This is a genomic window from Lentzea flava (genome assembly GCF_014648475.1).
Classification (GTDB): domain Bacteria; phylum Actinomycetota; class Actinomycetes; order Mycobacteriales; family Pseudonocardiaceae; genus Lentzea; species Lentzea flava.
Genome location: NZ_BMRE01000004.1, coordinates 111645 through 168480, shown reverse-complemented (window position 1 = coordinate 168480; position 56836 = coordinate 111645). Strand labels below are relative to the sequence as shown.

The 56836-nt window shown below is 68.9% G+C and carries 54 protein-coding genes, 1 tRNA gene and 2 pseudogenes (2 of these 57 only partly in view); 30 read left to right on the top strand and 27 right to left on the bottom strand.

Features of this window, described 5'->3' with window-relative positions:
- The 4 genes and pseudogenes from IEZ09_RS09015 to IEZ09_RS09000 form a co-directional block, all read left to right on the top strand.
- A protein-coding gene (locus IEZ09_RS09015; RefSeq protein WP_229812376.1) for an FtsK/SpoIIIE domain-containing protein crosses the window boundary here: on the top strand, nt 1-957 show its 3' portion. Its footprint begins 492 nt before the window's first position; only the last 957 of its 1449 coding nucleotides appear in the window; its start codon lies beyond the left edge, outside the window; its stop codon occupies nt 955-957.
- Between the two features lie 10 nt (nt 958-967).
- Nucleotides 968-2212: pseudogene (locus IEZ09_RS47675) on the top strand (replication initiator); the annotation flags it as partial.
- A 275-nt stretch (nt 2213-2487) separates the two neighbouring features.
- Nucleotides 2488-3117, top strand: coding sequence for a tyrosine-type recombinase/integrase (locus IEZ09_RS09005; RefSeq protein WP_229812375.1), 630 nt, complete (start codon nt 2488-2490; stop codon nt 3115-3117).
- A 68-nt stretch (nt 3118-3185) separates the two neighbouring features.
- The gene (locus IEZ09_RS09000; RefSeq protein WP_189253132.1) at nt 3186-4715 is read left to right on the top strand and encodes an NPCBM/NEW2 domain-containing protein; all 1530 of its coding nucleotides are present in this window, start codon (nt 3186-3188) and stop codon (nt 4713-4715) included.
- Here the strand turns inward: IEZ09_RS09000 and IEZ09_RS08995 are convergent.
- The gene (locus IEZ09_RS08995; protein ID WP_189253131.1) at nt 4712-5347 is read right to left on the bottom strand and encodes a TetR/AcrR family transcriptional regulator C-terminal domain-containing protein; all 636 of its coding nucleotides are present in this window, start codon (nt 5345-5347) and stop codon (nt 4712-4714) included. The genes IEZ09_RS09000 and IEZ09_RS08995 overlap by 4 nt on opposite strands.
- A gap of 68 nt (nt 5348-5415) precedes the next feature.
- Between IEZ09_RS08995 and IEZ09_RS08990 the strand changes: the two genes are divergently transcribed.
- Nucleotides 5416-5856: an ester cyclase gene (locus tag IEZ09_RS08990; protein ID WP_189253130.1), complete on the top strand. Its 441-nt coding sequence runs from the start codon at nt 5416-5418 to the stop codon at nt 5854-5856.
- Here the strand turns inward: IEZ09_RS08990 and IEZ09_RS08985 are convergent.
- From IEZ09_RS08985 to IEZ09_RS08965, 5 genes are all read right to left on the bottom strand, one after another.
- A complete protein-coding gene (locus IEZ09_RS08985; protein ID WP_189253129.1) occupies nt 5853-6752 on the bottom strand; it encodes an asparaginase in 900 nt (299 codons plus the stop codon). The genes IEZ09_RS08990 and IEZ09_RS08985 overlap by 4 nt on opposite strands.
- Nucleotides 6733-7500 carry an amino acid ABC transporter permease gene (locus IEZ09_RS08980; RefSeq protein ID WP_189253128.1) on the bottom strand — a complete coding sequence of 256 codons (768 nt, stop codon included), beginning with the start codon at nt 7498-7500 and terminating at the stop codon, nt 6733-6735. Before IEZ09_RS08980 ends, IEZ09_RS08985 begins: the two co-directional genes overlap by 20 nt.
- Entirely contained in the window at nt 7500-8114 is a 615-nt protein-coding gene (locus IEZ09_RS08975; RefSeq protein WP_189253127.1) for an amino acid ABC transporter permease, read from the bottom strand. Before IEZ09_RS08975 ends, IEZ09_RS08980 begins: the two co-directional genes overlap by 1 nt.
- Nucleotides 8111-8989 carry a glutamate ABC transporter substrate-binding protein gene (locus IEZ09_RS08970; protein WP_189253126.1) on the bottom strand — a complete coding sequence of 293 codons (879 nt, stop codon included), beginning with the start codon at nt 8987-8989 and terminating at the stop codon, nt 8111-8113. The genes IEZ09_RS08975 and IEZ09_RS08970 overlap by 4 nt, the downstream gene beginning before the upstream one ends.
- Before the next feature lie 108 nt (nt 8990-9097).
- Nucleotides 9098-9304, bottom strand: coding sequence for a cold-shock protein (locus tag IEZ09_RS08965; protein WP_189253125.1), 207 nt, complete (start codon nt 9302-9304; stop codon nt 9098-9100).
- A 249-nt stretch (nt 9305-9553) separates the two neighbouring features.
- Between IEZ09_RS08965 and IEZ09_RS08960 the strand changes: the two genes are divergently transcribed.
- Nucleotides 9554-9778, top strand: coding sequence for a hypothetical protein (locus IEZ09_RS08960; RefSeq protein WP_189253124.1), 225 nt, complete (start codon nt 9554-9556; stop codon nt 9776-9778).
- A gap of 32 nt (nt 9779-9810) precedes the next feature.
- On the top strand, nt 9811-10557 hold the full coding sequence (locus IEZ09_RS08955) for a hypothetical protein (protein ID WP_229812374.1): 747 nt from the start codon (nt 9811-9813) through the stop codon (nt 10555-10557).
- Nucleotides 10558-10569: 12 nt separating this feature from the next.
- Here IEZ09_RS08955 and IEZ09_RS08950 read toward each other — a convergent pair whose 3' ends face one another.
- Nucleotides 10570-11673, bottom strand: a complete 1104-nt coding sequence (locus IEZ09_RS08950) for a sugar ABC transporter substrate-binding protein (protein WP_189253255.1) — start codon at nt 11671-11673, stop codon at nt 10570-10572.
- Between the two features lie 228 nt (nt 11674-11901).
- On the opposite strand from IEZ09_RS08950, the gene IEZ09_RS08945 reads away from it, so the two are divergent.
- The 3 genes from IEZ09_RS08945 to IEZ09_RS08935 all read left to right on the top strand — a co-directional run bounded on the left by IEZ09_RS08945 (nt 11902) and on the right by IEZ09_RS08935 (nt 15443).
- Nucleotides 11902-13608 (top strand): S8 family serine peptidase, encoded by a 1707-nt coding sequence (locus tag IEZ09_RS08945; RefSeq protein ID WP_189253254.1) that lies wholly within the window; start codon nt 11902-11904, stop codon nt 13606-13608.
- 130 nt (nt 13609-13738) lie between these two features.
- Nucleotides 13739-14524 carry a chitosanase gene (locus IEZ09_RS08940; RefSeq protein ID WP_189253122.1) on the top strand — a complete coding sequence of 262 codons (786 nt, stop codon included), beginning with the start codon at nt 13739-13741 and terminating at the stop codon, nt 14522-14524.
- A 130-nt stretch (nt 14525-14654) separates the two neighbouring features.
- Nucleotides 14655-15443, top strand: a complete 789-nt coding sequence (locus IEZ09_RS08935; RefSeq protein WP_308202382.1) for a chitosanase — start codon at nt 14655-14657, stop codon at nt 15441-15443.
- Between the two features lie 77 nt (nt 15444-15520).
- Here the strand turns inward: IEZ09_RS08935 and IEZ09_RS08930 are convergent, their stop codons facing one another.
- Nucleotides 15521-18451 carry a glycine--tRNA ligase gene (locus IEZ09_RS08930; protein WP_189253252.1) on the bottom strand — a complete coding sequence of 977 codons (2931 nt, stop codon included), beginning with the start codon at nt 18449-18451 and terminating at the stop codon, nt 15521-15523.
- A gap of 464 nt (nt 18452-18915) precedes the next feature.
- Here IEZ09_RS08930 and IEZ09_RS08925 point away from each other — a divergent pair, with 464 nt between their 5' ends.
- The 4 genes from IEZ09_RS08925 (at nt 18916) to IEZ09_RS08910 (ending at nt 23112) form a co-directional block, all read left to right on the top strand.
- Complete coding sequence (locus tag IEZ09_RS08925; RefSeq protein WP_229812372.1) at nt 18916-20484, top strand: LCP family protein; 1569 nt, start codon at nt 18916-18918, stop codon at nt 20482-20484.
- Nucleotides 20485-20600: 116 nt separating this feature from the next.
- Nucleotides 20601-21086 carry a helix-turn-helix domain-containing protein gene (locus IEZ09_RS08920; protein WP_229812371.1) on the top strand — a complete coding sequence of 162 codons (486 nt, stop codon included), beginning with the start codon at nt 20601-20603 and terminating at the stop codon, nt 21084-21086.
- A gap of 78 nt (nt 21087-21164) precedes the next feature.
- Complete coding sequence (locus IEZ09_RS08915; protein WP_229812370.1) at nt 21165-22412, top strand: MurT ligase domain-containing protein; 1248 nt, start codon at nt 21165-21167, stop codon at nt 22410-22412.
- Nucleotides 22405-23112: a type 1 glutamine amidotransferase gene (locus IEZ09_RS08910; RefSeq protein WP_189253120.1), complete on the top strand. Its 708-nt coding sequence runs from the start codon at nt 22405-22407 to the stop codon at nt 23110-23112. The genes IEZ09_RS08915 and IEZ09_RS08910 overlap by 8 nt, the downstream gene beginning before the upstream one ends.
- On the opposite strand, the gene IEZ09_RS08905 is transcribed toward IEZ09_RS08910, so the two are convergent.
- Nucleotides 23078-23662: a TetR/AcrR family transcriptional regulator gene (locus tag IEZ09_RS08905; RefSeq protein WP_189253249.1), complete on the bottom strand. Its 585-nt coding sequence runs from the start codon at nt 23660-23662 to the stop codon at nt 23078-23080. The two genes, IEZ09_RS08910 and IEZ09_RS08905, sit on opposite strands and share 35 nt — an antisense overlap.
- Before the next feature lie 115 nt (nt 23663-23777).
- On the opposite strand from IEZ09_RS08905, the gene IEZ09_RS08900 reads away from it, so the two are divergent.
- Entirely contained in the window at nt 23778-25250 is a 1473-nt protein-coding gene (locus IEZ09_RS08900) for a flavin-containing monooxygenase (RefSeq protein WP_189253119.1), read from the top strand.
- Here IEZ09_RS08900 and IEZ09_RS08895 read toward each other — a convergent pair.
- Complete coding sequence (locus IEZ09_RS08895; protein WP_189253118.1) at nt 25234-26268, bottom strand: zinc-dependent alcohol dehydrogenase family protein; 1035 nt, start codon at nt 26266-26268, stop codon at nt 25234-25236. The two genes, IEZ09_RS08900 and IEZ09_RS08895, sit on opposite strands and share 17 nt — an antisense overlap.
- Nucleotides 26269-26374: 106 nt before the next feature.
- Between IEZ09_RS08895 and IEZ09_RS08890 the strand changes: the two genes are divergently transcribed.
- Complete coding sequence (locus IEZ09_RS08890) at nt 26375-27547, top strand: carboxylesterase family protein (RefSeq protein ID WP_229812369.1); 1173 nt, start codon at nt 26375-26377, stop codon at nt 27545-27547.
- 126 nt (nt 27548-27673) lie between these two features.
- On the top strand, nt 27674-28444 hold the full coding sequence (locus IEZ09_RS08885) for a class I SAM-dependent methyltransferase (RefSeq protein WP_189253117.1): 771 nt from the start codon (nt 27674-27676) through the stop codon (nt 28442-28444).
- Between the two features lie 135 nt (nt 28445-28579).
- Here IEZ09_RS08885 and IEZ09_RS08880 read toward each other — a convergent pair whose 3' ends face one another.
- The 3 genes from IEZ09_RS08880 to IEZ09_RS08870 form a co-directional block, all read right to left on the bottom strand.
- Nucleotides 28580-29245 (bottom strand): hypothetical protein, encoded by a 666-nt coding sequence (locus IEZ09_RS08880; RefSeq protein WP_189253116.1) that lies wholly within the window; start codon nt 29243-29245, stop codon nt 28580-28582.
- A 67-nt stretch (nt 29246-29312) separates the two neighbouring features.
- On the bottom strand, nt 29313-30950 hold the full coding sequence (locus tag IEZ09_RS08875; protein ID WP_229812368.1) for an NPCBM/NEW2 domain-containing protein: 1638 nt from the start codon (nt 30948-30950) through the stop codon (nt 29313-29315).
- A gap of 20 nt (nt 30951-30970) precedes the next feature.
- Entirely contained in the window at nt 30971-33259 is a 2289-nt protein-coding gene (locus IEZ09_RS08870) for a glycosyl hydrolase family 95 catalytic domain-containing protein (protein ID WP_229812367.1), read from the bottom strand.
- A 238-nt stretch (nt 33260-33497) separates the two neighbouring features.
- On the opposite strand from IEZ09_RS08870, the gene IEZ09_RS08865 reads away from it, so the two are divergent.
- Nucleotides 33498-34109 carry a TetR/AcrR family transcriptional regulator gene (locus tag IEZ09_RS08865; protein WP_229812366.1) on the top strand — a complete coding sequence of 204 codons (612 nt, stop codon included), beginning with the start codon at nt 33498-33500 and terminating at the stop codon, nt 34107-34109.
- On the opposite strand, the gene IEZ09_RS08860 is transcribed toward IEZ09_RS08865, so the two are convergent.
- Nucleotides 34106-34327: a DUF3618 domain-containing protein gene (locus IEZ09_RS08860; protein ID WP_030469566.1), complete on the bottom strand. Its 222-nt coding sequence runs from the start codon at nt 34325-34327 to the stop codon at nt 34106-34108. The genes IEZ09_RS08865 and IEZ09_RS08860 overlap by 4 nt on opposite strands.
- A 107-nt stretch (nt 34328-34434) precedes the next feature.
- Between IEZ09_RS08860 and IEZ09_RS08855 the strand changes: the two genes are divergently transcribed.
- A tRNA-Leu gene (locus tag IEZ09_RS08855) sits at nt 34435-34509 on the top strand.
- 128 nt (nt 34510-34637) lie between these two features.
- Here IEZ09_RS08855 and IEZ09_RS08850 read toward each other — a convergent pair.
- Nucleotides 34638-36896, bottom strand: coding sequence for an ATP-binding protein (locus IEZ09_RS08850; protein WP_189253115.1), 2259 nt, complete (start codon nt 36894-36896; stop codon nt 34638-34640).
- Nucleotides 36897-37119: 223 nt separating this feature from the next.
- Here IEZ09_RS08850 and IEZ09_RS08845 point away from each other — a divergent pair, with 223 nt between their 5' ends.
- Together IEZ09_RS08845 and IEZ09_RS08840 are read left to right on the top strand one after the other, a co-directional pair.
- Nucleotides 37120-39636, top strand: a complete 2517-nt coding sequence (locus IEZ09_RS08845; RefSeq protein ID WP_229812365.1) for an NPCBM/NEW2 domain-containing protein — start codon at nt 37120-37122, stop codon at nt 39634-39636.
- 95 nt (nt 39637-39731) lie between these two features.
- Nucleotides 39732-40346, top strand: a complete 615-nt coding sequence (locus tag IEZ09_RS08840; RefSeq protein ID WP_189253113.1) for a DedA family protein — start codon at nt 39732-39734, stop codon at nt 40344-40346.
- Between the two features lie 374 nt (nt 40347-40720).
- On the opposite strand, the gene IEZ09_RS08835 is transcribed toward IEZ09_RS08840, so the two are convergent.
- Nucleotides 40721-41773, bottom strand: coding sequence for an NAD(P)-binding domain-containing protein (locus IEZ09_RS08835; protein WP_189253112.1), 1053 nt, complete (start codon nt 41771-41773; stop codon nt 40721-40723).
- A gap of 77 nt (nt 41774-41850) precedes the next feature.
- On the opposite strand from IEZ09_RS08835, the gene IEZ09_RS08830 reads away from it, so the two are divergent.
- The 6 genes from IEZ09_RS08830 (at nt 41851) to IEZ09_RS08805 (ending at nt 48445) form a co-directional block, all read left to right on the top strand.
- Entirely contained in the window at nt 41851-42585 is a 735-nt protein-coding gene (locus tag IEZ09_RS08830; protein WP_229812363.1) for a hypothetical protein, read from the top strand.
- Nucleotides 42586-42592: 7 nt separating this feature from the next.
- Complete coding sequence (locus tag IEZ09_RS08825) at nt 42593-43621, top strand: LLM class flavin-dependent oxidoreductase (RefSeq protein WP_189253111.1); 1029 nt, start codon at nt 42593-42595, stop codon at nt 43619-43621.
- A 325-nt stretch (nt 43622-43946) separates the two neighbouring features.
- Nucleotides 43947-44474, top strand: a complete 528-nt coding sequence (locus IEZ09_RS08820; protein WP_189253110.1) for a hypothetical protein — start codon at nt 43947-43949, stop codon at nt 44472-44474.
- 9 nt (nt 44475-44483) lie between these two features.
- Nucleotides 44484-44951, top strand: coding sequence for a thioredoxin-dependent thiol peroxidase (bcp, locus tag IEZ09_RS08815; protein WP_189253109.1), 468 nt, complete (start codon nt 44484-44486; stop codon nt 44949-44951).
- Between the two features lie 274 nt (nt 44952-45225).
- On the top strand, nt 45226-45567 hold the full coding sequence (locus tag IEZ09_RS08810; RefSeq protein WP_189253108.1) for a DMT family transporter: 342 nt from the start codon (nt 45226-45228) through the stop codon (nt 45565-45567).
- Nucleotides 45568-45577: 10 nt separating this feature from the next.
- The gene (locus IEZ09_RS08805) at nt 45578-48445 is read left to right on the top strand and encodes an NACHT domain-containing protein (protein WP_189253107.1); all 2868 of its coding nucleotides are present in this window, start codon (nt 45578-45580) and stop codon (nt 48443-48445) included.
- Here IEZ09_RS08805 and rdgB read toward each other — a convergent pair.
- Together rdgB and rph are read right to left on the bottom strand one after the other, a co-directional pair.
- On the bottom strand, nt 48442-49041 hold the full coding sequence (gene rdgB, locus IEZ09_RS08800; protein ID WP_189253106.1) for an RdgB/HAM1 family non-canonical purine NTP pyrophosphatase: 600 nt from the start codon (nt 49039-49041) through the stop codon (nt 48442-48444). The genes IEZ09_RS08805 and rdgB overlap by 4 nt on opposite strands.
- Nucleotides 49038-49802, bottom strand: coding sequence for a ribonuclease PH (gene rph, locus IEZ09_RS08795; protein WP_189253105.1), 765 nt, complete (start codon nt 49800-49802; stop codon nt 49038-49040). Before rph ends, rdgB begins: the two co-directional genes overlap by 4 nt.
- Nucleotides 49803-49851: 49 nt before the next feature.
- On the opposite strand from rph, the gene IEZ09_RS08790 reads away from it, so the two are divergent.
- Nucleotides 49852-50346 carry a DUF2231 domain-containing protein gene (locus tag IEZ09_RS08790; RefSeq protein WP_229812362.1) on the top strand — a complete coding sequence of 165 codons (495 nt, stop codon included), beginning with the start codon at nt 49852-49854 and terminating at the stop codon, nt 50344-50346.
- On the opposite strand, the gene IEZ09_RS08785 is transcribed toward IEZ09_RS08790, so the two are convergent.
- From IEZ09_RS08785 to IEZ09_RS08770, 4 genes are read right to left on the bottom strand one after another with little or no spacing between them, the layout of a single operon-like run.
- Nucleotides 50304-50720 (bottom strand): OsmC family protein, encoded by a 417-nt coding sequence (locus IEZ09_RS08785; RefSeq protein ID WP_189253103.1) that lies wholly within the window; start codon nt 50718-50720, stop codon nt 50304-50306. The genes IEZ09_RS08790 and IEZ09_RS08785 overlap by 43 nt on opposite strands.
- Complete coding sequence (locus tag IEZ09_RS08780; protein ID WP_189253102.1) at nt 50717-51487, bottom strand: MBL fold metallo-hydrolase; 771 nt, start codon at nt 51485-51487, stop codon at nt 50717-50719. Before IEZ09_RS08780 ends, IEZ09_RS08785 begins: the two co-directional genes overlap by 4 nt.
- A 1-nt stretch (nt 51488) precedes the next feature.
- Entirely contained in the window at nt 51489-52238 is a 750-nt protein-coding gene (gene murI, locus IEZ09_RS08775; protein ID WP_189253243.1) for a glutamate racemase, read from the bottom strand.
- Between the two features lie 11 nt (nt 52239-52249).
- Nucleotides 52250-52861, bottom strand: a complete 612-nt coding sequence (locus tag IEZ09_RS08770) for a rhomboid family intramembrane serine protease (protein WP_229812361.1) — start codon at nt 52859-52861, stop codon at nt 52250-52252.
- Nucleotides 52862-52893: 32 nt separating this feature from the next.
- Here IEZ09_RS08770 and IEZ09_RS08765 point away from each other — a divergent pair, with 32 nt between their 5' ends.
- Nucleotides 52894-53754, top strand: a complete 861-nt coding sequence (locus tag IEZ09_RS08765; protein WP_229812360.1) for an SMP-30/gluconolactonase/LRE family protein — start codon at nt 52894-52896, stop codon at nt 53752-53754.
- Nucleotides 53755-53766: 12 nt separating this feature from the next.
- On the opposite strand, the gene IEZ09_RS08760 is transcribed toward IEZ09_RS08765, so the two are convergent.
- The 3 genes from IEZ09_RS08760 to IEZ09_RS08750 are packed head-to-tail and all read right to left on the bottom strand — an operon-like array spanning nt 53767 to nt 55438.
- Entirely contained in the window at nt 53767-54717 is a 951-nt protein-coding gene (locus IEZ09_RS08760; RefSeq protein ID WP_189253100.1) for a PLP-dependent cysteine synthase family protein, read from the bottom strand.
- A gap of 7 nt (nt 54718-54724) precedes the next feature.
- Nucleotides 54725-54997: a MoaD/ThiS family protein gene (locus IEZ09_RS08755; RefSeq protein ID WP_189253099.1), complete on the bottom strand. Its 273-nt coding sequence runs from the start codon at nt 54995-54997 to the stop codon at nt 54725-54727.
- A 30-nt stretch (nt 54998-55027) separates the two neighbouring features.
- Nucleotides 55028-55438 (bottom strand): M67 family metallopeptidase, encoded by a 411-nt coding sequence (locus tag IEZ09_RS08750; protein WP_307830281.1) that lies wholly within the window; start codon nt 55436-55438, stop codon nt 55028-55030.
- Nucleotides 55439-55548: 110 nt separating this feature from the next.
- Between IEZ09_RS08750 and IEZ09_RS08745 the strand changes: the two are divergent.
- A pseudogene (locus tag IEZ09_RS08745) lies at nt 55549-55809 on the top strand (ArsR/SmtB family transcription factor); the annotation flags it as partial.
- A gap of 9 nt (nt 55810-55818) precedes the next feature.
- Here the strand turns inward: IEZ09_RS08745 and IEZ09_RS08740 are convergent.
- Complete coding sequence (locus IEZ09_RS08740; RefSeq protein ID WP_189253097.1) at nt 55819-56070, bottom strand: hypothetical protein; 252 nt, start codon at nt 56068-56070, stop codon at nt 55819-55821.
- A gap of 17 nt (nt 56071-56087) precedes the next feature.
- On the bottom strand, nt 56088-56836 hold the 3' portion of the coding sequence (locus IEZ09_RS08735; protein ID WP_189253096.1) for a P1 family peptidase. Its footprint extends 163 nt past the window's final position; 749 of the gene's 912 nt are visible here — the last part of the coding sequence; its start codon lies off the right edge, out of view; it ends in the stop codon at nt 56088-56090.

Genomic DNA, 56836 nt, shown 5'->3' with positions numbered 1-56836 from the left:
CGTCCGGTGCCGGTGCCGCCGCTGTGCAACGACGCGGACGCGGTGGACCTCAAGCGCGTCGTGATCGGTGTCCTGGAGACCGGGAAGGCGTGGCGGCTGCGGCTGCTCGGCAACCAGGTCCTCGGCGTGGGTGTGCAGGGCGCGGGTAAGGCGTCGGTGCTGTGGTCGATCGTGTGGCACCTCGCCCCGGCCATCCGCGCGGGCGCGGTCCGCCTGGTGGGCATCGACCCGAAGGGCGGCATGGAACTCGGGCAGTGCGAGGAAGCGTTCTCTCGGCTCGTGTTCGACAACGGCGCGGCGGCGGTCGAGCTGCTGGAAGAGATCGCGGCGGAGGTCAAGGAGAGGGCCGCGAAGTACCGGGGTGTGCGCCGGATCTGGGCGCGTCGCAGCGGTGAGCCGTTCACGCTGCTGATCATCGACGAGTTGGCGGATCTCGTTGCCTACCAACCGGATCGCAATCTGAGGGAACGCGCGGTGCGGGCCATTTCCACGATCACGTCACAGGGTCGCGCGCCCGGTTACGCGGTGCTGGGGCTGGTGCAGGACCCGCGTAAGGAGGTCGTCGCGTTCAGGCACCTGTTCGGAACGAAGATCGCGCTCCGGCTCGATGAGGCACCGCAGGTGGACATGGTCCTGGGTGAGGGTGCTCGGGCTCGGGGCGCTGCGGCTCACGAGATCAGCGAGAACACTCCCGGTGTGGCGTGGGTGAAGACCGACGGGCGCGGCATGCCCGAACGTACGCGGGCCTTCTACGTCACCGATGCCGATCTGGTGGAGCTGGCCATGTTCTTCGGAATCACCGAAGCCACGGTGCACCGTTCCCGAACCGCCCGGACGGCGGCAACACGGAAGGTGGTGAGGCGGCGTGACCAACAACCGAGAGGAGATCGCGAGGAGCACTGTGGACAGTGCGGAACCTGGTGCTGCGCCTGGGGTTGTCCCGGCCGTCACCGCTGACGTCGCCGGGATGACCTCGGCGGAGCGTGCCCGGATGCCGCTGACGCTCGACGTGGTGAAGTCGGCGGCGGAGCAGCACGGGGTGTGCGTTCGTCCGGTGCTGCGGGAGGTCGTCGATCTCGACACCGGTGAGGTTCGCATGGTCGGGTTCGGTGCAACTCGACGATCGCGTCCAAGTGCCCGGCGTGTGCGGACCGCAACCGGCGCTCACGGATGGCGCAGTGCCGGGAGGGCTGGCACCTCGACCACGAGCCCGTGGCGGAGCAGGAGGCCCCCACGAGTGATCAGGTCGAGCTGGTGACCTACCGGACCGATCTGACGGCCGAGTACCGCCAGGCGCAGCGTGAGCAGGACGCGGCACAGGTCGAGGACCTGCGGGAAGCAATCCGCGAGGCAGACTCTGACCTGCGGCGGGAGGGAGTCCGCGGGAACCTTCCCGCGCATCACCCCGCGCGCCCACTTCGCCGTACGGGGCTCAATCCCGCACGCGGTGGTGCGTCAGGTGACGGCGGCGACCTACCTCCAGGTGTGGTGGCCCAACCACGACGAGATCCGCTACAGCGGCGACAGGTTGCCGGTGTGGGACATGCGCGCCAAGGGTTTCGTCGACCCTGACACCAACGTTCCGCTGACCCCGTGGGCTGATGCGGTCGCGGAACTGGACACTCTGGCGCACGTGGTCGAGTTCGGTGCTCAGGTGCACTCCAAGGGCATTCTCGGCGGCACCGAGGAAGCCGGGCGGCACATCGGCTACCTGGTCAAGTCGATCTCCGAAGTCGTCGCGGTCGACGAGTCACAGCGAGTCAGTGAGCACGCGGACCGCCTGGCGGCCGAGCTCGCGATCACGCCGTGGTCAGAGCGGTGCGCGGTCTGGCTGCTCTACGGCATCGTGCCGAAGGGCGCGCACTCCCGGATGACTCCGGGCCGGTGCCGGTCCAAGGCGCACCGCCGCGACACGCTCGGGCTGCCGGGGCGGCGGGTGCTGGTGTCGCGGCGCTGGTCGGGGAAGACCCTCGCCGAACACAAGTCCGATCGTGCCGCGTTCGTCCGTGAGGCGTTGGCTGCTGCTGGGATCGCCAAACCCGAGGCAACCGAGCGCACACGGTTGATGTGGGCTCCGGTCCGCGCGGGTGACCCGCACGCACCCAGCCGGGCGGAGCTGCTCATGCAGATGATCGCGCAACGGCTCAAGTGGCGGGCCGAGTACGACCAAGCCCAAGCCGTGCTGACGGCTCTGCCCAGGCCTGCGCCCGATGAGGGGCTGATGACCGAACGCACCGACGCCAAAGGCAACCCCAAGGTTCCGGCCGCCTCGTACCGTGCTCAGATCTTCGACACCGTGTCCTCCATCCTCGACGTGGCCGCATCCCCGTCTGAAGGGCGGATCAAGTTCAACCCGTGCAAAGACAAGTCCATCAAACGCCCGGCTCCCGTTCCGAAGAAAGTCAAGGTCTAGGCGGACAAGAGGCTGCGCTCGGTCGGCCTGGCCCTGCCGCACGCTTCAAGCCGGTCACGGAACTGGGCGCGGGCGTGGGGCTGCGGCAGGGTGAGATCTTCGCGTTCACCCTCGACGACGTCGACCGCGAACGCATGGTGTACCACGTCAACCGCCAGGTGGTGACCGTGCGTGGAAAGCTGAAGTTCAAGCTTCCCAAGGGACACAAGACCCGCGTGGTGCCGATGGGCCGTGGCGTGCTCGCGGACCCGGACGACTACGCGGAGAACTTCCCGCCCGTGGAAGTGACGTTGCCGTGGGCGGAGGACGACTCACGCAAGACCGAAACCGTGAAGCTGCTCATGGTCAACGCACACGGCGGCCTCTACACCCGCCAGGCGTTCAACAACACGATCTGGCGCCCCACCTTCACCAAGGCCGGACTGACCTACACAGAGGGCCAGGACGGTATGCACGCGCTACGCCACCTGTTCGCCTCCCACATGCTCGCCCGAGGCGTCAGCATCAAGGAACTGGCCGCCTTCCTCGGCCACTCCTCCGAGGCCTTCACACTGCGCGTGTACGCCCACCTGATGCCCGACTCCTACGACCGCGCACGCCTGGCCATTGATGACCTGTTCAAGCCCCGGCCCGAGCCAGCCAAGACCGACGACACGGCCCCGGACGGCCCCAGCGAGAGGCAGGCCACGGTTCACGGCCCGTAGACGGCCTGAGACCGGAAAACGAGATCAATATAGCCTGTTTGGCCTGGTAGCGGCCTATCCGCCGTCTCATGTACGACAACTGCAACAACCAGGGCGTCGACGCGAAACTCCGCTACACCAAGATGCGCGACGCTCTCGAAGCCACCGGCCGCAAGATCGTGTTCTCGATCTGCGAGTGGGGCCAGAACAAGCCGTGGGAGTGGGCGAAGGACGTCGGCCACCTGTGGCGCACCACCGGCGACATCAACGACAGCTGGAACTCCATGGTGTCGATCGCCAAGCGCACCATGGAACTCGCCGACCACGCCGGCCCCGGCCACTGGAACGACCCGGACATGCTGGAGGTCGGCAACGGCGGCATGACGAACCTCGAGTACCGCAGCCACTTCAGCCTCTGGTCGATCATGGCCGCACCGCTGCTGATCGGCGCGGACCTGCGCAAGGTCAGCCCGGAGACGTTCGAGATCCTGGAGAACCGCGAGGTCATCGCCGTCAATCAGGACAAGCTCGGCGTGCAGGGCAAGGTGATCCGCAGCGAGGGCGGCAACTTCGTCCTCGTCAAGCCGCTCAGCAACGGCGACAAGGCCGTTCTGCTGTTCAACGAGAACGACAGCGCCACCAACATCTCCGTGACGGCACAGGAACTCGGCCTCACCAAAGCGGTCGGCTACAAGGTCCGCGACCTCTGGGCGAAGACCACCGCACACACCGCGGGCACCATCAGCGCCGCACTGCCCCCGCACGGCTCGGCGATGTTCCGCGTCAGCGCCGCCAAAGACTGGTACGCATACCCGCCCGCCATCACCACGGCCGCCGACGGCGAGATCCTCTACCCCGGCGCCCTGCCGATCGTGCAACCCGGCAAGTCCGTCACCTACACGACGTCCGTGAGCAACACCGGCCGCCTGCCGATCGCCGCCGTCCAGGCCACGCTGAACGTCCCCCAGGGCTGGACCGCGAAGGCGACCTCCAGCAGCTTCAAGCCGCTCCTGCCAGGAGAGAAGTCCTTCAGAACAACCTGGCAGGTGACCGTGCCACCCACCGCCACGCCAGGCCGGTTCCCGATCAACGCGAGCTTCACCTTCCACAGCCCGCACGACACCAACCCGGTCACCAGGCAGTACACCGCGGAGGCGCTCGTTCCCGGACCAGCACCGAAGGGCGACCTCTTCGTCAGCGACCTGAAGTGGTTGCGCAGCACCAACGGCCACGGCCCCGTCGAGATCGACACCACCAACGGCGAGGGCAAACAGGGTGACGGCGGCCCGATCACCATCCGCGGCAAGGTCTTCGCGAAGGGCCTCGGCACGCACGCTCCCGCGCAGATCGAGTACTACACGGGCGGCAACTGCTCGAAGGTGACGGCGACCGTCGGCATCGACGACAGGAAGGTCAACCCGCTGAGCCTCGTGAGCTACGAGGTGTGGGCGGACAACACCAAGGTCTACGACAGCGGACCGGTGAACGGCACCGACGCCGCGAAGTCGTTGGAGGCCACCGTGTCCGGCGCGACCGTCGTGCGGCTGATCGTGCGCGACGGCGGCAACGGCAAGTCGTACGACCACGCCGACTGGGGTGACGTGCGGATCAGCTGCTAGTCCGGTTCCTGGTAGCGCTCCAACGCCGCGATCATGAGTTCGAGGCCGAACTCGAACTCGTGATCGTGGTCGTAGGTGCCCAGCTCGTCGATCACCTCCGCGGACAGCGGGAACGCCGACGCGTCAACACCTTCGTACGGTGAGAGCGCGATCCCGCCGAGCTCCGGCGACGTCGCGACCTCCCTCATCAACGTTCCCAACAGGTAGGACACCATCGCCCGCATCATCCCGACGGCGACCTTGCCCCGGAAGCCCGCCCTGTCGAGGTTCGTCAGCGCGGCCTCGATGGTCCTGAACCCGGCCTCGGTGCTCAGCCGCCGCGTCGCCAGCATGACGAACGCTCGGGGATGCTGCTGCGCCAAGGCCCGCACGGCTTTCGCGTGCGCCCTGATGTGGTCGCGCCAGTCGTCGCTGTCCACGTGGTACGGCTTGGCCTGCGCCATGATCCGCTCGGCGGCGAGGTCCACCAGCACCGCCTTGTTCGGCACGTGGTTGTACAGCGACATCGTGCCTGCGCCCAGTTCGGCGGCGAGGCGGCGCATCGAGACGGCCTCCACGCCCTCACGTTCGATCAACCGCACCGCCGCATCCACGATGCGGGCGCGGGTCAACGGTTCACGTGAGGAGGCCACTGGCGCAGACCATACGACGTGGAGTAGCTTCCGTGCGACGTACGGCGTACGTAGGAGGGTCGGCCGGCATGACCGAATCCAAGGCGCTCAGAGCGCTGCGCGAGGCGATCGTCCTGGAGCACATGGAAAGCCAGAACGACTTCGACTTCGACACCTCCCTGAACACGTTCCCCCACCCCCGGTACGAGATCATGGCGTCCGGCCAGGTGCTCGACGGCGTGGACGAGGTTCGCGCGTACTGGCTGCGCACCCGAGCGGCGTTCCCCGACCAGCGCAACAAGGTCATCGAGATCCACCACGCCGACGACGCGGTGGTCGTCGAGTTCGAACTGCAGGGCACGCACCTCGGCAGCCTCACCGGCGAGGAGGTCACCGGCCGGTCCTTCAAGGTCAGGATGGTCGCTTTCTTCCTGTTCGACAAGGACGTGCTGGTCTGCGAGCGGGTGTACGGCGACAGCGCGACCGTGATGAGCCAGCTCGGCATGCTGGACCTCCCGGAAGCCTTCTAGAAGACCACTCGCACTTCGCCGACGACCTGGCCACCACCGAGCACCGGCACGGACAGGTGCTCCTTGGCCGGCGACACGTCGTATCCCAGTGCCGCCAGCGCCGTGAGCCCGATCGCGGTGGTGGCACGGGGATTCCCGTCCAGCACCTTCACCGCGACCGCGTGCCCGGCGTCCGTCGCCAGCACCAGCACGCCCTCCGCGCCGCCCTTCGCCACCACACCCGGCAGCAGCTGCATCACGACCGTGTTCACGTGGCCGGTCCCGCCGACGTACTCGGGATGCTCGCGCATCGCTCGCGCGACCGGCGTGCGCACCAATCCCTGCATCGCGCGCGCCAAGCCGTGCAACGACAACCCGTACACCGGCGCGCCACATCCGTCGACCGCCGTGTGCGCGACGGTCTCGCCGGAAAGTTGCCCCACCGTCCGCAACACCAGTTGCTGCAACGGATGCGTCGGCTCCAGGTAGGTCTGCGTCGGCCACCGCGCCGCCACGCACGTCGCCAGCATCGCCGCGTGCTTGCCGGAGCAGTTCATCCGCACCCGAGACGGCTCGGTCATCCGTTGCCGCGTCTGTTCGTCCTCCGGCCACGACGGCGGGCAGCGCAGCAACCCCACCGGCAACCCGCCGAGCAGCTCCATCACCAGCTCCGCGTGCCGGTTCTCCCCCGTGTGCGACCCGGCCGCGATCGCCAGCGCGGGTCCCTCCAGCGGCGCTCCCGCGGACAGGCAGGCCAGCGCCTGGAACGGCTTCATGCACGACCGCGGCAGCACCGGATCCTCCACGGCGCCAACGGAAACCCCGATCGCGCCCGACGGCAGCAGCCCGACGACGCTGCCGTGGTGCAGGCTCTCCACGAAGCCTGACCGGGTCACCTCAGCGAGCAATGCGGGCACGACGAGCCTCCAGGCGGTGGGCCACCCGCGAGAGCGCCAGGTTGACCACCAGGTAGACGAACGCGACGACGATGAAGGTCTGGATCAGCAGACCGTTGTAGTTCGCGAGCACCCGGCCGTTGAACAGCAACTCCGTGTACGACACGACATATCCCAGCGAGGTGTCCTTCAACAGGCTGACAGCCTGGGTGACCAGCAACGGCGTCATGTGCCGAACGGCCTGTGGCAGCACCACGAACCGCGTCACGGCGCCGTCCGGCATGCCCAGCGACAGCCCCGCCTCGCGCTGCCCAGGATCCACGGAGCCCACCCCCGCGCGGAAGATCACCGCGCAGGACGCCGCGTGCGACAACGCCAGCGGCACCACGAGCTTCCAGAACAGCGGCAGGTTCACCCCGAACGACGGCAGCACGAACAGCATCACGTACACCAGCAGCAGCACCGGAACCGTGCGCATGACCTCGGCGTATGCCCGCGTGAACCGGTTGGGCCGCAACGCGAGCAGCAAGCCACCCGCCATCGCCAGCACCCCCGTCGCGAACGCCGCCACCACCGTCGACCCCAGGCCTCCGAGCAGATAACGCCACACGGGCCAGGTCAGATACGGCCGCCACCGGACCGGGTCCAGCTGCCCGTTGGCCGCGAACTGCCGCAACGCCAACGCGGCCAGCGCCGCCAGCACGAGCGCCGACGCCACCGAGACCCAGAAGACGCGGCGGCGGAAACGGGGACCAGGAGCGTCGAACATCAGGCCAACCGCCGTTCCAGCACCCGCGCACCGAACCCGATTCCCGCGGCCATCAACAGATAACAGAGCCCCACGCCGGTGAAGACCAGCAACGGCTGGGCCAGCTCCAGGTTGATCCGTTGCGCCGCACGGGTCATGTCCACGACGCCAACGACACCGGCCAATGCCGTCGCCATCGTCAACGCGATCGCGATGTTCGCCAACGGCTGCACGACCCGTCGTCCGGCCTGAGGAAGGATCACGTGCCACAACGACTGCCGGAACGACAGCCCCAGCGCCCGCGCGGCCTCACCCTGCCCGGACGCCACGGAGTTCACGCCCGACCGCAGTGCCTCCGCCACGAAAGCGGCCTCGTACAGCGCGATCGCCGTGAAGGCCGTCCAGAACAACGGCATCCGCACGCCCACCTCGGGCAACCCGAAGACGAACAGCACCAGCCACGCGAGCAACGGGACGTTCCGCCACACCTCGACGTAAACGGCACCGACGCCACGCAGCAGCGGCACCGGCACGATCCTCAGCACCGCCACCACGAGACCCACGACGAGGGCACCCGCGAACGACAGCAGGGTCAGGGCAACGGTGTTCAGAAAGCCTTCGAGGACCAGGCTCATGAGGCGATCGCGGGTGGCGACGGGGCGTCGCCGGTGACCACGGTGCCGATCGTCTGCTTCCAGACGTCCTGCCACAGCCCGGACTTGCCGATCTCGCGCAGCCAGTCGTTGACGAACCTCTGGAACTCCACGTCGCCGTGCTTGAGGCCGATGCCGTACGGGTCCTCGGTGAACGGCTCGCCGACCAGCTGCAGCTCGCTGTCCTTCGACGCGTCGGCCACCAGGAGCGCCTGGTCCTGCACGTAGGCCTCGCCGCGGCCCTGCTTCAACGCCGTCAGGCACTCGGGGTCGGAGCCGAACTCGACGATCCGGGCGGTGGGAGCGACGTCCTGCACCGCCTTCACCCCAGGGGTGTTCGCGCCGACGATGACCGTCTTCCCGGCCAGGTCGGCGGGTTTCGCAATGCCGGAAGTGCCCTTGCGGACCGCGATCGCCTGTCCCGACCGGTAGTACGGCCCGGCGAACGCCACGCGCTCCTGGCGGGCAGGCGTGATCGTGTAGGTCTGGATGATCACGTCGACGGTGCCGTTGGCCAGCAACGGTTCGCGGGTCTCCGAGGTGGCGCTGAGCAGCTCGGTCTGCGGCTTGCCGACGATGTACTGCGCGAGGAGCTTGCCGAGGTAGGCGTCGAAGCCGGTGAGCTCGCCGCTGATCGGGTCGAGCTGGGACAGCAGCGGTGCGTCCTGGGACCCGCCGATCAGCAGCTTCCCGCGCTTCTTGATCCGGTCGACGGTCGAGCCGGGGGTCACCTCACCTGTGTGAACGGGCGCTTTGGCGAGCAGGGCGTCGAGCTTGCCGCCGCCGGGCACCGCGTTCTCACCACCGGAGCATCCGGCTACGAAGAGCAACACCGCTGCTACGAACAGTCTCCCCATGGCCTGCGACGCTACTGATCGCGTTCGATCAGGCACAAGACGCGACAAAGCCGCTTGTCCAATTCAGGACAAGCGGCTTCGTAACAGATCAGATGCTGATCGTCAGGCTCAGATGGCGCGAACGCCCTGGGCCTGCGGGCCCTTCTGGCCCTGACCGATCTCGAACTCGACCCGCTGGTTCTCCTCGAGAGCCTTGTAGCCGTTCATCTGGATCTCGGAGTAGTGGACGAACACGTCGGCGCCACCGTTGTCGGGGGAGATGAAGCCGAAGCCCTTCTCCGCGTTGAACCACTTGACGGTGCCCTGTACTGCCATCTTGCTACTTCTCCTCTAACAGGTGCCGGATCGCGCTCGCGACCACCGGGTCAAGTCGGAACGGCGACTTCTCCGGAACCTGGAGAAACCTCACGCTCGCGACCTCGTTCCGCGAGCGTGGGAAAGCACGAACACGAAAACGTACGACCATGGACAGTCAACCACGGCTCCCCGCTCTCAGTCGAGCCATCGATCGCACTGCCCCCGCACTGCTACCGTGAGACCCCAAATGACCATGCGGAGGTACTCGTGCCCGAGCAACCGACGTTGTCGATCAAGGTCACGGTCGCACCGCAGGTGGCGGGCGGCCTGGAAGCGCTCGTGCGCGACGTCCTGGCCCGCGCCGCCGCCAAGGAGAAGGCGAAGGGCCCCCGCAAGGCCCGCCAGCCCATCACCAACAGGGCGGAGAGCACCGTGCACGGCACGCTGTTCCAGATCGGCAACGTGGAAGGCGATATCCACCACCACGGGTAACCTTGAGGGTCGTTGGACCCAGGGGGCCGTGCTTGACCGGCAGCGAACGACTGCTCTTCTTCTTCATCGGACTGGTGACCACGTTCGTGTTCATCCGCATCAGCGTGCGGATGATCAGGGCGAAGGTGCGCTGGTGGCCGCGCAACATCGTGCACGGCGACACGCACGTGCATCACGTCGTGTTCGGCACCGTGCTGCTGCTCCTGTCCAGCGTCACGAGCCTCGTCATCCCCGACGACCTCCACGGCGCCCGGCTGGCCGCCGCGGCGGGGCTCGGTGTCGGCGCGGCCCTGGTGCTGGACGAGTTCGCGCTGATCCTGCACCTGCGGGACGTGTACTGGACGAAGGCGGGCCGGCTGTCCGTGGACGCCGTGTTCCTCGCCATCGGCCTGACGGGCACGTTCCTGCTCGGCGCGCGCCCTCTCGGCTACGACGAGGTGCTGCAGCTCAACCCGGACACGACACCGACCGACACGTTCACGGCGAGGCTGATCACCATCGGGGTCAACCTGTGCTTCGCGATCGTGGCGCTGCTGAAGGGCAAGATCTGGACGGGGCTGCTAGGCCTGCTCGTGCCGGTGGTGCCCGCCGTCGGTGCCGTGCGGCTGGCACGGCCGGGCTCACCGTGGGCGCGCTGGCGTTACCCGGAGGGCTCGCGCAAGCTCACGCGGGCGTACCGGCGCGAGGCCCGCATCCGGCAGCCGATCATCAAGGCGAAGATCGCCGTGCAGGAGTTCATCTCGGGACGTCACGACCTGCCTGATCAAGACAGGTCGTGACGGGGCTTGGCGCTACCCTCCGAGGATGTCCTGCTGCGCGCAGGCCTGAGCGACGTCTCCCGCGCACAGCTCCTGCGGCTTGACGACGCCTTCGGTCACCAGCGTGCGCACGGTGTCCTTCTTGATCAGCGTCGCGCCGAGCAGCACCGACTTGATGTCGCGCCGCGCGACGGGGTCCCGCAGGTTGCCGGTGGCGAGGTCGTCGGCACCGTCGAGGTCGCCGCGAGCGATCGCGATGGCCAGTCTGGCCGCCGCCTCCGCCTCGTCCCGCACCGGCTTGTAGACGGTGATGCACTGGTCGCCGCGCAGCACGGCCCGCAGACCGTCCACAGTGGCGTCCTGCCCGGTGACGGGGACCTTGCCGGCCAGGTTCCGCTTCTTGAGCACCCCGATGACCGCGCCGGCCAGGCCGTCGTTGGCCGCGACCACGCCGTCGACCTTGCCGCCGTTCTCGTTCAGGATCTGCTCGAACAGCTGGCCGCCGAGCTCGTTGTTCCAGTCGGCGACCGGCTGGGACTTCACGAGCTTCAGCGCGCCGCTGTCGTACTTGGACGACAGCCGCGACTTCTGGCCCTGTGTGAAGAGCGTGGCGTTGTGGTCGGTCGGCGCGCCCTCGATCTCGATGATCTGGGCGCCCGGCTTGTTGCCGAGGCACTCCACCAGACCGTCGGCCTGGAGCTGCCCGACGTTCACGCTGTCGAAGCCGACGTGGTACTCGGCCTGACCGCCGAGCGTCACGCGGTCGTAGTCGATGACCGGGATGCCCGCGGCTTTCGCCTTCTTCTGCACCGCGAGGCCGCCCGCCGCCGACAACGGCGTGATCATCAGGACCTTCACCTTGCGGCGGATCATCTCGTCGGCGATCTGCGCGAACTTCGCCTCGTCACCCTCGGCGTTCTCCATGAACGGTTCGATGTCCGCGTAGTTGAACGCCTGAGTGAGCAACGGACGATCTTGTTCTTCCCAGCGCGTGGAAGTCGTTCGGTCGGGAAGGATTACCCCGACGATTGGTTTGGGTCCACGCGCGGGCAGCGTCGGAGCACCCTGACCTGCGTCACCGCAGGCAGAGAGGAGAAAGAGCAGGCACGCCGACGATGCCATTACGCGTCTTCGCATAAACGCGGAGTTCATCGCTTGAAACTTGTTAAGTCAAGATTTCTCGCACCCCATCACGCTCCGCTTCCGATCGGCTACAGTTCGATTCCGTACGAAAGGCGCTGATGCGTGAGGGAATTTCGTGTCAGTGTGTCGGACTTGGGCGGCAATCGGGGGCCGCACCGTGTTGTTGGATCCAGCCCTGACCGGGTGTGAGGAGACAGCTAGGTGAGAACGCGCAGAACCGTGATGGCGGTGGCGGCATCGGTGTCGCTGATCGCAGCGGGTACTTCGGCGGCGGGGGCAGCGCCGGCCTCGACCGCGGGCCAGCAGGACACCGAGTACACAGTCCTGCTGGAGGATCCGGGGAACCGCGACTTCGCCATCGACGCCGTGCACAAGGCGGGCGGCGAAGTGGTGCGGGACAACAGGGCGATCGGTCTGCTGACCGTGAAGGCGCCCGCGAACGGGTTCGTGGAGAAGGTGTCCGCCTCGAGCGACATCGTCGGTGCCGCACGGACCAAGCCGATCGGCCACGCTCCCGCGGCGAAGGCCGAGAAGACCAAGCGCGACGACGTGGAAAAGGAGAACAAGGCCGCACAGCCGAGCAAGGCCCCTGCCGAGTCGAAGTCGACCGCCGGCATGGACCCGCTGGACGGCGACCTGTGGGGCCTGAACCTCGTCCGCTCCAACATCGCCCGCGCCAAGCAGGCGGGCGACAAGCGCGTGTACGTCGGCATTCTCGACACCGGTGTGGACGGTTCGCACCCGGACATCGCGCCGAACTTCAACAACGACCTGTCCCGCAACTTCACCGTCGACATGCCCACCGACTCCGACGGCGGCGAGTTCGACGGCCCGTGTGAGTTCCGCGGCTGCGTCGACCCGGCGAACTGGGACGACGGCGGCCACGGCACCCACGTCGCCGGCACCATCGGCGCCGCTGCCAACGGCTTCGGCATCTCCGGTGTCGCACCGAACGTGTCGCTCGTGAACATCCGCGGCGGCCAGGACTCCGGCTCGTTCTTCCTGCAGCCGGTCGTCGACGCCCTGACCTACGGCGCCGACATCGGCCTGGACGTCATCAACATGTCGTTCTACGTCGACCCGTGGTACATGAACTGCATCAACGACTCCACGGCCTCGCCCGAGGAGCAGCTGGAGCAGCAGACGATCATCGCGTCCGTGCAGCGCGCACTGAACTACGCGCACCGCAAGGGCGTCACGCTGATCGGCGCCGGTGGCAACAACCACGAGGACCTGGGCAAGCCGCGCACCGACACGATCAGCCCGAACTACCCGCCGGGCCACAACCGCCCGCGCCCGATCGACAACGCCACCTGCCTCAACCTGCCGACCGAGGGCAACCACGTCATCTCGGTGTCGTCCCTGGGCCCGTTGACCGAGAAGGCCGACTACTCGAACTACGGCCTGGAGCAGACCGCGATCTCGGCCCCCGGTGGCTACTTCCGCAGCGGCCTCGGCACGCCGTGGTACCGCACCAACGAGAACATGATCCTGTCGACGTACCCGCGCAACGTCGCTCTCGCCGAGGGCGCGATCGACGAGGCGGGCAACATCACCGACAAGGGTCTCGCCGCGGGCGTGAAGAAGGCCGTGCAGGGTGACAAGGTCGGCTACTACCAGTTCCTGCAGGGCACCTCGATGGCCGCCCCGCACGCCTCTGGCGTGGCCGCGCTGATCGTCAGCCAGTACGGCAAGAAGGACAAGGGCCGCCCCGGCCTCACCCTCGACCCCGACAAGGTCGAGAAGGTCCTGTACAAGACCGCGATCCAGCGCGCGTGCCCGAACCCGCGCACGGTCTCGTACGTGAACGTGGGCCGCTCGCCGGAGTTCGACGCCACCTGTGAAGGTGACGCGAAGTTCAACGGCTTCTACGGACACGGCATCGTGGACGCCTACGGCGCGGTGACCCGCGGCGGACAGTTCCTGTAAATCGCTTGAACCGCAAAGGCTCCCGGCTCCGGCCGGGAGCCTTTGTCGTGCGAGGCCTTGTCGCGCAACCGCTCTCACGCTACGGTGCTCCGCACAAGTCGCCGCCGATCCCTCACCGGAACGGAGCGACATGAAGACGTTTACACGGCTGGCCGCAACGGTTCTGTGCGCGGCTGCCCTCGTCACGCCGGGCACCGCGCAGGCGGCAGATCTGAACGACCCGCAGCTCAAGGACATCGCCATGCAGCTGGTGTCCAGCGCGGAAAACTCCTCTTTGGACTGGCGCGCCCAGTTCAGCTACATCGAGGACATCGGCGACGGCCGCGGCTACACCGCGGGCATCATCGGATTCTGCAGCGGCACCGGCGACATGCTCGACCTGGTCCGGCTCTACCGCGACTGGAAGCCGGGCAACGTCCTGGAGAAGTACCTCCCCGCCCTGGAACGCGTGAACGGCACCCCGTCCCACGACGGCCTGGACCCGACGTTCACAGGAGACTGGGAAACCGCCGCGAACGACAGCACCTTCCAGGACGCCCAGGAGCACGAACGCGACCGCGTCTACTTCAACCCCGCCGTCAGCCGCGCCCAACAGGACGGCGTTCAGGCCTTGGGCCAGTTCATCTACTACGACGCGATCGTCATGCACGGCGACGGCTGGGGTGACCTGGACTTCTCCGGCATCCGCCTGCGCGCTCTCGACACCGGCGCCCGCCCGCCGGCCCAGGGCGGGGACGAAACCACGTGGCTGCACGCCTTCCTCGACGCACGCGTCTGGACGATGAAGCAGGAGCCCGCCCACGAGGACACCAGCCGGGTCGACACGGCGCAGCGCCGGTTCCTCAACGAGGGCAAGCTCAATCTCGAACGCCCACTGCGGTGGCACGTCTACGGCGATTCGTACGAGATCCGATGACCAAACGTCCGGCGAGTACTCATTGTCCGTTTCGCGAATTAGTAAAGACACTTGCCAATAAAGGTATGGACCCCTTACCGTTGGTCTCACGCCGCCCGGGACCCCACAATCCCTGCCCCGGAGGAACTTCGTGAAGATTTCAGGTCGCCTCGCGGCCGCGCTGCTGGCGTGCGCCGCACTCATCACCACCACGGCAACGACCGCCTCTGCGGCCAACCTCGACGAACCGCGCCTCAAGGACATCGCGATGCAGATCGTGTCCAGCGCGGAGAACTCCTCTTTGGACTGGCGCGCCCAGTTCGGCTACATCGAGGACATCAAGGACGGCCGCGGGTACACCGCGGGCATCATCGGTTTCTGCAGTGGCACCGGTGACATGCTCGACCTGGTCGAGCTGTACAAGAGCAGGAAACCCGGCAACGTGCTGGAGAAGTACCTTCCCGCACTGCGCAAGGTGAACGGGACGGCCTCGCACGCGGGCCTCGATCCCAACTTCACCAAGGACTGGAAGACCGCGGCCAAGGACTCCGTGTTCAAGGCCGCCCAGGAGTCCGAACGCGACCGGGTGTACTTCAACCCGGCCGTGAAGCAGGGCAAGGCCGACGGCGTGCGCGCCCTGGGCCAGTTCGCCTACTACGACGCGATCGTCGTGCACGGTGACGGTGGCGACAAGACCAGCTTCAGCAACATCCGCAAGCGCGCGCTCGGCAAGGCGAAGCCGCCGTCGCAGGGCGGCGACGAGCGCACGTGGCTCAACGCCTTCATGGACGCCCGCGTGTGGGCCATGAAGCAGGAAGCGGCCCACGAGGACGTCTCCCGCATCGAGACCGCGCAGCGCGTGTGGCTCAAGGCCGGCAACTTCGACCTGAAGACGCCGCTGAAGTGGAAGGTCTACGGCGACAGCTACACGATCAACTAACCCGCGCTTCAACGATGAACGGCGCTTTTGTCCACTTGAGGTGGACAAAAGCGCCGTTCATCGTTCACCCGGACGGGTTACAGCTGGGTCCAGTCGAGCACGGGGGCCGCGAAGTCGCGGATGGACGCGAGCAGGCCTAGCCGCGCGGCCTTGACCGCGGGGTCCTCCGCCATGACCAGCACCTCGTCGAAGAAGGTGTTGATCGGCGCCGTCAGGCCCTCGGCCGCGGCGACGAACGCCGCCAGGCCCGTGACGTCACGCGAAACGCCTTCGAACGCCTTGTGCAGCGCCACTTCTGCGGGCTCCGACAGCACCGAGGCGTCGTAGGAGGCAGCGACGTCGGCGGGCACGATCCGCCGCACGCGCTGCAGAGCGGCCACGAGCGCGTCGAAGGACTCGTTGCCCGCCAACGACTCCAGCTGCGTCAGCGTCTCGTCGGCCAGCACCGGCGAGTCGGCCAGCGGCAGCACCGCCTGCACGAACCGGTGCTCGTGGCCCGCGTCGAGCAGCGCCTGCTCGTAGCGCCGCACGGCGAACTCCCTGGCCGTCTCCAGCGCCTCCGCGGACACCGACAGCCCCTCTGCCGCAAGGGAAAGCGCCTTCGACAGCGTGATCTCGCGCAGGGCGGGGAACGCCCGCAGCACCGACACCGCGCCCAGGGCCGCGCGCCGCAGCCCGAACGGGTCCGACGAACCGGTCGGCTGGGCACCGATGCCGAACAGACCGGCCAGGAGGTCGAAGCGGTCGGCCAGCGACAGCAGCGCGCCCGGCACCGACGACGGCAGCGCGTCACCGGCCGAGCGCGGGAGTTCCATCTCCCACAACGCCTGAGCGACCTCCGGGGTCTCCCCCGCCCGCGCCGCGTACTCGCGCGCCATCACACCGGCGAGCGACGACAGCTCGATCACCATCTGCGAGCCGAGGTCGAACTTGGCCAGCGCGCCCGCGCGGTCCAGCGTCTCGCGGTCGACGTCGACCACCGTGGCGAACCGGGAAGCCAGCGCGGCGATCCGGGCGGCGCGGTCGGCCATCGAGCCGAGCTTGTCCGCGAACGTCAGCTTCGCGAGGCCCGACTTCATCTCCTCCAGCGGCGTCTTGAGGTCCGCCCGCCAGAAGAACGCCGCGTCCTCGTACCGCGCCCGCAGCACCGCCTCGTTGCCCGCCCGCACCAGGTCCGCGTCGACGGACCCGTTCGCCACCGCCACGAAGTGCGGCAGCAGGGAACCGTCCGCGGAGCGCACCGGCAGGTAGCGCTGGTGCTTGCGCATCACCGTCGTGAGGATCTGGCCCGGCAGCTCCAGGTACCGCTCCTCGAACGAGCCGAGGATCGGCGTCGGCCACTCGACCAGGTTCGTCACCTCGTCCAGCAGCCCCTCGACCTCCACGACGCCGCCGACCGACGCCGCGAGCTCCTGCGCCGACTCCACGATCGAGGCGGCACGGACCGAGGCGTCGGCCTGGATGCCGTGTGAGCGCAGGAACTCCAGGTAACCGTCCGCAGTGGACACTTCCACCACGGGCAGGTCGGCCGTCCGGTGCACACGGGTCACGGTCCCGGAGGCCAATGACGACACCGCGACCGGCACCGGGGTGTTCCCGAGCAGCGCGAGCAGCCAGCGGATCGGCCGGGTGAACGACAGCTTCGGGTCGTTCCACTTCATGTTCTTCTCGGCCCGCAGGTCCGACACGACCTCGGCCAGCAGGCCGCTCAGCACCTCGACGGCGCCGCGACCGGCGTCGGTCTTGGTCAGCGCGACGAACTCGACGCCGTTCTCCTCGACGCGCCCGAGTGCGGACACCTCGACACCCTGGCCCCGCGCGAAGCCCTGCACGGCCTTCGTCGGGTTGCCGTCGGCGTCGAAGGCAGCGGAAACACGCGGGCCGCGGACCGTGCGCTCGGCGTCCGGCTCGCGCGGCGCCACCGCGGGCACCAGCACGACGATCCGGCGCGGCGTGCCGTGCACGGTCACCTCGCCGTGCGTCAACCGGGTCGCGCCGAGCTTCGCCGTCACCGCTTCGCGCACCGCGTCGACGGTCCGCAGCACCTCGTGCGGCGGCAGCTCCTCGGTGCCGATCTCGAACAGCAGCGTCGCCGGAGCGACAACGTCCTCGAAGGACGAAGGCTTCTCCGCCGCGGCAGGAACCTCGGCCACACCGAGGGGATGGCCAAGCTCGGACCGGCGCTCGGCCCACAGCGCGGCGACTTCCCGTGCCAGGCCGCGCATCCGGCCGAACGCACGAGCGCGCTCGGTCGTGGAGATCGCACCCCGCGCGTCCAGCACGTTGAAGATGTGCGAGCACTTCAGCACGAAGCTGTGCGCAGGAACGGGCAGGCGGGCGTCGAGCATCTTGCGCGCCTCGGCCGCGAACTCCTCGAAGAGGCGCTTGTTCGCCTCCACGTCCGCGTCGTCGAGGTAGTACCGCGACATCTCGTACTCGGCCTGGCCGAACGCCTCGCCGTAGGAGATGCCCGGCGCGTACGCGATCTTCTTGAAGTGGTCGACGCCCTGCAGCGCCATCATGATCCGCTCGATGCCGTAGGTGATCTCCACCGACACCGGGTCGAGCGTCATGCCGCCGGCCTGCTGGAAGTAGGTGAACTGGGTGATCTCCAGGCCGTCGAGCCAGACCTCCCAGCCGAGGCCCCAGGCACCCAGCGCGGGCGAGGCCCAGTTGTCCTCGACGAACCGGACGTCGTGCGCGCGCACGTCGATGCCCAGCGCCTCCAGCGAGCCGAGGTAGAGCTCCTGCGGGTCGCCCGGATCCGGCTTGAGGATCACCTGGAACTGGGTGTGCGTCTGCAGCCGGTTCGGGTTCTCGCCGTAACGGGCGTCGTCGGGCCGCACCGAGGGCTCGACGTACGCGACGCGCCACGGCTCGGGACCCAGCACGCGCAGCACGGTGGCGGGGTTCAGCGTTCCCGCCCCGACCTCCGTGTTGAAGGGTTGCACCACGATGCAGCCCCGATCGGTCCAGTACTTGGTCAGCGCGAGCAGCGCGTCCTGCATCGTCAACACGGCGACGAGTCTACGAAACGGACAAAACCGCTGGTCAAGGGGCCTGAATCGGGTGGCGTTCGCCACTGTGTCACGCTTTGCACAACCGAGTGGAGTTCCCACGCGTCTACTTGGGGTACCCGGATGTGCTGAGAGGAGTGGGTGTGGACAACCGGCCGCCGCGGCCAGGAGAACCGAACGGGACTCCCAGGCGACCCTCCGCCACCCCGCGTCCCCCTGCGGGGCAGCCTCGCCGTCCTCAGGTACCTCCGCGCAGCTCAGAGCCCCCGCGCCGGCAGCAGCCGAACCGGGCGGAACCGCCGCGGCCGCAGCCGCCGAAGCGCTCCGAGCCGCCCCGCAAGGAGCCTCCCCGCAGGGAACCTCCGCGCCGCGAGTCGGCCAACCGGGGAGAACCGCCCCGCCGCGACCCCCAGCGCGCCCGTGCCACGTCGTCGGGTCCGCGCCCACGTCCGGCGGTGGCCGACCGCCCGACGGTCCGCACCACACCGGCGAAGGCGAAGGCAGCGGCTCCCGCGCCCCGTCCGCGCCCCAGGCCCGCCACACGCAAGCCGAGCGCGGCCAAGCGCGGCGCGTCCACCGGCGCCAAGATCTTCGTCAGCATGATCTCCGCGACGATCCTGCTGGTCACCGGCATCGCGTGGCAGAACCTGAACTCGCTCACCGACAACCTGACCAAGCAGGACCTGAACCTCGCCGACGCCGGCGAGAAGCCCGCCGACGGCGCGATCGACATCCTGCTCGTCGGCATGGACAGCCGCACCGATTCCAAGGGCAACCCGCTGCCGCAGAACATCCTCAACGAGCTGCAGGCGGGCGGCAGCGACGACGGCGGTTTCAACACCGACACGCTGATCCTGCTGCACATCCCGAACGACAGCGGCAAGGCCTTCGCGGTGTCGTTCCCCCGCGACTCCTACGTGAAGATCGCGGGCGGCTTCGGGCGTCACAAGATCAACTCTGCCTACGGTTACGCCAAGGGTCAAGCGGCCGAAAAGCTGCAGGGCAGCGGCAAGAGCCCGCAGGAGATCGAGATGGAGAGCCGCAAGGCGGGCGCGAACAACCTGATCGAGACCATCCAGAACCTGACCGGCGCCACGATCGACCACTACGCCGAGGTCAACCTCGTCGGCTTCTACGAGATCACCAAGGCCATCGGCGGCGTCGACGTCTGCCTCAACAGCAACGTCCGCGACAGCTTCTCCGGCGCGAACTTCAAGGCGGGCCCGCAGAGCATCGAGGGCAAGAACGCTCTGGCGTTCGTCCGGCAGCGCCACGGCCTGCCGATGGGCGACCTCGACCGCGTTGTGCGCCAGCAGGTCTTCATGGCGGGCCTGGCCAAGAAGATGCTCTCGGCAGGTGTGCTCACCGACAGCAAGAAGCGCAACGACATGATCAAGGCCGTCAGCGGCGCGATCGTGCTCGACGACGGCTGGGACATCACGAAGTTCGCCCTGCAGATGAAGGACATGACGGGCGGCAACATGACGTTCCAGACCATCCCGACGGGCAACCCGGACCTGAAGACCCCCGAGGACGGCTCCGCGGTCGAGGTCGACGAGTCCGAGGTCAGGGCGTTCGTGAAGAACCTCGGCAAGGCCCCCGCGTCCTCGTCGGCGCCGGACCCGAAGTTCAACAACGCCTCCGTCACCGTCGACGTCCGCAACGCCTCCGGCCAGCCGGGGCTCGCGGGCCAGGTGCTGCAGTCGCTAGTCGCGAAGGGCTTCACCGGCGGTCAGCCCGGCAACGCCGAGGCGATGGCGAAGTCGGTCGTCCGCTACGGCAAGGGCGGCGAGGACGGTGCCAACGCGGTCCAGAAGGCCCTCGGCGGCATGAAGATCGAGGAGGACGTGAACGTCCCGGCCGGCCGGGTCCGCGTCTTCCTGGGCTCCGACTACTCGGGTCCCGGCGCCCAGGGCTTCACGGGCTCGGGAGTGCTCAACCTGGATGGTGCGCGGCAGCAGCCCGCCCCGGACCCGAACGCCCCCAAACCCATCACCGCAGACGGCGTGCGCTGCGTAAACTGATACTCAGAGTAGAGATGCATACCCCGTTCGGGGGATTCTCCTAGTAAGTTGCGTAAGCGCCGAAGAACTGGCGCCTTCCATCACCGTGAGACCCGCTCACGGGGTGGAGGGACCAGGTGCAAACCGCGAACGGCCAAATCGACACAGCGGCGTACCAGCGCGTGCTCGGTGATGAGATCCGCAGCCTTCGCAAGCAGCGCGGCTGGACCCGCAAAGAGCTGAACAAGCGCCTGCAGACCGAGATCTCGCTGCAGACGCTGGCCACGTACGAGCTCGGCACGCGCCAGTGCTCGGTCGTGCGCCTGGTGGAGATCTGCCACGCCCTCGACGTTCCTGCCCACGAAGTCCTCGCTCGGGTGCACGAACGCTTCTTCGGCGACGCCCCCGCCGGGCACCTGACCCTGAACCTCACCGCGGTGGCCGCCACGGACAACCCGCGCCTGGTTCCGTTGCGCCGCTGGGCCGCCGGACGCCTGCACGTGCTGCCGCCGGGTGCGTCCACCGAAGTGCATCTCGACCTGCCCGCGCTGGAGAACATGGCTCAGCTGTGCCAACTCCCGACCGTGGAGCTCATCCGGACTCTGCGCGCGCTGAGCCGCTAGTTGTACCGAACCCCGTTCACACCAACGCAGGCGGCCGCCCGGAAAGGTTCAACCACCACCGCCGGTAGCATCGCGAGGGTGAACGATTCCCCCGCCCGCCTCCCTCTGCGCACCGCGGCCGCAGTGAAACTGGGCAACCTGAGCTCCACGCTGTCCCAGAAGATGGGTCTCGGCGCAGGCGGCATGATCGGCGGCCGGGTGGCGCTGAAGCTCGACCCGCAGGCGCTGAACCGCTTGACGCAGGGCCGCAAGGTCGCCGTGGTGACCGGCACGAACGGCAAGACCACCAGCACGATGATGCTGGCCAGGGCCGTCTCCGCACTCGGTGAGGTCGCCACGAACCACAGCGGCGCCAACATGCCCGACGGTCACGTCACGGCGCTGTCGAAGCAGCCGGACGCCCCGTACGCCGTGCTGGAGTGCGACGAGGGCTACTTCCCCGCCGTCGCCGGTGCGAGCAACCCGGCCGTCGCGGTGATCCTGAACCTGTCCCGCGACCAGCTGGACCGGGTCGGCGAGGTGCGCACCATCGAGCGCTCGCTGCGCGACACCATCACCGCGCTGACGGACTGCACGATCGTCGCCAACTGCGACGACGTGATGGTGACGAGCGCGGCCTGGAACGCGCAGAAGGTCATCTGGGTCGCCACCGGCACCGGCTGGCACCACGACTCGGCGAGCTGCCCGCGCTGCGGCAACCCGATCCAGTGGCAGGGCGAGCACTGGCACTGCACGGGCTGCGACCTCGCGCGCCCGCACCCGAACTGGATCACCGCCGACGAGGCGATGATCACGCCGGACCACCAGAAGCTCGAGCTGCGGCTCACGCTGCCGGGCAAGTTCAACCAGGCCAACGCCGTCATGGCGTCGGCAGCCGCCCACGCGCTGGGCGTGCCCACGGACGAGGCGGTCCGCCGGCTGCGCGGCGTCTCCAACGTGAGCGGCCGCTACCGCACGATCCACCGCAACGGCCGCAGCGCGCGCCTTCTGCTGAGCAAGAACCCGGCGGGCTGGAGCGAGACCCTCACGGTCGTCAAGGAGGCCAACCACCCGGCCGTCCTGGTGATCAACGCTCACGAGGCCGACGGCCGCGACCTGAGCTGGCTGTGGGACGTGCCGTTCGAACGGCTGCGGGGCCGCACGGTCATCGCGTCCGGCGAGCGCGCGACCGATCTCGCCGTCCGCCTGACCTACGCCGAGGTCGAGCACACGATCGTGCCCGACCCGCTGAAGGCCATCGACCAGATGCCGCAGGGGGCGGTCGAGGTCATCGCCAACTACACCGCGTTCCGCGACTTGAATGCCAGGGCTGCCGCTGATGAGTGAGTCGACAATCCAGATCGCGCTCGTGCTGCCGGATCTCCTCGGCACCTACGGGGACTTCGGCAACGCCGTGGTGCTCGAGAAGCGCATGACGTGGCGCGGGATCAAAGCCGAGATCGTGCCGATCAACTACGGCCAGCCGGTGCCCGACTCGTGCGACATCTACGTCGTCGGCGGCGGTGAGGACACGGCCCAGACGCTCGCCGTGAAGCACCTGCGCGAGCACCCCGGCCTGCAGCGCGCCGTCACGAAGAACGCCGTGGTGCTGGGCGTCTGCGCCGGCATCCAGATCTTCGGCGAGAGCTTCACCCGTGCCGACAACGTCACCCACCCCGGCATGGGCCTGATCGACTCGACCTCGCACGCCGGCGGCAGCCGCGCGATCGGCGAGGTGCTCGCGGAGCCCGCCAACGGCCTGTTCGAAGGCGTGCTGACGGGGTTCGAGAACCACCAGGGCCGCACCGTGCTGGGCCCGTCCGCCCAGCCGCTCGCGCACGTCAAGGTCGGCACCGGCAACGACGGCAGCGTCGAGGGCGCGGTTCAGGGCCGGATCGTGTGCACCTACCTGCACGGCCCGGTGCTCCCGCGCAACCCGCAGCTCGCCGACCTGCTGATCGAGTGGGCGACGGGCACGAAGGTCGCGCCGCTCGACCTGCCCGCCGTCACCGCTATGCGTGCGGAGCGAGTTCGGGCAGCGTCCTGAGCCGTTCGGCGACGCCAGGCCAGATCACGGCCATCACGTAGTCGGTCGCGAGCGCGGGTCCCACCGAGGGCCTGCGCTCGCACCACACGGCGAGCCGTTCACACGCGCCGACGACGATCTCGGCGAACGCCTCCGCCTCCAGCTGGTCGATCTCCGGCGCGAACGACACCAGCACGGACCCGATCATGTCCGTCTGCTGCTGCCTGATCCCCTCGACCTCCTCCTGCGCCGACGGCACGGCGATCGCCGCCTCCTGCCGCAGCAACGCCCAGGACCGCTGGTGGTCGACGATGAACTCGAAGAACGCCCTGAGCCCCAGCCTGAGGAACTCCTCCGGGGTGCCGGCGCCCGCGATCGCCGCCGCCGTCTTCTCGCGCAGCTCGGTGCGCGCCCGGTGGATGCAGCCGATGAGCAGGCCTTCTTTCGAACCGAAGTACTCGTAGAGCATCGGCTTGGAGACGCCGACGCGTTCGGCGATCTCGTCCATCGACGTGGCCAGATACCCCTGCTCGGCGAAGATCTCCTCGGCGACGGTGAGCATCTGCGCCATGCGCTGGGCCTTGGGCATGCGGCGCCGCGGAGCAGTCACGAACGGAGTCTACCGCTCGTAACTTACTTCGAGTAACCTACTGCGAAGTAGGCAACGCCCAGCGGAGGGACGTCCCATGCATCGAGAGACGAAAGTGCTCGTCATCGGCACCGGCTTCGCCGGCCTCGGCATGGCCGTCGAGCTGAAGCGGCGCGGCGAGCAGAACTTCGTGGTCCTCGAGAAGGCGAGCGACCTCGGTGGCACGTGGCGGGACAACTCCTACCCCGGCTGCGCGTGTGACGTGCCGTCGCACATGTACTCGTTCTCGTTCGAGCTGAACCCGAAGTGGTCGCGGATGTTCGCCGAACAGGGCGAGATCTGGGACTACCTGAAGCGGGTCGCGGACAAGTACCGGCTGCGGCCGCACATCCGCTTCAACACCAAGGTCTCCGGCGCGCAGTGGGACGACGAGGCCAAGCGCTGGCACGTGACGACCGAGCAGGGCGACACGTACACCGCCCAGGCCCTGGTCGCGGGCGTCGGCGCGTTGCACATCCCGAACATCCCGGAGCTGCCGGGCATCGAGAACTTCACCGGCAAGACGTTCCACTCCGCGCAGTGGGACCACGACTACGACCTGACCGGCAAGCGCGTCGCCGTCGTCGGCACGGGCGCGTCCGCGATCCAGTTCGTGCCGAAGATCGCGCCTCAGGTCGGGTCGATGAAGATCTTCCAGCGCACCCCGCCGTGGATCATGCCCAAGGCCGACCGCGAGATCACCGGCCGGGAGCAGAAGCTGTTCCGCGCCTTGCCCTTCACGCAACGGCTCTACCGGAACTTCGTGTACTGGGTCCGCGAGTCGTCGGCGCTGGGGTTCGCGGTCAACCCTCGCATCATGCAGTTCGCTCAGGGCATCGCGTTGCGGCACATGAAGAAGCAGGTGCCGGACGCCTCGTTGCGGCGCAAGCTGAAGCCCGACTACACGATGGGCTGCAAGCGCGTACTGATCTCCAACGACTACTACCCCGCGCTCGGCTACCCGAACGTCGACCTGGTGACGGACAAGATCTCCGAGGTGCGCGAGTCGTCCATCGTGGACAGTGCGGGCGTCGAGCACGAGGTCGACGTCATCATCTACGGCACCGGTTTCCACGTCACCGACTCGTTCGACTACCTGGACGTCCAGGGCAAGGGTGGCGTCGACCTCGCGAAGAAGTGGCGCGAGCAGGGGATCGAGACCTACTACGGCATCACGGTCTCGGGCTTCCCCAACCTGTTCTTCCTGCTGGGCCCCAACACCGGACTCGGCCACAACTCGGTCGTCTTCATGATCGAGTCGCAGATCCGGTACATCTCGCAGTGCCTCCGGCTCCTCGACAAACACCGCGCAGCGGAGCTGGACGTGCGGCTGGAGGCCCAGCAGGAGTTCAACGCCGAGATTCAGCGCAAGCTCACCAAGGGCGTGTGGACCCAGGGTGGCTGCCAGAGCTGGTACCTCGACGCGCAGGGCGTGAACCGCACCGTGTGGCCGGGCTTCACCTGGCGGTACTGGATGCGGACCAAGCGCGTGCGCGCCGAGGACTACGTGCTCACTACGGCTTCACGATGACCTTCAGGGCGGTCCGCTCGTCCATCGCCTGGTAGCCCTGGGCGACGTCGTCGAGCGAGACCGTCTTGTCGAACACGGGACCGGGGTCGATCCGCCCGGCGAGCACGTCGGCCAGCAGCTCCGGCAGGTACGCGCGCACCGGCGCGACACCGCCGCCGATGCTGATGTTGCGGCCGAACAGCTTGCCGAGCGGCAGCCCCGGCATCTCGTGCGGCACACCGACGTACCCGATCCTGCCGCCGTCGCGCACAATGCCCATCGCGGTCTCCCACGACTGCTCGGTGCCGACGCACTCCAGGACCGCGGACGCACCGAGGCCGCCGGTCATCTCCTTGATGCGCTCGACCGCGGCCTCACCGCGCTCGGCGACCTGGTCCGTGGCACCGAAGAGCTTGGCGATCTTCGCGCGGTCCTCGTGCCGTCCCATCGCGATGATCCGCTCGGCACCGAGCCTCTTGGCCGCGAGCACGCCGCACAGGCCGACCGCGCCGTCACCGACGACCGCGACCGTGCTGCCCGGCCCGACGCCCGCGCCAACGGCAGCGTGGTGGCCGGTGCCCATCACGTCGGACAGGCTGAGGAAGGCGGGCAGCAGCTCCGGCGACGCGTCGGCCGGCACGCGCACGAGGGTGCCGTCGGCCAGCGGCACGCGCACGGCCTGGCCCTGGCCTCCGTCGCTGCCCTTGCTGCCCCAGAAGCCACCCGACGGGCACGAGGTCTGCAGCCCGGCCTGGCAGTACGCGCAGGTGCCGTCACTCCACACGAACGGCGCGATCACGCGGTCGCCGACGTTGACGGTGGTGACCTCGCTGCCGACCTCTTCGACGATGCCGAGGAACTCGTGCCCGATCCGCTGCCCGCTCTCGCGCTTGGCGACACCGCGGTACGCCCACAGGTCGCTGCCGCAGATGCACGCGAGCTCGACCCGGACGACGACGTCCCCCGCCTCCTTGACGGCCGCGTCCGGCACCTCCTCAACGCGGATGTCACGGGTGCCGTAGATCGTCGTAGCCCGCACGTGGCGCCTCCTCTGCCTCGTTGCCCAACCGTGACATGGTCCTCCTGCCGGGCCGTTCCCGCCGAATCGAGACGCTGTGGAATTGGTTACGCCTACCATCGGTGAGGTGCTGATCGACACCGGCGCGGGCGCGCTGAAACCAGAGGTCTCCGACGGTCTGGTGCGGGCGCGCGGTGTCCGATATGCGACAGCTTCCCGGTTCGCCGAGCCGGAACCGTACACATGGGACGGTGTGCTCGACGCGACCAGGCGCGGCCCCGCCTGCCCGCAGCCGCCGTCGTCGCTGCTCGCCGTCGTCGGCAACTCGGTAGAGGGCCTGACGTTCGACGAGCACTGCCAGGTTCTCTCGGTCACCGCTCCCGTCGACGCGTCGGGGTTGCCGGTGATGGTCTGGTTCCACGGCGGCGCCTACGTGACGGGCAGCGGCGAGTCGGTGAAGTACGACGCCTCGCTGCTGGCCCTGGAAGGCGTCGTCGTGGTGAGCGTGAGCTACCGGCTCGGCGTCTTCGGCTACCTGAACGGAAATCTGGGCCTGCTGGACCAGCTGGTCGCGTTGCGGTGGGTGCGCGACAACATCGCCGCGTTCGGCGGCAACCCGTCGAACGTGACGGCGTTCGGCCAATCGGCGGGCGCGGACTCGGTCTACGCGCTGATGCTGACCTCGACCGAACCCCTGTTCCACCGCGCGATCCTGCAGAGCGCCCCGCTGGGCGCCCGCGGCCCCGAGCGCGCCGAGATGACCGCCGCGCTGCGTTCGTTCGTCTCGGTCGACGCCTCCACCCCGGTGGACGACATCCTGACCGTCCAGCAGGAGGTGCCGGCCGTCGTGGCGCGGTTCGCCCCGGCCTCCGGCATGCCGTTCGGCCCGGAACTCGGCCCGGTCGACCTCGCCCCGGCGGCGTCACGTGTCGAACTTCTCGTCGGGCACACCGCCGACGACGCCAGCCCGTACGTGGCTGCCAGCCCCGAGGCCTGGGAGATCGCGACCGAGCTGGTGTTCGCCGGTCCTGCTCGCCGGCTGGCCGCGGACTGGATCACGGCGGGCGGTCAGGCGGCCACCTTCAACTTCAGGTGGGCGCCTGCTGGCGCGCCTTTGGGTGCGTGCCACTGCATGGAGCTGCCGTTCCTGTTCGACCCGGCGGGGTGGGCGGGCGCGGGCATGCTGGCCGGGCAGCAGCCGGATCCGGCGCTGGCGCGGACCGTGCGGGGGCTGTGGGCCGGGTTCGCGCGAAACGGGATGGACGCTCTGCCATCGCGCTCGCTCGAACTCGGCGGGTAACGGCGCCGACGCGGTGTGTCGGCACGGACGCGCCACTGCCCGCGTTGCGTCCCGGTCCTGCCTCTGGACCGGATTCGTCCGAAACGGGATGGACGCCCTGCCGCCACGCTGGCTTGAATTGGGCGGGTGACCGACCGCGAGCGTTTGCGCACCACGTTCAGCGAGGACGCGGCCCGCTACCACCGGGCCCGTCCCGGCTACCCGACAGAGCTGTTCGCGCAGCTGGCAGAGCTGTTCGCGCACCCGGCCGACCGGCGCATCCTGGAGATCGGCCCGGGAACCGGCCAGGCCACGCTGCCGCTGACCGCGCTGGGCGAGGTGACCGCGGTGGAGCTGAGCCCGGAGCTGGCCGCCATCGCCCGCGAACACGCACCCCTCGCCCACGTCGAGGTAGCGCCGTTCGAGGAGTGGCCGCTACCCGCGGAACCGTTCGACCTCGTGGTGTCCGCGACGGCGTTCCACTGGCTCGACCCGCGGACCCGCATGGCCAAGTGCGCGGCCGCGTTGAAGCCGGGCGGCGCACTGGCCGTGATCTCCACGCACCACATCGCCGGCGGCACCGAGCAGTTCTTCGTGGACGTGCAGGAGTGCTACGAGCGCTGGGATCCCGCGACTCCGCCGGGCCTCAGGCTGTCGCCGGCGGACCACATCCCGCGCGAGTTCGACGAGAGCCCCGAGTTCGACGAACCGGAGTTCCACAGGTACGAGTGGGAGCAGGCCTACGACACCGAGGCGTACGTCGACCTGCTCCTCACGTATTCGAACCACATCGCGCTACCGGCCCGCGACCAGCTGATCGCGGACATCAGGCGCCTGATCGACACGCGCCACGGCTGCCGGGTCACCAAGCGGTACCTGACCCAGCTCGCCATCGCTCGCGTGCCAAGCGGTACCTGACCCAGCTCGCCGTCGCTCGCATACCAAGCGGTACCTGACCCAGCTCGCCATCGCTCGCATACCAAGCGGTACCTGACCCAGCTCGCCATCGCTCGCATACCAAGCGGTACCTGACCCAGCTCGCCGTCGCTCGCGTCAGGACCGGCGAGACCGGCGCGCCATGACCACGGCCGCGCCGCCCGCGCCCACGAGGGCGAGACCGCCGAGGCCCAGCGGCAGCACGTCGAAGCCGGTGAACGCCAGTTCGTCGGCTGCGGCGGCCGTCTGAGCCGGTGCCTGAGGCGCACCGCCACCAGGCGGCGGAGGCGTCTCGGTGCTGCTCGAAGGCGGCGGGGTCGACGGCGGAGTGGACGGAGGCGTCGAAGGCGGCGTCTCGCCGGGCTTGCAGCCCGTGTGCGCCGGGTTCGTGCGGCCCACACCGTGGTTGGTGTCGCACTCGTAGCCCGCGTTGGCGTCCGAGCCGCCGGGCAGCTGGCCGGGCGGGTTCTTGTTGTCCGCTTTGCCCACGCAGCCCGCGCACGGCTTGCCGACCGCTTCGCCGCCGCCGTTGCCGTTGCCGGACGGGGAGCCGTCGCGCGTCGAGTCGTACGGGCCGTGGTCGTTCGCGCCGTTGCCGGTGAAGTCCGCGTTGGACGGCGGCTGCGGCACCGAAGTGTCCTGGGTGGACTGTCCTGGTGGGACCTGGGGGTTGTGCGTGATCCCGTTCCCCTTGCCGTCACCGGGATCGGCGAGCCCCAGTCCGGGGGCCAGCGCCAGAGCGGCGGCTGCGGCGAGGGCAGGGAGGAGCCGAGTTGCTTTCATAGCTTGAATATATGGCGGTCTGTGAGCCGCGTTACACCGCTACCCACAGACCGCTTCAAGAAACACGCTACGAACAGGTGATCCGCGGAGACGCCCAGTCACCGTGGTCGGAATTGATGCCGTCACCGGCGTCCGTGATGACCAACCGCAAGTTCTCGGCTTCGGTCAGTGACGCGGTCAGCTTCTTCGCCGGATAGGTTCCGGTGAGCCGCCCGGAATCCGCCACCTTTGTTGAATCTGCGAACAACTGGAAGACGACCGAACCCTTGCCCGCGGCCACTTCGTCGTCGACGCCGACGTCCACAGTGATCGAAGAGCACTTGCGACCGAGGTAGAACTCGATGGTCGACGCGGCGTGCGCACCGAAACCGCGAGAGTGCGTGACACCGTTGATCGTCAGGGTCTTGCCGTCACCGGCGGCCTGGTTGCCGACAGACCTGTCGATCTCCACCGGGCCCCAGCCGTTCGTCGACGAGGTCGCCTCGAACGCGGACAGGTCGGACACACCGGCGGGCGGGGTCGGCCGCGGACCGTCCCCCTTGGACACGCGGTACATCACGGTGGCGAGCGACGGCACCGAAGCCGAGATCGTGCCGGTCGTGGTGCGCGTGGACTTCGTCCAGAGGTCCTTCAGCACAGCGGGCCCGGACATGCCGATCTCGGACAGCGAGGTCGAGATCGTCTGCGTGGAGCCGGACTTGTTGAACAGCGCCACGGCCTTGTCGCCGTTCGCCAGCGGCTTCACGATCACGTCGACGCCGGTCTTGCCGGTGGTGCGGATCCGCTTGCCCTGCACGCCGAGCTTGTCCTGGTCGACCGCGATGACGTCCTTGTTCTCCAGGATCGTGAACGTGTCCTGGTTGACCTTGCGCAGATCCGAACCGATCAGCAACGGCGCGGCCATGATCGCCCACAGCGAGAAGTGACTGCGGTACTGAACTGCGGACATCTTGCCGTTGCCGACCTCGAGCATGTCGGGGTCGTTCCAGTGGCCAGGACCGGCGTACTTGTCCAGCACGACGTTCTTCTCGTAGATGTCCATCGTGCGCGGCCACGTGTCGTTGATGTCACCGGTCGTACGCCACAGATGTCCCGTGTCGGAGGCCCACTCCCACGGCTTGTTCTGGCCCCACTCGCACAACGAGAACACGATCGGACGACCGGTCTTCTTCAACGCGTCACGCATCTTGCGGTAGCGCTGCTTCGCGTCGACGCCCTGGTTGTTGCAGTTGTCGTACTTCAGGTAGTCGACGCCCCACGACGCGAACTGCTGGGCATCGGACTCCTCGTGGCCCAACCCACCAGGAAAACCGTTGTCCTTGTTGCAGGTCTTCGTGCCCGCCGAGGTGTAGATGCCGAACTTCAGGCCCTTCGAGTGCACGTAGTCGGCGACTGCCTTGATGCCGTTGGGAAAGCGCGTCTTGTTGGGGACGAGCTTGCCCTGGGCGTCGCGGGTCTTCTCGGCCCAGCAGTCGTCGATGTTGACGTACTCGTAGCCCGCGTCCTTGAGGCCGCGGGAGACGAAGATGTCGGCGATGCCCTTGACCATCGCCTCGTTGAACTCCGCGCGGCAGGCGGTGGTGTTCCAGTTGTTGAAGCCCATCGGTGGGGTCAGGGCGAGGCCGTCCGGTAACGCCTCCGCGGCGGGGGCGACCAGGACGGCGCTGACCACGGCGGTCAGCACGGCCAGGGACAGGGTGCGCATGGGGCTTTCCTTTCCGAACATCACGCGGGTAGACCCCAGGGCTTGCCGGGGGTCGTGATGGCGACCGGCCGCACGGCCAGGTCGGGGCGGCGGCCCCTGGGGTGCACCAGGACTTCCTGCCCGCGGGCCAACGGGATCTCGAAGGTCCCGTCGCCGCGGTCGTGGTACCGGACGGGGCGGCCGGACGGCGTCACCACGGACACCGGGCCGGCGATGCCGTGCCGCAGCACCAACGGCTCGCCCGCGCGGCTGCGGACGAGCACGAACTGGGTCTTGCCACCGGAACGCTTCGCGGTGACCGAGAATCCGCCTTCACAGGAGTGGTCGGCGATGACGACGTCCGGCCACGCGGACGGCACGGCGGGGAACACCCGGACGATGCCGCCCCAGCTCTGGCAGACGAAGTCGTGGATCGTCTGCGCGCCGGACAGCGGGGTCTCCACGACGGGGCCCGCCTCGGTGTACATCGTGTTCTCGAGCACCGGGTAGCGCTTGGTCGTGTCGAACATCTTCAGGAAGTACGCGTAGGCCTCGTCGCCGCGGAACATGCGCGCGGCGATCGAGCCGGAACCGGAGTAGCTGTAGCCGCGGTGCGCGGGTTCGAGCGACATCCAGTGGTGCAGCGACTTCTCGATCAGCTCGCGGTTCTCCTGTTGCTCCCAGTTCACCGTCATCAGCGGGAACGTCGCGAGCAGGTGCGAGAAGTGCCGGTGCGAGTTCACGAACGGCACCCCGGCGCCGATCATGAACCCGTTCTCGTTCACCGGGTACGGGGTGAGGTCGCGCAGCACCTCGGCCCACTTCGGCGCCAGCGGGTCGTCGATCTTGAGCAGCTTCGCGGAGTCGATCAACGTCTGACAGCCCCACCTGATCAGCTGCAGGTCGTAGTTGCAGTCGGGGGCGTCGCCGTACTCGGGCGAGGTCGTGACGTCGAGGTGCAGCTTGCCGTCGTTGCCCTTCTTGAGGAAGTGCAGGTAGTAGTTGATCGACCGGCGCAGCAGCGGGAACACGACGTCGGAGAGGATCCGGACGTCCATGCTGTGCCGGTACGACAGCCAGACGTTGTGCAGCGCCCACGTGAGGTTGCCGAGCTCCTTCACGCCGGTGCCGCCCGTGCCCGGCTCGTGGAGCGTGCCGAGGTTGGACGTCGTCCGGTCGGTGCTGCGGCCCACGCCGGCGGAGTCGTGCCGGTACTGCTCCTTGACGTTGCGGACGAGCTGGTCCTGGTTGTCCTTCAGGGTGGTGGTGATCGAGTCGAGCTCCAGGTGGTTGGAGCCGTGGATCAGCCAGTACTCCAGCTGCACGTTGAGGTTCCACCAGGCGGCGGCCCACGGCGTCTTCTCGAGCCACGGGCCGGTCGTCGCCATCACCGGGCTGCCCGCGCGCGAGCCGGACGCGATCTTGTAGAGCTGGATCCAGTAGAACGACTGCAGCCGCTGGTCGCCGAACGACAGGAAGCTCTTCCGGTAGAAGGCGTTCCACCACTTGCGATGCGACCTGACCAGCGATCCGCCGAGCATCGCCGCCTCACGTACGGCCTTGAGCACGATCCGGTCGGCGGCGGCCTCCGGGTAGGTGTGCGCGACCGAGAGCAACAGCCGTTGCGTGCCACCGGTGGTGGTGAGCCGGAAAGCGGTTGCCGTCTGGCCGCCCGCGTTCAGCGCCTGGGTCACGAGCGTTTCGCGGCCGTCGGCTTTCGTCACGGGGTCGGGGTTGAGCACGTAGCCGTCCGGCAGCGGGTTGAAGTCCGCGCGCGGCGGAATCGCTCTGGACGGCACGAACTCCAACACGGGCTTCTCGGTGCCGGTCGCCGAGACGGTCAGCGCCAGCACCGAGCGTTCGGTGTGGATGTAGACGGCGAACGAGATCACGCCCAGGGACGTGGTCACGGTTCCACGCAGCTCCGCGTTCCACAGGTCCAGGCGCCAGTCGACGGCCGAAACGGTGCCGGCGGCGGTCATCTTCAGGTTTCCGACAGGAAGTCTGCACACCCCGAACTGGCTGCCGCCGGTGGTGCGGTGGTCCTGCACGTCGGCGTGCTGCACGGTGAACCGCACGGTGTTGCCCTCGGCATACACGACGCTGCCGAGCCTGCCGTCACCGAGGAACGGCGCCTGCCCGTACTGGGTCGGAGGCCTCCGCCAAACGAGATCCTGCTGGCCGATGAAGTCCCGCCAGTCGCGTTCCGACATGCCGGCGCACTCGAAGACATCCGAGGGCCCGGTCTCCTTCCCGGTCGCGACCCCCGTCTGGGCGAGCAGCACCGCCGCCGTGGTTCCGCCGATGAAACCCCGCCTGCCAAAGACCATTACCCGCTCCTCGCCCGCGCATGACGACAACTACGTCTCGCTGCGCGGCGGTGCAGCTTGGTCCAGACAAGTGGGAAAGGTAGGAGTTCTGGGTCACATCGCGCAAGAGCCAACTAACCGCAACACGAAGCAACAACCCGGTGCTGGTCACCCTGCGAGATGGGGAAGACGCCTAGGATGTCCCGCCAAAGGGGCGGGGAGACGACGCACGAGCCGTGCCCTGGTACGAGGAGGTGGCATGGCCGTGTCGACAGCGGCGTTCAACGAGGGCAGGGTCCCCCAGCGGGGCCGTCCTCGCGACGCCAGCAGGGACGACGCATTACGTCAGGCAGCGCTCGAGGTGATGGCCGAGGTCGGATACCGGGCTCTCACCATGGACGCCGTGGCAGCACGCGCACGGGCGGGCAAAGCCACGATCTACCGGCGGTGGGAGTCGAAGCTCGATCTCGTGATCGACACGTGCACCCAGCTCGCCACGCAGAACCTCGCGGCACCGGACACCGGATCCCTCGCAGGTGACCTGCGCGAGTTCCTCTCGTCGTTCGCCGCGTTCCTCTCCGGACCGATCGGCAAGGCCGCCCAGGCACTCGTCGGCGAACTGCCGCACGAGCCGGAGCTGGCATCGGCGTTCCGGGAGACGTTCCTGATCTCGCAGCGCGACGTCCTGCGCGGAATTCTCGACCGCGCCGCCGAACGGGGCGAGCTCAAGGCGGACGCCCCGCGCGGCATGGCCGTCGAGATCGCGGGCGCGGCGCTGATCTACCGGCTGATGCTCACCGGTGACCCGCTCGACGAGCCGTTCGTGGAGAAGGTCGTCGAGCAGGTGCTCCTACCGTTGGTGCACGCCTAGCGGAACAGCTTGCGGACCAGCGCGAAGCCGACCACCGCACCGACCGCGATCAGCGTGTACTTGACCTTGGGCTGGCTCAGCACGTCGAGCACGGACGACTTGCCCTGCTCGACGAGCTTCTGCGGGTTCGCCCGCTCGCTGAGCTCGTCCAGGGTGGCGGCCAGCGCGGTGCGAGCCTGTTCGATCTCGCGCTGGATGGTGTCGGGATCGCGAGCCACATGTCCTCCTAGCAGCGGTTCTGGGCCCAACCGTAGTGGACGACCGGCAGCGCGGCTTCGAGCGACCCGAGAGAGCGAGTACATGAGGGGCCGATAGGCTTCCACGTGAGGGTCGTAGCCCAATTGGCAGAGGCACTGGGTTTAGGTCCCAGCCAGTGGGGGTTCGAGTCCCCCCGACCTCACTCGCAATTGGATGAGCTGTGCTCATGGACAGCATTCGCCCAGGTCGCTCGTGGTGTCTTGCGGGGGCGAAGCCCCCACGCCCCACCCGGCGGGCTCCACCCCCGGACCCCCGGGCCGGTCCGCGCGTTCAGCGGCTTGCTGTGGGGCTGACCCGCGGCGACCTGCTCCACTCCGCGATCTGGGCACGTGTCGTCAGGCCGAGCTTCTGCCGGATCCGCTGCAGGTGCGTCTCGACCATCCGTTGCGATATCCGCAGCTCCGCCCCGATGCTCACGTTCGTCCGCCCCGCCGCGACCAGGGCCACGACCTGCTGCTCACGTTCGCTGAGCTCCTGCGGCTCTGCCTGGTCCGCCAACGCGTAGGCCACCGCCTGTTCGCGGGTCATCTCCCGCCCCTCGGCGAGGCAGGTGTCGACGCCGCGCAACGCCACCCGTGACGCCCGCACGACCTCGATTACTTCCGCGTGCCACACCAGGTCGTCGGCGAACGCGCCCTCCCGCAGGCACGACGCCGCGCCCACGAGCCGCAACGCGCGCCGCGGATCGCCGCGCCGGTGCGCGATCAGGGCCAGGCCTTCCAGCACGTCCGCGACCCAGAAGCCGGACCGGCACGACCGCAGCGACTCCAGGAACGACTCCGCGGCCGCGTCGACCTCGTCGCGTTGCAGCGCGCGCACGCCGACCGTGTGCAGGAAGACCGACAACCTGCGCGGTGAAGCGAGACGCCGGTACACGGGCAGAACGTCGGCGATCAACGCGTCGGCGAACTCCACGTCGCCAGCGCGCAGTGCCGCCCATGCCAGGTTGTGCTCGATGATCGCCAGGTCCAGCGGGTTCGCGATGGGAGCGAGCAGGGCGACCGCCTCTTCGTAGTACTTGCGGGCCTCGCCGTTGCGTTCGGCGCGGACGTGCTCGCCGCCCAGCGCGTTGAGCGCCTGGGCGAGCAGCACCGGCTCCCCCAGCTCGCGGCCGAGCGTCACCGCCTCCTCGGCCCAGCGCAGGCCGGCGTTGTCCTCCGTGCCCGCGAGGTACGCGAGGTGGCACAGGGCGAGGCAGCGCACCGCCGGGTCGGCCTCCGCCGCTCGCACCGCCGCGTCGAGCAGCCACCGGCCCTGCGACACCCGGCCCTGGTCGCGCCACGCGGCGGCGAGCATCGTCGCGAGCCGCAGGTGGTGCGGATCCCCGGTGCGGGCGGTCCACTCGACGGCGCACTGCAGGGTGCCGCACTCGGCGATCAGCGGGTCGACGACCTCGGGGGTCGTGAAGACGGTCGCCGTGAAGTCCTGCCAGCGCGCGGCGAACCAGCGCACGATCCCCGCCATCACCGCATCGGACCGACCGGCGAGCTTCTCCCTGCCGTACAACCGGACCGACTCGAGCTGCTCGAACCGGCCGCCGCCGCAGAACGTCAGCAGCGACTTGGCCACGAGCGCGGACAGCAACGCCAGCACGTGGTCCGCCGGCAGGTCGCACGCAGCCACCGCGACGTCGAGACCGAAGCCGCCGGGCAGCGGCGAGAGGCAGCGGAACGCGTGCTGCTCGTCGGCGCTGAGGTGGTCGTAGCTCCACTCGATCGCGGCGCGCAGGCTCTGGTGGCGTTCGGCCGCCGTGCGGTTGCCGCGGTTGAGCAGCTCCAGCCGGTCGTCGAGGCGGGCCAGCAGTTCTTCGACCGGCAGCACGGTGACGAGCCGGGCTGCCAGCTCAATCGCGAGCGGCAGCCGGTCCAGGCGCCTGCACAACGTGGTGAGCGCGTCCCTGTCGTCGAGTTCCAGGCCGATCTGGTTGGCCCGCGCACGGTCGGCGAACAGCTCCACCGCGCACGTGATCGGCAACGGCCCCACCGCGAACAGCACCTCGCCGGGCACCCGCAGCGGTTCGCGGCTCGTCGCGATCACCCGGATCCCGGGGCAGCCGAGCAGCAACGGCTCCAGCAGCGCCGCGCACTCCGCCGCGACGTGCTCGCAGTTGTCCAGCACCAGCACCATCGTCCGGCGAGCCAGCGCGTGCACGAGGGTGCTCAGGACGGGTTCGCGGGTGACCTCGCCGATGCCGAGCGCCGTCGCGCACGCCAGCGCGACCTGGTTCGAGACCGAGGCCAGCTCGACCCATTCCACCCCGGCGCGATTCCGGGTGAACTCCTTGGCCAGCCTGGTCTTCCCGACTCCTGCCGGGCCGACGAGCGTGAGCACGCGGGCGTCGGCGAACGCGGCGAGACGGCCCAGTTCGTCGGCACGGCCGATGAAGCTGTCCAGCGCCGTGACCGGCTCGTTCGCACGTTGCCGGTAAGCCCGCTGACGGCAGGCGTTCGAGCAGTACCGCGCGTGTCTGCGCCGGGAGGTGGCGGTCGCGGCGCCGCAGGTCGCACACGTCCCCACCTGTTCGGCCATCAAACGCATCGTAGTCACCCGGTTACTGGGCGGAAAGGCCTTTCCGGGACGTTGTGGACCAATGACGCTTCAGCGCGTATACATCGGATCTGTCGCCGCCGCGACCGACGTTCTGGGAGGACTGGACATGCGGTTGTCCATCGCGCGATGGCGCGCGGCGGTACCCCTCGTCATCGCACTGGCAGCAGGTGCCACAACCCCTGTTGCATCAGCGCAAATCGACGTGTGGCCGAAGGCTGTCGTGCAGCTGTCGAACGGCGTTCCGACGCTGTCGGTGACCCGTGGCGGCACCACCGTGCTGGAGCCCAGTCCGCTGGGCGTGGTGACGGAAAGAGCGGATCTTTCCAGTGGACTGAAGCTCACTGGCCGCTCCGAACGACGCGTGGCCGAGCACTACACCGCGTCGTCGGGCAAGCAGCGGCAGCGCACGGTGATGCACAAAGAAGAGCGTTACTCGTTTTCCGGAGCGGCTCGCCTGGATCTCGTCGTGCGCACGGCGCGGGACGGCGTGGCGTACCGGTACGAGCTGCCGGCCGGGCTGGGCAACGTGTTGCGCGAGACGTCGGCGTTCGTGGTGCCTTCTGCTTCGACGGCGTGGATCGCGAAGTACCGGCGTGACTACGAAAACCCGTTCGTGCAAACCAATGCGGCCGCCGCGGAGACCGCCGAGTACCTGCACCCGGCCCTGTTCGAGACGAACGGCGTGTACTCGTTGCTCACCGAGTCCTCTGTGGATGGTCGCCACTCGGGTGCCCGGCTGGTGCACACCGCGGGTTCGAGCGCCTTCTCGATCAAGTACTGGGACGAGAAGGTGCTCGTCGACGGGCCGTGGCAGTCGCCGTGGCGCACGGCGATCGTGGGGTCTCTCGCTGACGTGTCGTCGTCGACGCTCGTGGACGACCTGGCGCCGCGCTCTCGGGTGCGCGACACGTCGTGGATCAAGCCCGGCAAGGTGTTCTGGAGCTGGCTCGCCGGTGGCCGTGAGGCTGGCCAGAGCCTCGCGCTGCAGAAGCAGTACGTGGACTACGCGGCGGCGCACGGCTGGCCGTACGCGCTGGTCGACGCGGGCTGGTACTTCGACCCGAACTGGGACTACGACCCGACGTGGGAGCAGACCTCGTGGATCCCATCCCTGGTGTCGTACGCGCGCGCTCGTGGCGTGAAGATCCATCTGTGGATCCACTACGACGAACTCGACACGCCTGCTGAGAGCGCTGCCCGCCTGGCGTTGTTCGAGAAGTGGGGCATCGCGGGCGTGAAGATCGACTTCATGGACTCCGACGGGCAGGACCGCTACCGCTGGTACGACCGGATTCTCGCGGAGACCGCCGCCCACAAGTTGCTGGTCAACTTCCACGGCTCGACGATCCCGCACGGCATTCACCGCACATGGCCGCACGTCATGACGATGGAAGCCGTACACGGCGGTGAGAAGTCTTCGGGTCTCACCGGAACGCACCTGACTTCTCTGCCGTTCACGCGCGGTGTCGTCGGTGGCATGGACTACACGCCGTTGGCTTGGCACCGGCCGTCCCGCACGACGTCCGACGCGCACGAGCTGGCTCTGACCGTGATCTACGAGTCGGGTCTCGCCAATCTGGCCGGACGTCCCGAGGACTACGCGGCGCGTCCCGTCGCGGAGCGGTTCATCGACCAGGTGCCGACGGCCTGGGACGAGACGCGGTTGCTGTCCGGGCGTCCCGCCGACCACTCGGTGTTCGCGCGGCGGTCCGGTGATCGGTGGTTCATCGGCGGTGGCTACTCGGGTGCCGCACGCACGGTGTCGGTGCCGTTCTCGTTGCCTGCCGGACGTTGGCTTGTGGAGATCACCCGGGACGGCCCTGCCGGTCTGGTGCGCGAGTCGCGGACCGTGCGTTCTGGTGATGTCCTGACATTGGACGTGGCGGCCAACGGCGGTTTCGCCGCCATCGCCTGCCGCGCGGGGTCGCGCACATGCGAGCGGCCGGTGTCCGCTGTGCCCGCGACGTCGGTCTCGGCTTCTGCTCGCGGCTTCACCGTGACCGGGCTGTTCACCACGCGTGAGGACGTGCGCGACGTCGTGCTGGCGCCGCGCGTGCCCGCCGGGTGGTCCGTGCAGGGGTCCGCGGTCTCGGCCCGGGTCGTGCGTCCCGGCCAGGCGCTGTCGGGCTCGTGGACGGTGGTGCCGCCCGCGCAGCCGTCGTCCTACGGCTACTTCGACATCCCGGTCGTGGCGTCGTTCAACCGCGGCGTGGAGGCCGAGAAGACCGCACGCGTGCACCTGGTCCGGCCTCTTTCCGATGGCTGGTCTTACCTCTCGGATCGGCCCTGGGCGTCGGCGGTCGGCGGTGACGGCCCGGTCGAGAAGGACATCACCAACGGCGGCACCGCTGCCGGGGACGGCCGCGGCATCGCCATCCGCCGCACGACCTATGGCAAGGGTCTCGGCACCCACGCGTCGTCGGAGATCACTTATGTCCTGGACGCGCGCTGCACCGGCTTCGCCGCTTCGGTAGGCGTGGACGACGAGGCCGGTCTGGACGTCGCCCGGCAACGCGCGGGCGGCACGGTGTCGTTCCAGGTGCTCGGCGACGGCGTGGTCCTGGCCGACACCGGACTGCTCGGAGTGCGCACCCCGGCCCGCGACCTGTCCGCGGACGTGACCGGCGTGAGGACTCTCACGCTGCGCGTTCTCGACGGCGGCGACGGCACGCAGAACGACCACGCTTCCTGGGCGGACGCGAGGATTCGCTGTTCCTGACGGTTTCCCGCAGCAATCGGGGTGCGGTTTCCCCCACCCCGATTCTGCGGTCCACCCCACTGTCCTCCCCTCACTTCCTCCGTAACTTGGACCCCATGAACCTGGTCGACTGGGTCACCGACCTGATGCAGACAGCCGGCGCCCCCGGAGCGGCCTTGGCCATCGCGCTGGAAAACCTGTTCCCGCCTCTACCCAGCGAGGTCTTCCTGCCCCTGGCCGGTTTCACCGCGGCCCAGGGCAAGATGTCGCTGCTCGACGCGATCCTCTGGACCACCTTCGGCTCCGTGGCGGGCGCCCTGCTGCTGTACTGGGTCGGCGCCCTGCTGGGCCGCGACCGCGTCCGCCGCGTGGCCATGCGCATGCCGCTGGTGCGAGTGTCCGACGTGGACAAGACCGAGGCGTGGTTCTTACGCAACGGCTACCGCGCGGTGTTCTTCGGCCGGATGATCCCGGTCTTCCGCAGCCTGATCTCGATCCCGGCAGGCATCGAGCGGATGCGGATGGCCCCGTTCCTCGCCTACACGGCGGCGGGCAGCCTGCTGTGGAACACGGCCCTGATCCTCGCGGGCTACCTGCTGGGCGACAACTGGCACCTGGTCGAGCAGTACGTGGGCCTCGCCTCGAAGGTGGTGCTGGGCCTGGCAGTCGTGGCCGTGGCGACCTTCGTGCTCACCCGGCTGGCGAAGAGGCGCGAGACCTCGCGCCTTTGAGCCGCGCGCCCGCCAAGGCACCGCCAGCCTTGACCGGGCCTACCGACAGCCCCGCGCCCGATGAAGTGGCCACCGCCACGCGCGTGCCACCAACAGTCCGGACGCGACAAGGCGTGCGCCGCCACCTACGTCCCGACCAACCCGGAGGCCAGCGCCCGCAGGCGCAACACCACCAGGCACTCACGGCCGCACCAGACCCACGGCCGCGCCCACCAACAATCCACACCCGACAAGGCGGCCACCGTCACCCACCAACCCGGAGACCACCACCCGCGAGTGCAACGACACCGGGCACTCAAGGCCCGCACCAGCACCACGGCCGCGACTCGCGCCCGCCGAAGTCCTCCCGAGTCCCACCAACCGCGACCGCTGCTCTACCGGGCAGCCGCCAACTCCGCACCGTCGAGATACCGCACCAACTCGCGAACAGCACTGCGCCCAGCCCGGTTGGCCCCGATCGTGCTGGCCGACGGCCCATAGCCGACAAGGTGAATGCGGGGATCGCTCACCACGCGAGTCCCGTCGACCTGGATACCGCCACCCGCCGACCGCAGGTGCAACGGCGCCAGGTGCTCGAGGTCGTGCCGGAACCCGGTCGCCCACAGGATCACGTCGGCGTCGAAGTGCTCCCCCGACGCCCACTCGACCCCGGAAGGAGTGATGCGCTCGAACATCGGCTTGCGGTCCAGCACCCCGGACGCGATCGCGGCCCGCGTCTGGTCGTTCAAGGCCAGGCCGGTCACGCTCACCACGCTGCGCGGGATGAGTCCCTTGCGGACGCGTTCGTCGACCATGCCGACGACCCAGCGGCCGTAGTCCTCGGTGAACGGTCCTTCCCGCCACACCGGCTCGTGCCGCGTGACCCAGCGGGTTTCCGAAGCGAAAGGAGCGAGTTCCATGAGTTGTTGCGTCGCGGACGCTCCACCGCCGACGACCACCACGCGCTTACCCGCGAACTCCTCAGGCCCCTGGTAGTCGGCGGTGTGCAGCTGGCGGCCGCGGAACGTCTCCTGGCCGGGGTAGTACGGCCAGAACGGGCGGCGCCACGTGCCGGTCGCGTTGATCAGGCCGCGGGTGGTCCAGACGCCGTCGGAGGTCTCGACCTTCAGCAGTGAGCCGTCGTTCACCACCTGGGTGACGTTCACCGGGCGGATCACCGGCAGGTCGAAGAGCTGTTCGTAGCGGGCGAAGTACGACGGGATCGCGACGTTCGCCGGCTCGTCCGGTGCGGGTTGTTCGAACGGCATGCCGGGCAGCTCGTGGATGCCGTGCACGGTTCGCATCCGCAGCGAAGGCCAGCGGTGCAGCCAGGCGCCGCCGGGAGCGTCGTTCGCGTCGAGCACCACGTGGTCGACGTTGCGCCGTCGCAGGAAGTAGGAGGCGGACAGGCCCGCCTGTCCCGCGCCGATCACCACCACATCCGTCACATCACAGTCAACCGAAAGCGTGCGCTGGTTCTTCTCAGGTGTGATCCACGGATCATTCGCCGCTAGCGTCCGGGGTCGTGCATCTGCTGCTGGCGATGGCCTTGCTCGCGACGCCCGTTCCGACGACGACGGTCTCGTACGCCGTGTACGACCGGATCACGCACACGCTCACAGGAAAGGACGTGCACAAGCCGATCAGATCAGCCTCGCTGGTGAAGATCCTCATCGCCATCGAGCAGCTGGAGACGCGCGGCGACGATCCGCGCATCGAGCCGATGTTGCGCGCGAGCGACGACTACGCGGCGAGCGAGCTCTGGGTGGAGAACGGCTGGGAGCAGGTCGTCGTCCGCACGGCCGAGCGTCTCGGGCTGAAGGACACGCGGCCGCCGGAGAGGCGCGGCATGTGGGGCTACACCGCGGTGAGCGCCCACGACGTCGTGAAGATCTACCGGTACGTGCTCGAGGACGCGAAGCCGAAGGTGCGCCGCACGATCATGGGGCATCTGCACCGGGCGGAGAAGTGCGCGTCCGACGGCTTCGACCAGTCGTTCGGGCTGCCGTCGGCCACCTGGTGGCCGGCGTTCAAGCAGGGCTGGTCCGGGTTCGGTGATCCGGCGAAGCCGTGCGTCGACAGGCCGCGCCCGCGTGTGCAGTGGGACCTCGACCTGAAGTCGCCCGCCATGCACACGTCGGGGACGTGCCTGTTCAGCATCGTCGCGGTGCTGACCCTGCACCCCGAGGGCACCACGTACGAGCAGGCCGCGAAACGAGTTACCCGCGTCACGGAAGAAGTCACCAAGCATCGGTGTTGATCGATGTATGAGCCGACTGAGTGAGATCCCGCTGTCCGTTCTCGACCTCGCCCCGATCACGTCGGGATCGGACGCGACGACCGCGCTGCGGAACTCCCGTGAGCTCGCTCAGCAGGCCGAACGGCTCGGCTACCACCGCTACTGGTTCGCCGAGCACCACAACATGCCCGGCATCGCGTCCTCCGCGCCCGCCGTGCTGATCGGGCACATCGCCGACGCCACGTCGACGATCCGCGTCGGCTCGGGCGGCGTGATGCTGCCCAACCACGCTCCGCTCGTGGTCGCGGAGCAGTTCGGCATGCTCGAGGCCCTGCACCCCGGCCGCATCGACCTCGGCATCGGCCGCGCGCCCGGCACCGACCAGAAGACGGCACGGGCGTTGCGGCGCACCGAGGCCGGGTTGTCGGCGGAGAACTTCCCGCAGGAGCTGACCGAGCTCATCAAGTACTTCGAGGGCACCGCCGAGCTCAACGCCGTGCCCGCCGCAGGCAACAAGCCGCCGATCTGGCTGCTCGGCTCGTCCGGCTACAGCGCGCAGGCCGCTGGTCTGCTGGGCCTGCCGTTCGCCTTCGCCCACCACTTCAGCGCGCAGAACACGCTGCCGGCGCTGGAGCTGTACCGGCGGCACTTCCGCCCGTCCGAGGTTCTCGCCGAGCCGTACGCGATGGTGTGCGCCTCGGTGATCGTCGCGGACACCGACGAGCACGCGCGCTGGATCGCCGGTCCGGGCGCGCTGTCGTTCGTGCGGCTGCGTCAGGGCCGTCCAGCACCGCTGGCCACGCCGGAGGAGGCAGCGGCCTACCCGTACACCGAGATCGACCGGCTGGTGGTGGAAGATCGCATGTCCACCCAGATCATCGGCTCCCCCGAAACGGTCCGCGCCGGGCTCGACGAGTTGATGGAGTCGACGGCCGCCGACGAACTCATGGTGACGACCATCGTGGACGGGCACGAAGACCGCCTTCGTTCGTTCGAATTGCTCAGCGAGGTGGCCGAACGGACGCCTTCGATGGGCCGTTCAGCCGCACATACGTGAGTCGGTCAGGCGTGAGCTTCACGTTTCGTACGACTGCCGCTGGTCTGAACGGGTGATAAACGGCTCCGCTTGTAGCGCCAGACACACCCTGCGCGATGATCGGTGTGAGCGCGCACGCCCCCCGACGCGCTCCCTAGCTTCACCAGGCGGTCGGCGTGGGGCAGGCGCACTTGTGTGGCGCCGCCCACGCCGCCCATCACGAGACGGCCACGGCCCGGCACCAGGTCCGCTTCAAGGCCCTCTTTCGGTCCCCGCCACCCCTTCGGCACCGTCACAGTTGACGGGAGTCGTTCACACCCACCGCCGGGGTGGGAAAGGGGAGTTCGTGAAGTTCGCCAACTCGGCCGCGGGCCTGTGCCTGTTGCTGGCCGTGGCGGGATGTGCGGGCCCCAGCGTCGCCGTCACCCCGGACGAGAACCTGACGGTCGAACAGCGAGCCGAGACGCCCAGCGCCTCGGGCGCCGCCGCCTTCGGCACCCAGCGTGTGTGGACCTCCGGCCTCTCCGTGGTGGTGTCCGCTCCCCGCTCGCTGACCCCGTCCTCGACGGCCATCCCGCCCGCCAAGCGCACCGCGGTGTTCACGATCACGGTCTACAACGGCTCCAAAGCCTCCTACCGCCCCTCCCAGCTCGCCGTGCGCGCCACGGCCGACGGCAACCCGGCCGCCGAGCTCGTCGACTCCGTGCAGGGCCTCAACGGCCTCGCCGCGGCCGTCGCCGAACTGCCGCCGGGCCGCGACACCCAGATCCAGCTGGCGTTCGCGGTCTCGGAGCTGCCGGTGCAGATGCAGCTGACCATCCAGCCGGGAGGACAGGGCCAGGACGCGGCCACGGTGTTCGAAGGCCGGGCCTAGGCTCGGGGCATGACCAGTCGTCTCGAACCTGGCGACACCGCGCCCGCGTTCACGCTGCCCGACAGCGAGGGCAAGCCGGTGTCCCTGTCCGACTACCTCGGCAAGTCCGTCGTCGTGTACTTCTACCCGGCCGCCGGCACGCCGGGCTGCACGAAGCAGGCGTGCGACTTCCGCGACAGCCTCGCCCAGCTCAACGACCTCGGTTACGAGGTCATCGGCATCTCCCCCGACAAGCAGGAGAAGCTCGCGAAGTTCCGCGACGCCGAGGGCCTGACCTTCCCGCTGCTCGGCGACCCGGACAAGAAGGTCCTGGTCGAATGGGGCGCGTTCGGCGAGAAGCAGAACTACGGCCGCACCGTCCAGGGCGTGATCCGCTCGACGTTCCTCGTCGGCCCCGACGGCAAGATCGTCAAGGCCATGTACAACGTGCGCGCCACCGGCCACGTCGCGAAGCTGCTGCGCGAACTGCCCTCCTGAAATGTGATGCCGTCGCCGCAATACTTGCGGCGACGGCCCCTTCCTGAGGTATGGTCGGGTGGAGGGCGTGCAACAAAGCCGCCCCTGTTCCGGTGAGGGTGATACACCGTGTGTCGCTTGACGGCACCTCGCGGCCCCGACATCCCGTCTGATTTCGTCCTGCGTGTCCACTTCCCCACGCGCGGCGGTTGACCTGGGCTTTTGAGCCCGCGGTCCATCGTTCCTCCAAACACGTACGCCTAGCGCTGCGTGCATTTCGTGCTGGGAAAATTCAATGCTCAAGTGGATACTGCTGACCGTCGCCGTAGGCGCGGAAGTTTTCGCAACCCTTTGTCTCAAGTACTCCGACGGCTTCACAAAGCCGTGGCCGGTGATCGGCTTGGGCGCAGGCTTCCTGACCGCCCTGTACCTCGAATCGGTGGTGATCCGCATGGGCCTGCCCGTCGCCATCACCTACGCGATCTGGGCGGGCGCCGGCATCGCCCTGGTGGCCGTGACGAGCCGGGTGTTGTTCGCCGACCCGCTCAACCTCGCGATGCTGGCGGGCATGGCCCTCATCGCGGCAGGCGTGTGCGTCGTGTCCGTTGCGTCCCACGCGCAGGCGGCCACCGTCTAACCTCGTTTGGGTGCACTTCGAGATCGCCGCCGTCTCCGAGCTGGGCCAGTCGGTGGCGATGCGCGCCGCCACCGAGTGGCTCGCGCGCCACACCGACGAGCGCACCCTGTCGCTGGCCGACCTGGCCGCCCTGGAGCTCGCCAAACCCACCCAGCGAGCCAAGCTGGACACCCTGATCCAGCACATCGGCCACCAGGTGACCGAACAGCTGGAGCCCGTCCTCGAACGCTTCACCGAAGACGAGATCGCCGCCTCCGTGCACGCCGTGGAGGCGGCGCTGTCGTCCGTCGACCTGTCCGACGAGGCCCTGCTCGCCGACGACGCCGACCCCGAGGTCCTGGCCCAGCGCATCCGCCGCTCGCTGCCACGCACCGACCTCGGCCGGTGCTGCGACATCGCGCTCGACCAGTCGTGCCGCTACCTCGTGCAGATCATCAGGCATCTGCCGTCGTTCCAGCCGCGCGCACTGGCCGAGGTGCTGTCCCGCGCCACCGCCCAGGCCGCACTGCTCGAAGACGTCCTGGCCCGGCTCCCCCGCACCTCGCTCTACGCCCCGCAGGGCACCGGCAACGACGACGAGTTCCGCGACGAGTACCTGCGCTACATCGCGGCGCACCTGGACCGCCTGGAACTCCTCGGTCTGTCCATGAAGGACCGACCGCGCCTTGCGCTGAGCGTCGCCTACCTGAGCCTGACCGTTTCGGGCCGGGAACGGCGGCAGCGCGAGTGGTTCGGCGAGCCCGATCACCAGCCGCACTCCGGGATCCGGGTGGAGTCGGCGCTGGTCGAGCGGACCTTCGTGCGCGGCGAAGCGGGATCCGGCAAGACGACGCTGCTCGACTGGCTCGCCGTCACGGCCGCGCGCGGCGGGTTCACCGGCAACCTGCAGTCGTGGAACGGCCTGATCCCGTTCCCGATCCGGTTGCGCGCGTACGCCGACTCGCCGCTGCCCACCAAGCCGGAGGAGTTCGTCACCGGCTGGCTGGCCGGGATCATGCCGACCGGCTGGGTCCACCGCGTTCTGCAAGCGGGCAAAGGACTTCTGCTCGTGGACGGCGTCGACGAGGTGCCGCCGTCCAAGCGCCAGAACGTCCGCGAGTGGCTCCGCGAGCTCGTCCACGTCTTCCCGGCCGCTCAGGTCGTGGTGACGGCCCGCCCGGCCGCCGCGGACGAGAAGTGGCTGGCGGAGCTGGACTTCTCGTCGGTCGAACTGGAACACATGAGTCCGGGCGACGTCAGGGTGTTCCTCCAGCGGTGGCACGAGGCCGCCGATGCGCCGGAGGAAGCACAACGACGGCTCGTCACCCAGCTCGACAGCCGCGAACACCTGCGGTCGCTGGCTTCGTCACCGCTGTTGTGCGCGATGTTGTGCGCGCTGAACCTCAGACGGGTTTCCGAACTGCCGCAGAGCCGCATGGAGTTGTACGCGGCGGCCCTCACGATGCTGCTCGACCTGCGCGACGCCGAACGCGGCATCGCCCGCATCCTGAACACGTCGGACAAGATCGTGTTGCTGCGGGATCTCGCGTGGCGGCTGACACTGGGCGGGCGGACCCAGCTGCCGACCACCAAGGTGCACGAGCACGTGGCGCGCAAGATCCGCTCGATGCCCAACGTCGACGAGGAACCCGGCGGCGTCGTCACGCACCTGCTGGAACGCAGCGGCGTCATCCGCGAGCCCGTGCCGGGCCAGGTCGACTTCGTGCACCGGACGTTCCAGGAGTACCTGGCCGGCGAGGAGGCGATGCAGGACGGGCAGATCGAGACCCTGGTCGCCCACGCCCACCAGGACTCGTGGACCCAGACGATCGTGCTGGCCTGCGGCCACGGCCAGCGCGCCCAGGTGAGCGAACTGCTCACCGAGGTGCTCGACCGCGCCGACCGCGAACCGCGCAGGGCACGACGGCTGCGACTGTTGGCCGCCGCGTGCCTGGAGACCGTCCGGGATGTCGACGCCGAGGTGCACGACCGCATCGACGCGATCATCAGGGACAAGCTGGTTCCGCCTCGCGGCAAGAAGGAGACCGCGTCGCTGGCGACGATCGGACATCGCCTCCTCCGGTATCTGCCGAAGACTCTCGACGGACTGTCCGACGCGGCCGCGGGTGCGACGGTCCGCAGCGCCGCGCTGGTGGGCTCACCGGAAGCCATGACGTTGCTCGCCGGGTACGCCGGCGACCCACGGCTGAACGTGCAGGAGGAACTGCTCGACGCGTGGCTCAGGTTCGATCCCCTGCGCTATGCGGAGGACGTGCTGGCGGACGCGCCCTTGGCCGACGGCTATGCGCGGATCAAGGCCACCCGGCTGATCCCCTACCTTTCACTGCTCCGCCGCCTCGTGGGCACCGACATCTTCCTCTCCTCCAGCAACATACCGTCCGACCTGCGGTTTCTCAGCGAGGTGAAGGAGCTGCGGTACCTCAGCGCCAACCTGAGAGGTGAAGTCGACCTGAGCCCTCTGGCGTCGACCGAACCGCGGTTCGTGGTTCTGGTGAACGCGCGGCGGTTCACGAACACCGACCAGCTCCCGCACGACCTGTACTCGCTCATCCTCACCCAGCGGGAACCCTGGGACGACCTCGGATTCCTCCGCGGACGTTCCTTCCAGAACCTCACGTTGAGCAGGATCGCGCCTGGCCGTGTCGCGGACGCGATAGGTGACGTGACGCGCCTGCACAAGCTGGGTTGCTTCGACTGGGATGACCTGAGCGTCATCCCGGAGATTCCCGGGTTGCGGGAACTCGAGCTGATGAGCAACCGCCCGATCGATGTCCGCCCGCTGCGCGGGACACCTTTGCTGCTGTGGCTGAACCGCCGCAACACCCACATCGGGCTACAAGAGCTCGGCCCCGATGTGAAGGTCGAGTGGTACGGCTAGACCAGCTTGCGCAGGTGCGGAACCAGGAGCTTCAGGGCGCGGCCGCGGTGCGACTCCGCGTCCTTCTGCTCGGCTGTCATCTCGGCAGACGTGATCGAGTACCCCTCGGGCACGAAGATCGGGTCGTAGCCGAACCCGTTGGTACCGCGCCGTTCCCGCAGCAACGTCCCGCGCCACTCGCCGCGCACGACGACTTCCTCGCCACCAGGCACGACCATCGCCACGACCGACACGAACGCCGCGCCGCGCCGCTCGTCCGGCACGTCGCCGAGCTGTCCCAAAAGCAAGTCCAGGTTGGCCTCGTCGTCACCATGACGACCGGACCACCGGGCGGACAGCACGCCCGGCATGCCGTTCAGCTCGTCCACCGCGAGCCCGGAGTCGTCCGCGACGGACACCAGGCCAGTGGCCGCAGCGGCGTCGCGGGCCTTGGCCAGCGCGTTGCCCTCGAAGTCCGGCGCCGTCTCAGGCGCCTCGGGAAACGGCGGCACATCGGACAGCGACAGCACCTCGATGCCGTCCAACCCTTCGGCGACAACGATGCGCTGCAGCTCGCGGAGCTTCTTGGCGTTGCGGGAGGCGAGCAGGAGCTTCATCGCCTGCCCGCCTTCGGCTCGGGCAGCACGCCGGGGTACGGCTCGGCCAGCGCTGCCGCCTGGATGCGGTTCAGCTCGGCACAGCCCAGCAGCGCCACGTCCAGCATGCGGTCCAAAGTGGACCGGGCGAAGGTCGCGCCCTCGCCGGTGCCCTGCACCTCGATCAGCGTGCCCGCGTCGGTGGCGACGACGTTCATGTCGACCTCGGCCCGCGAGTCCTCCTCGTAGGGCAGGTCCAGTCGCACGCGGCCGTCGACCACGCCGACGGACACGGCGGACACCGCGCAGGACAGCGGGTTCGGGTCGGCCAGGCGGCCGGCGGCGCCCAGGTACGTCACGGCGTCGGCCAGGGCCACGTAGGCGCCGGTGATCGCCGCGGTGCGGGTGCCGCCGTCGGCCTGGATGACGTCGCAGTCGATGACGATGGTGTTCTCGCCCAGGGCGGCGAGGTCGATGCAGGCGCGCAGCGACCGGCCGATCAGGCGCGAGATCTCGTGCGTGCGGCCGCCGATGCGGCCCTTCACGGACTCGCGGTCGCTGCGGCTGTGCGTGGCGGAGGGGAGCATCGCGTACTCGGCGGTCACCCAGCCGAGGCCGGAACCCTGGCGCCAGCGGGGGACGCCTTCGGTGACACTCGCGGCGCACAGCACGCGGGTGTTCCCGAACTCGATCAGGACCGAGCCCGCGGGCCAGGTCTGATATCCACGCGTGATCCGGATGTCACGCAACACGTCGTCGTTTCGGCCGTCGCTTCGCACCACGGCGCCTACCCTAATGAACCCTGCGGAGCGCCATGGCGTAGGGAGAGACATGCTGACGATCGACGGTATTCCGCTTCACCCGTTGTTCGTACACGCCGTGGTCGTGCTGCTGCCCCTCGCGGCGGTCAGCTCGGTCGCGATCGCGCTGGTCCCGAGCTGGCGGCGCCGGTACGCGTGGCCGGTTCTCGGGGTCACCCTCGCCGGTGTGGCGGCGGTTCCCTTCGCCAAGCAGGCCGGTGAGGACCTGCAGGCGGCCCTGGAGCGCAACGGCGTGCAGAACCCCGCCATCCAGACGCACGCCGACCTCGGCGACATGCTGCTGCCCATCGCGCTCGGCTTCGGTGTCGCGGTGATCGCGCTGCTCGTCGCCGGGCGGCTCGCCGACCGGGAACGGCAGGCGGAGGCACCCACCACGAAGACGTGGCGGGTGATCTCAGTCGTGGTGTCCGTGCTGGTCGTGCTGCTCGCGATCGGCACCACCGTGCAGACGGTCCGCGCCGGTCACAGCGGGTCGACGGTCGTCTGGAGCGGCATCGGCAGCTGAAGGGGCGCCGTCGCCGACTGCTTGAGCGTCCGGGTGACCGTGCAGAGCTGCTCCACGGCGCGACGGACGACGGTTTCGAGCGCCTCGGGATCGTCCACGGCGGACAGGTCGTACGAGAGCGTCACCGGGACGGACAGCACCTCGTTGCCGCTCTCGGACTGCACCGCGTCCGCCGTCGCCGTCAGCTGGTCGCCGCCGGTGCGGCGCAGGATCAGAGTTTCCGACGTCACCATCGCGCAGCCCGCCGCGGCCGCCACCAGCAGCTCGACCGGGCTGAACGACCCCTCCTGACCCTTGCGGCCGATCCGCACGGACGCACCCCGCCCGTTGGACGCGACGAACTCGTGCTCGCCGACTCTCTCGATCTCGATCATTTGCTCGTCTCCCCCACCTCGTACCGGCCGCCCTGCACGACCAGCTCGCACGGCCCGTCGAACGCGAACCGGGCCTCCTTCAACACCTCGTCACGCGACGTCCACGGCGGCACGTGCGTGATCAGCAACCGCCCGGCCCCCGCCCGCGCGGCCAACTCCCCCGCCTCGCGTCCGGACAGGTGCAGATCGGGCTGCCGATCAGGGGCATGCGTCCAGCTCGCCTCGCTCAGCAGCACGTCGACGCCGTCCGCCAGCTCGTCCAGCGCCGCGCACGGTCCGCTGTCCCCGGTGTACGCCAGCGACACGCCACCGCACGAGATCCGGAACCCATAGGCCTCACACGGATGCGCGACCACGGCTGAGTCCACAATGAACGGTCCGATGTGGACCGTAGAGCCGAGCTCGTGGAAGGTGAACACGTCCGTGAGGTCCAGCGACTCACGTTCAGCGGTATCAGGCGCGTAAGCCGCGGCGAACCGCGACGCAGCTTCAGCAGGCGCGTAGACCGGCAACGGGCCGGAAGGCGGCGTCGGGTGGTACTTCCGCGCCACGTACAGCGAAGACACGTCGATGCAGTGGTCTGGATGCAGGTGCGACAACACCAACGCGTCCATCGAGAACAGCGGGCGCTCCTCCTGGAACCGCGACAACACCCCGTTGCCGAACTCCAGCACCAGCGTGAACCCGTCGGCCTCGAGCAGGTAGCCCGACGCCGCCGCGCCGGGTCCGGGAATGCTGCCGGAGCAGCCGAGCACGGTCAGCAGCACGTCAGCCCCAGTGTTCGAAGGTGGGCAGGAAGCGGGCGGCGAGCTTCGCGAACCGCTCGGGCGGGCCCGTGCACGTCACGCGGTGCACCGCCGGTTCCGAGGCGAAGTCGTCGCGCTCGGTCAGCAGCCGCACGACGTCCTTCACGGTCTCCTCCGCGCTCGACACCAGCGTCACGGCGTCGCCCATGACGATCTGGATCACGCCGGTCAGCAACGGGTAGTGCGTGCAGCCCAGGACCACCGTGTCGACCTCGGCGCGCTGCAACGGTTCCAGGTAGGCCTGCGCCAGCCCGAGCACCTGCCGCCCGGACGTGATGCCGCGCTCGACGAAGTCGACGAACCGGGGACACGCCGCGGCCGTCACGGTGACGTCGCGCGCCGCCTGGAACGCGTCCTGGTAGGCGTGCGAGTTGATCGTGCCGACCGTGGCGATCACGCCGATCCGGTTGTTGCGCGTCGTCATCACCGCGCGCCGCACCGCAGGCAGGATCACCTCGACCACCGGCACGTCGTAGCGCTCACGGGCGTCGCGGAAGCACGCGGCGGACGCGGTGTTGCACGCGATCACGAGCATCTTCGCGCCCTCGTCGACCAGCCGGTCGCAGACCTCCAGCGCGTGCTTGCGCGCCTGCGCGATGGGAAGCGGCCCGTACGGACCGTGGGCCGTGTCGCCGATGTAGTGGATCGACTCGCCGGGCAGCTGGTCCATGATCGCTCGGGCGACCGTCAGGCCGCCGACGCCCGAGTCCATGATCCCGATCGTCACGCCGTGAATGTAGCTGGTGTTGTACTGCGGCGGGTGTCACGAGCGACACCCCACGCGGCCAGAACACCACCGATTGCGCCGAACAGGTGGCCTTCCCACGACACACCGGGCTGGCCGGGCAGCACGCCCCACAACGCGGCGCCGTACAACGCGAACACCCCGACCGCGATCAGCAGTTGCAGCCACGACCGCGCGAAGAGCCCGCGCACCAGCAGGAACGCCAGGAACCCGAACACCAGCCCGGACGCGCCGATGTGGCTGCCGGGGCTGCCGAACACCCACACGCCGAGCGCACTCGTCAACCAGATGACCGCGGTGATCTGGAAGAACTGCTTCAACCCGCCCGAGGTGGCGAGGAATCCGAGCAGCAGCAACGGAACCGCGTTGCCGGTGAGGTGGCTCCAGTCGCCGTGGATCAGCGGCATCCACAGCAGGTTGTCCCACTCGCTGAAGTCGCGCGGCCGCACGCCGTCGCCCTCGAGCGAGCCGCCGGTCGCCACGTCGAACGCCTCGACGACGTAGAGCAGGCCGACGAACCCGGCCACCACGAGCAACGACAGCACGGGGTGCGGCGGGATGACCCGTTTCGCAAGAGCGGTGCGGTCCACGTCTCCAGGGTACGTGCCCATAAGCTGATCAGGTGTCGATCGAAATCGCGGTACGCGCATCGGCCCAGCTCGGCGAGGGGCCGACGTGGGACCACAGCAGTTCCACGTTGCTGTGGGTGGACATCCTGGCCTGCGAGGTCCACCGCTACGCCCCCGCGCGTGACGACGACGCCGTGCTCGTGGTGCCCCAGCACGTCGGCGCCGCGAAACCGCGCGCCCAGGGCGGCATCGTCTGCAACCTGCGCGACGGCATCGCGCTGATCGACCGCGACGGCACCAAGTCCTGGCTCGTCTACTGGGCCCGCGAGGGCGTGCGCGGCAACGACGCGGGCGTCGACCCGTCGGGCCGGCTGTGGGCCGGCACGATGCGCTACGACCAGGCCGCCGACGAGGGCTGGCTCGCCAGGATCTCCGGCGATGGCGCCGCGAAGGTCATGGTGAACAACGTGAACACCAGCAACGGCGTGGGCTGGAGCCCCGACGGCACGCTGATGTACTACATCGACACCCCGACCCGCCGCATCGACGTGTTCGACTTCGACAACGCGGCCGGGACCGTCTCGAACCGCCGTCCGCTCACCCACGTCGGCCACACCGACGGGTCGCCGGACGGGTTGTGCGTCGACGCCGACGGGTGCGTGTGGGTCGCGTTGTGGGGCGGCCACGCGGTGCGCCGCTACACACCTGCCGGTGAGCTGGACCGGGAGATCGAGCTGCCGGTCGACCAGCCGACGGCGTGCTGCTTCGGCGGTGCGGACTTCACGGACCTCTACGTCACGTCGGCGCGCGTCGGGTTGCCCGATCAGGCGTTGATGGATCGGCAGCTCAACGGTTCCGTGCTCGTGCTGCCGGGAGTGGGTGCCGGACTGCCGGGCGTCGCCTTCAACGGCTAGCCCGGCAGCGGTTCACGCCCAGAGGTGGCCGTCGAGCCTGGCGGCGGCCTCGTCCAGCGTCCCGGCGTACGCGCCGGTGGACAGGTACTTCCACCCCGCGTCCGCGACGATGAACACGATGTCCGCGGACTTCCCCGCGACCTCGGCCTTCTGCGCCACGGCGAGCGCGGCGTGCAGGATCGCGCCCGTCGAGATGCCGGCGAAGATGCCCTCGGTCTCGAGCAGCTGCCGGGTGCGGCGCAACGCGTCGTAGGAACCGACCGAGTACCGCCCGGTCAGCACCGACTCGTCGTACAGCTCCGGCACGAAGCCCTCGTCCAGGTTCCGCAGGCCGTACACCAGCTCGCCGTAGCGCGGCTCGGCGGCGATGACCTGCACGTCCGGCTTGGCCTCGCGCAGGTACCGGCCGACGCCGACCAGCGTGCCCGTCGTGCCCAGACCGGCCACGAAGTGCGTGATGGACGGCAGGTCCTTCAGGATCTCCGGACCCGTGCCGCGGTAGTGCGCGTCCGCGTTCGCCGGGTTCCCGTACTGGTAGAGCATGATCCAGTCCGGGTTCTGCTTGGCGAGTTCCTTGGCCGTCGCGACGGCCTGGTTCGAGCCGCCCGCGGCCGGGGAGAACACGATGCGGGCACCGTAGGCCTGCAGCAGCTGGCGACGCTCGGTCGAGGTGTTCTCCGGCATCACGCACACCAGGCCGTAGCCCTTGAGCTTCGCGGCCATCGCCAGAGAGATACCGGTGTTGCCGGACGTCGGCTCCAGGATCGTGGCGCCGGGACGCAGCACGCCGTCCCGCTCCGCCGCCTCGATCATGGCCAGCGCGGGCCGGTCCTTGATCGAGCCGGTCGGGTTGCGGTCCTCGAGCTTCGCCCAGATGCGCACGTTCTCCGACGGCGACAGGCGCGGCAGGCCCACCAACGGTGTCCCGCCGAGCGCGTCCAGGAGCGAGTCGTAGCGGGCCATGGGGAGATCAGCCGCCCGCGACGGCGGGGAGGATGGTGACGTTGTCGCCGTCCTTCACCGCGGCCTCGAGGCCACCGGCGAAGCGCACGTCCTCGTCGTTGACGTAGACGTTGACGAAGCGGTGCAGCGCACCTTCCTTGACCAGGCGGGCCTTGAGGCCGCCGTGGTTGTTCTCCAGGTCGTCGATGACCTCGGCGAGCGTGGCGCCGTTGGCGGACACCGACTTCTCGCCCCCGGTGTGGGTGCGCAGGATGGTCGGGATCGACACGGTGACGGCCATGGTGATGTACCTCCGGGAAACGGGTGTATCTCAGGATTCGATGATCTTGACCGGTTCCTCGGTCACGACACCGTCGACGATGCGGTACGACCGCAGCTCGTGCTCGATCGGGTCACGCGTGGAGACCAGCACGTAGTGGGCGTCCGGCTCGCCCGCGAACGAGATGTCGGTGCGGGACGGGTACGCCTCCGTGGCGGTGTGCGAGTGGTAGATGACCACCGGCACCTCGTCGTTGGCGTCCATCTCGCGCCACACCTTGAGCTGTTCCGCGGCGTCGAACCGGTAGAAAGTGGGCGACCTCTCTGCGTTCTCCATCTCGATGAAGCGTTCAGGGCGATCAGACCCGTACGGACCGGCGATCACCCCGCACGCCTCGTCGGGGTGGTCGCGGCGCGCGTGGGCCACCATCGCGTCCACCAGGTCACGGCGAATCACCAGCACGTCATCAATCCTACGGGCTGGCGAGAGTTGTCTCGGTATGCGAGATAACCGTGACAACCTGCTTGTTTTAGCTCCGCCTAATATTAGTGGCGGCTACTACAGTGGCTGCCGTGCACGCGTTCGACGTCCTCGGAGACCCGGTGCGCCGGCGGATCCTGGAGCTCCTCGCCGCTGGTGAGCGGGCGGCGGGGGACGTCGGCGCGACGGTGCAGGCCGAGTTCGGCATCACCCAGTCCGCGGTCTCGCAGCACCTGAAAGTGCTGCGCTCGAACGGGTTCGTCCAGGTCAGGCCCGAGGGCAACCGCCGGGTCTACGCCGTCGTGCCCGGCCCGCTGCGGGAGATCGACGCGTGGCTCGACCACTTCCGGCAGCTCGGGTGATCAGCGGCACCGCAGCGCTTTGACCAGGCACCACGTGGCGGCGGCGAGGGCGCCGAGCCGGAACACGCCGCCACGCCGTTCCTGCTCGGAGAGCGACGCCCATTCGGCGACTTCCACCACCGTCGCCGCGGTGGTGGCACCGATGGCCACGCGCAGCAACGCGGTGTTGCGCCCGTGCAGCGGGTGACGACGGACGGGCGGCGGCACGAGTTCGGCCACGACACCGGCGGCCTGATCAATCACATCGGTCATACCCGACGGCTACCCGTTCAGAGGTCGCGGAACGCCTGCACGCCGTTGAGACTCGTCGCCTCGCGCGCGCCGGACACCACGGCCTCCGCGAACATCTCGGCGGCGGCCGCGCACAGGGCGTCCAGCGCGAACGGGCGCGGCTCCGGCAGCGGCACGGCACCCGTGGCCAGCGCGAACACCGTGTCGCCGTCGAACATCGAATGGGCCGGCCGCACCGCGCGCGCCAAACCGTCCTGCGCCGCCATCGCGAGCCGCTGACACTCCGCTTTGGACAGTACCGCGTCCACAGCCACCACACCGATCGTGGTGTTGAGGCCCTCGGGTTTGCGTTCGGGCAGCACAACCGATGACGTTCCGAGCGACGGCAGCCACGGCAGACCCGTCGCGCGGTCCACGACTTCACCGGCGGCGTTCACCACGGCCAGGGCGCCGATCCGGTGCGCACCGACGGAAGTCGAAGCGAAGCCGACGCCGCCCTTCAACGAACCGACCCGCGCGCCGGCGCCCGCGCCGACGCAGCCGAGAGCGAAATCCGCGGAAGCCGCCTCGCAGGCCGCGTAGCCGAACGACGAGTCCGGTCTGTTGCCCCACTCCGACATCGGCAGGTCGAAGATCACCGCGCCCGGCACGATCGGCACGACGTGGTGCGGCTGCGGGCCGACGGGGAAGCCGATCGAGCGTTCCGACAGCCAGCGCATCACGCCGTCCGCGGCCGCGAGCCCGTACGCCGAACCACCTGAAAGGCAGATCGCGTGCACCTGCTGGA

Excerpts from the sequence above, each read along its gene's own strand:
- IEZ09_RS09000 (WP_189253132.1), top strand. The coding sequence starts at position 3,186 with ATGTACGACAACTGCAACAACCAGGGCGTCGACGCGAAACTCCGCTAC.
- IEZ09_RS08990 (WP_189253130.1), top strand. The coding sequence starts at position 5,416 with ATGACCGAATCCAAGGCGCTCAGAGCGCTGCGCGAGGCGATCGTCCTG.
- IEZ09_RS08980 (WP_189253128.1), bottom strand. The coding sequence starts at position 7,500 with ATGTTCGACGCTCCTGGTCCCCGTTTCCGCCGCCGCGTCTTCTGGGTC.
- IEZ09_RS08975 (WP_189253127.1), bottom strand. The coding sequence starts at position 8,114 with ATGAGCCTGGTCCTCGAAGGCTTTCTGAACACCGTTGCCCTGACCCTG.
- IEZ09_RS08970 (WP_189253126.1), bottom strand. The coding sequence starts at position 8,989 with ATGGGGAGACTGTTCGTAGCAGCGGTGTTGCTCTTCGTAGCCGGATGC.
- IEZ09_RS08965 (WP_189253125.1), bottom strand. The coding sequence starts at position 9,304 with ATGGCAGTACAGGGCACCGTCAAGTGGTTCAACGCGGAGAAGGGCTTC.
- IEZ09_RS08950 (WP_189253255.1), bottom strand. The coding sequence starts at position 11,673 with ATGCGAAGACGCGTAATGGCATCGTCGGCGTGCCTGCTCTTTCTCCTC.
- IEZ09_RS08945 (WP_189253254.1), top strand. The coding sequence starts at position 11,902 with ATGGCGGTGGCGGCATCGGTGTCGCTGATCGCAGCGGGTACTTCGGCG.
- IEZ09_RS08940 (WP_189253122.1), top strand. The coding sequence starts at position 13,739 with ATGAAGACGTTTACACGGCTGGCCGCAACGGTTCTGTGCGCGGCTGCC.
- IEZ09_RS08930 (WP_189253252.1), bottom strand. The coding sequence starts at position 18,451 with ATGCAGGACGCGCTGCTCGCGCTGACCAAGTACTGGACCGATCGGGGC.
- IEZ09_RS08910 (WP_189253120.1), top strand. The coding sequence starts at position 22,405 with ATGAGTGAGTCGACAATCCAGATCGCGCTCGTGCTGCCGGATCTCCTC.
- IEZ09_RS08905 (WP_189253249.1), bottom strand. The coding sequence starts at position 23,662 with ATGGCGCAGATGCTCACCGTCGCCGAGGAGATCTTCGCCGAGCAGGGG.
- IEZ09_RS08900 (WP_189253119.1), top strand. The coding sequence starts at position 23,778 with ATGCATCGAGAGACGAAAGTGCTCGTCATCGGCACCGGCTTCGCCGGC.
- IEZ09_RS08880 (WP_189253116.1), bottom strand. The coding sequence starts at position 29,245 with ATGAAAGCAACTCGGCTCCTCCCTGCCCTCGCCGCAGCCGCCGCTCTG.
- IEZ09_RS08875 (WP_229812368.1), bottom strand. The coding sequence starts at position 30,950 with ATGCGCACCCTGTCCCTGGCCGTGCTGACCGCCGTGGTCAGCGCCGTC.
- IEZ09_RS08870 (WP_229812367.1), bottom strand. The coding sequence starts at position 33,259 with ATGGTCTTTGGCAGGCGGGGTTTCATCGGCGGAACCACGGCGGCGGTG.
- IEZ09_RS08865 (WP_229812366.1), top strand. The coding sequence starts at position 33,498 with ATGGCCGTGTCGACAGCGGCGTTCAACGAGGGCAGGGTCCCCCAGCGG.
- IEZ09_RS08850 (WP_189253115.1), bottom strand. The coding sequence starts at position 36,896 with ATGGCCGAACAGGTGGGGACGTGTGCGACCTGCGGCGCCGCGACCGCC.
- IEZ09_RS08840 (WP_189253113.1), top strand. The coding sequence starts at position 39,732 with ATGAACCTGGTCGACTGGGTCACCGACCTGATGCAGACAGCCGGCGCC.
- IEZ09_RS08825 (WP_189253111.1), top strand. The coding sequence starts at position 42,593 with ATGAGCCGACTGAGTGAGATCCCGCTGTCCGTTCTCGACCTCGCCCCG.
- bcp (WP_189253109.1), top strand. The coding sequence starts at position 44,484 with ATGACCAGTCGTCTCGAACCTGGCGACACCGCGCCCGCGTTCACGCTG.
- IEZ09_RS08810 (WP_189253108.1), top strand. The coding sequence starts at position 45,226 with ATGCTCAAGTGGATACTGCTGACCGTCGCCGTAGGCGCGGAAGTTTTC.
- rdgB (WP_189253106.1), bottom strand. The coding sequence starts at position 49,041 with ATGAAGCTCCTGCTCGCCTCCCGCAACGCCAAGAAGCTCCGCGAGCTG.
- IEZ09_RS08790 (WP_229812362.1), top strand. The coding sequence starts at position 49,852 with ATGCTGACGATCGACGGTATTCCGCTTCACCCGTTGTTCGTACACGCC.
- IEZ09_RS08785 (WP_189253103.1), bottom strand. The coding sequence starts at position 50,720 with ATGATCGAGATCGAGAGAGTCGGCGAGCACGAGTTCGTCGCGTCCAAC.
- murI (WP_189253243.1), bottom strand. The coding sequence starts at position 52,238 with ATGGACTCGGGCGTCGGCGGCCTGACGGTCGCCCGAGCGATCATGGAC.
- IEZ09_RS08760 (WP_189253100.1), bottom strand. The coding sequence starts at position 54,717 with ATGGCCCGCTACGACTCGCTCCTGGACGCGCTCGGCGGGACACCGTTG.
- IEZ09_RS08755 (WP_189253099.1), bottom strand. The coding sequence starts at position 54,997 with ATGGCCGTCACCGTGTCGATCCCGACCATCCTGCGCACCCACACCGGG.
- IEZ09_RS08740 (WP_189253097.1), bottom strand. The coding sequence starts at position 56,070 with ATGACCGATGTGATTGATCAGGCCGCCGGTGTCGTGGCCGAACTCGTG.